The following is a 57,671-nucleotide window of genomic DNA, read 5'->3' on the forward strand; positions in this document are numbered from 1 at the left end:
TTAAAGAATTTCAAATTAAATCGGTTGATATTATGGGACCTTTAATGAATATATTATTAGATAAAATAGATGAACAACCCTATTTTGAACCAGGACTTGTTCATCAATTAGATGAGGCTTATTTTAAAAAAATTGATGCAATTGAATTTGCAGTAAAATATGATGACGGAAAAGATCCTAAAGGTTTGTCTAAAGCCGATATTGTACTATTAGGTATATCTCGAACTTCAAAAACGCCATTATCACAATATCTAGCTCACAAAAGTTATAAAGTGATGAATATTCCAATTGTCCCTGAAGTGACGCCTCCAGATGATTTATTTAATATTGATGCTTCAAAGTGTATCGCTTTAAAAATTAGTGAAGACAAGTTAAACCGCATTCGTAAAGAACGGTTAAAGCAACTCGGGCTAGGCGATAGTGCGAGATACGCAACAGAACAAAGAATTGAAGAAGAATTAAATTATTTTCATGAATTAGTTGAAAAAATTGGTTGTCCAGTCATAGATGTTTCTGATAAAGCTATCGAAGAAACTGCTAACGATATTATAAGCATCATTGAGCAAAATAGTTTCTTAAATTAGCCAAAACTAATATAATGTTATAACTACTGTCTAATAGGTGATAATTTTGCGAATTGAACAAGCAACGATTAATGAAATAAAAGATAAAACGGATATACTTGACTTGGTAAGTGAATATGTCAAATTAGAAAAAAGAGGGCGCAATTATATTGGTTTGTGTCCTTTTCATGATGAAAAAACACCTTCATTTACTGTTTCTGAAGATAAACAAATATGCCATTGTTTTGGCTGTAAAAAAGGTGGGAATGTTTTCCAATTTACGCAAGAAATCAAAGATGTTTCTTTTACTGAAGCGGTAAAGTTACTAGGTGAACGCGTCAATATTGAAATTGAAACGCCACAGCAATCTGCTGGTCAAAATGCAAATCACCAAATTGCTTCAGAAGATTTACAAATGATTGAAATGCATGAATTAATGCAAGAATATTATCACTATGCATTAAAAAAAACAGTTGAGGGTGAAGCGGCTTTAACCTATTTAAAAGAGCGTGGTTTCACTGATGAGCTCATAGATGGACGAAAAATAGGGTATGCCCCAAACAATGCTCACTTTTGTCATGATTTTTTACAGAAAAAAGGATACGATATTCAGTTAGCTTATGAAGCTGGTTTACTTTCAAGAAATGAAGAAAACTTTAGTTATTATGATCGGTTTAGAGATAGAATTATGTTTCCATTAACAAATGCACAAGGACGAACTGTTGGTTATTCTGGTCGGACTTATACAGATCAAGAACCTAAATACCTTAATAGCCCAGAAACACCTATATTTCAAAAAAGAAGATTACTATACAACGTTGATCATGCTAGAAAAGCCATTCGAAAAAATGATGAAATTATTTTACTAGAAGGGTTTATGGACGTTATAAAAGCGGATTACGCAGGTTTAAAACAAGTAGTGGCTAGTATGGGAACACAGATTTCTCAAGAGCATATAGCGTTTATGAAAAAACTAACCTCTAATGTGACGCTGATGTTTGATGGTGATTTTGCTGGTAGTGAAGCTACTTTGAAATCCGGTCAAATTTTGTTACAGCAAGGGTTAAATGTGTTTGTTGTACAATTACCAAAAAACATGGATCCAGATGAATACATTGGTAAACACGGTGCCGATGCTTTTAACTATTACGTCGAACATGAAAAAAAAGCATTTATACTATATAAAGTGCATATGCACCAAGAGGAAATAGAAAATAATGATTTAGCTTACGAGAAATATTTAAAAGAAATTACGCATGACATTTCTTTGATGCAGTCATCTATTTTACGCAAAAAGATATTGCAAGACGTATCAGAATTGTTTAAAGTAAGCATGGATAGTTTAAATATTGAAATAGGACAACGACAAGATTATTATCAACCACAGTCTTACCAAACGCCTAGTGTCCCGCAATTCACTAATTTAAATAAACAAGAAAAAGCAGAGCGCGCTTTATTAAAACATTTTATGAATGATAAAGACACTTTTTTAAATTATCATAAATTACTTTACTCAGAAGACTTTACAAATCATTATTTTAAGCGTATATTTAATGTTTTACATGAGTTTTATTCTGGGAACGATACGTTCAATATTAGTGACGTTTTACAATATATCGATAATAATGAAATTAAAGAAGCATTTATATCATTGGATAATTATATGATAAATGAAGAACCTTACGAACATGAAATCGATGATTATTTAAACATGCTAATAACAAATAGAAACGAAGAAACGATTGAATCGCTTAATCATAAGCTACGGGAGGCTTCTAGATTAGGTGATTTAGAGTTGCAAAAATATTACCTAGAAAAAATTGTAGACTATAATAAAAATAGAATGAATTAACTTAACAATGAATATATCTGTATATTATTGGGTTTAACAACTTGCATAAATCGTATAGATAGTGGGTAGATAATAATAAGTTCATCTATCAAAATATCACGATGCTAAGTTGATATTATATTCGGGAGGCCTTTTCATGTCTGGAAATAAAGTTACACTTAAAAAGCAAACCATTGACCCATCTCTAACTTTAGAAGATGTAAAAAAACGATTAATTGAAAAAGGTAAAAAAGAAGGGCATCTAAGCCACGAAGAAATTGCAGAGAAATTACAAAATTTCGAGATGGATTCTGATCAAATGGATGAACTATTTGACCAATTAACTGATAATGATATCAGTTTAGTAAATGAGAAAGATAGTTCAGATAAAGATTCGAAGTTGAACCCTAATGATTTAAGTGCACCTCCAGGTGTTAAAATTAATGACCCTGTACGTATGTATCTTAAAGAAATTGGACGCGTTGATTTATTAAACGCACAAGAAGAAATTGAATTGGCTAAAAGAATTGAACAAGGTGATGAAGTTGCTAAGTCTAGATTGGCAGAAGCAAACTTACGTCTAGTTGTAAGTATAGCTAAAAGATATGTTGGACGTGGCATGCTTTTCTTAGATTTAATCCAAGAAGGTAATATGGGATTAATTAAAGCGGTAGAAAAATTCGATTTCAATAAAGGATTTAAATTTTCAACTTACGCAACTTGGTGGATACGTCAAGCAATCACACGTGCTATAGCTGACCAAGCTCGTACGATTCGTATTCCAGTGCATATGGTAGAAACGATCAATAAATTAATTCGTGTCCAAAGACAATTATTACAAGATTTAGGACGTGATCCAGCACCAGAAGAAATTGGTGAAGAAATGGATTTACCACCTGAAAAAGTAAGAGAAATATTAAAAATAGCTCAAGAGCCTGTTTCATTAGAAACCCCAATTGGCGAAGAAGACGATAGTCATTTAGGTGATTTTATAGAAGATCAAGAAGCTCAAAGCCCTTCAGATCATGCTGCTTACGAATTATTAAAAGAACAATTGGAAGACGTTTTAGATACATTAACTGATAGAGAAGAAAATGTATTACGTTTACGTTTTGGCCTTGATGATGGTAGAACGCGTACTTTAGAAGAAGTAGGTAAAGTTTTTGGTGTTACAAGAGAACGAATTCGTCAGATAGAAGCCAAAGCATTAAGAAAATTAAGACACCCAAGTAGAAGTAAACGTCTAAAAGACTTTATGGATTAATTTTTCAGCTCTTTTGTACCTTGATGTGCAAAAGAGCTTTTTACATATATATAGAGGAGCGCTTTTATGGTTACATTAAATCAAAGATTAAAAAAAGTGAGTACTTATATAACAGGAGAAACATTAGCAGATATCGGCTCAGACCACGCTTATCTACCTATTTATGCTCTTGAAAATAATTTGGTTAAAAAAGCAATTGCAGGAGAAGTAATAAAGGGGCCATTTGAAGCTTCAGTAAAAAATGTCATAGAGCATAAATTAAGTCCCTACATCGATGTTAGACTTGGTGATGGCTTATCAGTGCTAAACCCTAACGAGCAGATTAATTGTGTTACAATTTGTGGCATGGGCGGCCCCTTAATAGCAAAAATCATTAAAAATGGACAAGCAAAATTGACCTCTCACCCGAGACTTATTTTACAAAGTAATATACAGTCAAGTGCGATCAGGCGCTTGCTCATACACATGAATTATGTAATTGTGGAAGAAGCCATTTTAGAAGAAAAAGGTCATATTTATGAAATTATTGTTGCTGATTATTCTGAAACTAAACAGAAACTTTCAGAGTCAGAGATAAAATTCGGCCCAATACTTTTGAAAAATAAGACCGACTTATTCTTCAAAAAATGGGAACATGAATGCGCGTCGCTTAATAAAATTAAAAGCCATCTCGATCATCATAAACATAATAATCGATTAATAGAAATTAACAATGAAATCAACTTAATTAATGAGGTGTTGTAAATGAATGTTAAAAAGTTACTTCAAGTTATAAATCAAAACGCACCCTTGAAAACAGCAGAATCATGGGATAACGTAGGATTACTAATTGGTGATGAATTTTCTGAAATAACTGGAATCTTAACAGCGTTAGATTGTACCGATGAAGTTGTAGATGAGGCAATCAACCATAATTATAATACGATTATCTGCCATCATCCCCTTATTTTTAAAGGAATAAAAAATATTATTGATCAAGATGGTTATGGAGCTATATTACGTAAATTAATAAAAAATGATATTAATTTAATCGCCTTACATACCAATTTAGATGTTTATTCCAAAGGCGTTAACGCAATGTTAGCAGATAAACTTCAACTAAATCATCAACGTGTTTTAAATCCAGAAACTTTAAATTACTATAAAGTACAAGTTTTTATCCCTGAATCAAATCTTAAATCATTTAAAGAAACTTTAAGTGATGCTGGTTTAGCTCAAGAAGGAAATTATGCATATTGTTTCTTCGAAAGCCTAGGCAACGGGCAATTTAAACCCACAGGTGATGCTAAGCCACATATTGGTTCAATAGATAAAATTGAAGAAGTTAATGAATTTAAATTAGAATTTATGATAGAAGCGCATCAAAGAGTACTTGCTGAGCAATTAATTATTGAAAACCATCCTTATGAAACACCTGTCTTTGATTTTATAAAATTAGAAAAGCAAGCAGATTATGGTTTGGGAATGATGGGTAAACTTAACACAGAAATGAACGTCCGTGATTTCGTGAATCATGTGAAAACAAAGTTAGCCATGCCTAGCGTTAGATTTATTGGAAATTTAGAAGATACAATTAAAACAGTTGCAATTATTGGCGGTTCTGGAATTGGATTTGAATACAATGCAGCACAACAAGGCGCAGATATATTTATTACTGGAGATATTAAACACCATGATGCGCTAGACGCAAAAATCGCCGGCATCAATTTATTAGATATTAATCATTATAGTGAATATGTAATGAAAGATGGTTTAAGCCAATTATTGCAAGATTGGCTTAAATTTAGCCACGTTTCATTTGGAATTAAGCCATCTAAATTAAACACTGACCCTTTTGATTATTTCTAGCTTAACATTTATATAAAAATTATTTTTTGTATAAATTGTAGGCGAGTTGATTTTCCTTATATTAATATTTTTGTGAAAATAGTTTGGCACAAGCGCTTTACCATTCTAGTTTTCTACTACCAATATGAAATACAAGACCGAAACATTATTTATGTTTCGGTCTCTATTAGATTTATTTGTTTTTACTAACGGTTCAGTCTGCTTAAAATATTTAGTTCAAAATTAAGAAAGAATGCTTTATAATAGAAAAGATGAAGATTTAAGGAGGCCAAAACATGGCAAATCACCCATTTGATAAGTTTAATTTAGAACCGACTTTAATAGAGGCGGTACAAAATTTGAACTTTAATCAACCAACAGAAGTTCAAAACCGCGTTATTCCCAAAATATTAAAGCAAGTCAATTTAATCGGACAATCCCAGACAGGCACAGGCAAATCACATGCCTTTTTATTACCATTGGTACACTTGATTAATATAGATATTAAAGAACCTCAGGCTATTATTGTAGCGCCAACTCGAGAATTAGCACAGCAACTCTTTGATGTTGCAAATCATTTAGCAGAATATAAAAAAGGTGTATCAGTTAAACTTTTTATAGGTGGTACTGATATTGAGAAAGATCGTCAACGTGCTAAAAATCAACCACAGCTTGTTATCGGAACACCAACACGGATAAATGATTTAGCCAAACATGGCGATTTGCATGTCCATTTGGCATCTTATTTAGTAGTTGATGAAGCTGACTTAATGATTGATTTAGGATTAATAGACGAAGTAGATCACATTGCTACAAGATTAGATGACGGGTCTCATTTAGCAGTATTTAGTGCTACTATTCCTAAGTCACTGCATCCATTTTTAAATAAATATTTAGAAAACCCTGACTATGTAGAAATTGAAAGCACACAAAAAAATAAAAAGAATATCGAATTCTATTTGATCCCTACGAAAGGTGAAGCAAAAATAGAAAAAACAATTAAATTAATCGATATCTTAAATCCGTATTTATGTATTATATTTTGCAATAGTCGCGATAGCGCTGATGAACTTGCTGATCAATTAAACACTGCTGGACTGAAATTAGGTATGATACATGGTGGCTTAACACCTAGAGAACGTAAACAACAAATGAAACGTATCCGAAACTTAGAATTTCAATATGTGATTGCAAGTGATTTAGCTTCCCGTGGTATAGATATTGAAGGTGTGAGTCATGTCATTAATTTTGATGTACCGAACGACATTGATTTCTTTACACATCGAGTTGGCCGTACAGGTCGTGGCCAATATAAAGGGGTTGCTATTACACTATATAGTCCTGAAGAAGAAGAAAACATAGCATTAATAGAGCAACGTGGTTATCATTTCGAAAACGTTGATATTAAAAATGATGAAATAAAATCGATTAAAGCACACAATACACGCCAATCGCGTAAAAACAAAGATGATCATTTAACTAATGAATTGAAATATAAAGTAAAAAGAAACAAGAAAAAGGTTAAACCTGGTTATAAGAAAAAATTCCAACGTGATTTAGAACATTTAAAACGTCAAGAACGTAAAAAATTTAGCAAAAAGCAAAATCGTCAAGCCAGAAAAAAATAAATAAAGGATTGGTGGTAACTATGTTATTAGGATCTCACGTATCTATGAATGGTAAAAAAATGTTAGCAGGATCAGCAGAAGAGGCACATAAATTTGGTGAATCTACTTTTATGATTTATACGGGTGCACCGCAAAATACAAGACGAAAGCCTATAGAAGAATTGAATATTGAACAAGGTCAAGAATTAATGCAAACATATGGGCTTTCAAACATCGTAGTTCATGCACCTTATATTATTAATATAGCTAACACAGTGAAGCCACATGTATTTAATTTAGGTGTTGAATTTCTTCAAAGTGAAATTGAACGAACACAAGCTATCGGCGCTAAAGATATTGTATTACATCCAGGGTCACATGTAGGAGAAGGCGCTGATGCCGGCATTAAAAAAATAATCGAAGGATTAAACGAAGTGTTAACAAATGATAACAATGTCAGAATTGCACTTGAAACGATGGCTGGTAAAGGTTCTGAAATTGGTAGAAACTTTGAAGAAATTGCTAAAATCATTGATGGTGTGAATCATAATGAACGTTTATCAGTTTGCTTTGACACATGTCATACCCATGATGCTGGTTACAATGTTAAAGAAGATTTTGATGGTGTACTAAATGAATTTGATAAAATTGTCGGTGTCGATAGAATTAAAGTTGTCCATGTAAACGATAGTAAAAATGATATTGGCGCTCACAAAGATAGACATGAAAATATCGGTTTTGGCTATATTGGTTTTGATGCATTAAATTATATTGTTCATCATGACACATTTAAAGATATACCAAAAATACTTGAAACACCGTATGTTGGTGAAGATAAAAAGAATAAAAAACCACCTTATAAATTTGAAATCGAAATGCTTAAACAACAAAAATTCGATGAAAATTTAAAAGATAAAATTTTAACGCAATAATATTTCAACCAATTATTAAATATTATTGCCATTAACAGAGCGAGACGTGAAATCACTTAAAATTAGATTTCTAGTTCGCTCTTTTTTTAATTCGTAAACATTACTATTTACATAATTGTCCACAAGTTGTATAGTATAGAACGAGGTGAAAAGATGACTACTGCAGTATTTGAATTAAAAAATATTGATTATTATTTTGATAACAAGAAAGTTTTGGAAAATATAAACATAAAAATTAATAAAGGTGAATTTTTAGCGATTGTTGGACCGAACGGCGCAGGTAAATCAACCTTATTAAAAATAATTTTAGGTTTATTACCATTGCAAAAAGGTCAAATTTTTGTAGACGGTAAGGTGTATAATGGAAAGCAATCTTTATATAAAATCAGTTATGTTTCTCAAAAAGCACAAGCATTTAAATCAGGGTTTCCTGCGAGCGTTAAAGAAGTCGTCACGAGTGGGCTTACAAAGCGTAAGAAATTATTTCAATGGTTTAACAAAAAGGATGAAAATCAGGTTGAGGCAGTATTAGATCGGTTAAATATTAGCCATTTAATGCATAAAAATATTGCAGAATTATCTGGTGGACAACAACAGCGCGTGTTGATTGCCAGAGCGTTAATTAGCAATCCTTCTGTGCTCATATTAGATGAGCCAACGAATGGTATAGACGCTAAACACGTTAATGAATTTTATGAAACTTTAGAAACATTGAAAAAAGAAGGTGTGACTATTATTTTAGTTACCCACGATATAGGCGTTGTGGCAGATACTGCTACTGAAGTAGCTTGTTTAAACAAACATTTACATTTCCACGGTACGACTGAAGATTTTAAATCATTAGATGAAGTAGAAATTTCAAAAATTTATGGACATCCCATCCAATTCGTAGACCATCAACATAATAGGGAGTGTTGTTCATCATGATTGAGGCGTTATTAAATTTTGATTTTATGCGTTACTCTTTTATTAGTGGTATTTTAATTGGATTTATTGCGCCATTAATCGGAGCTTTTATCGTGGTACGAAGATTATCTTTAATTGCAGACGCATTAAGTCACGTTACACTTGGGGGCATTTCTTTTGGCATGTTCGTTGTTACGATTGCACCAGCATTAGCGTTCATAAATCCAATGTGGTTTGGTATTCTCTTTGCAATCGTAGGTGCGCTGTTAATCGAAAACCTTAGAACTTCGTATAGTAATTATCAAGAAATCGCGATACCAATTATCATGAGTGCAGGTATAGCATTAAGTGCAATATTCATTTCATTAGCTGATGGTTTCAACCAAGAAATTGTAGGTTTATTATTTGGTTCAATAAGCGCCGTAACGGTTAGTGATTTATCAACAATTATTGTGATTGTCGTTATTGTATTAGCTTTCATTCTTTTATTTTATAAAGAATTATTTATTCTTTCTTTTGATGAGGAATATAGTAAAGTTATTGGCATACCAAAATGGATACAATTTTTATTTATTATCATTGTAGCATTAGTCATATCTGCATCTATGAGAGTTGTGGGTATATTATTAGTGAGCGCATTGATTACACTTCCTATAGCTATAGCTATGCGTATGACAAAAGGGTTTAAACAATTAATCACCCTGAGCGTTGTCATTGGTGAATTTTCCGTTATTGCTGGGTTAGTTTTAGCTTTTTATATGAATATTTCTCCTGGCGGTGTGATTGTAGTATTACTTGTACTTTTATTAGCAATCATGATGTTATATCAAAAAATTAAAGTAAGAACTGTGAAAGGGGCTATTAATAATGAAGACAGATGAAGCTATTAATATTCTAAAAACAGAAGGTCATAAATATACGAATAAAAGAAGAGATATGATTAATATTTTTGTAAATGAAGATAAATACATTAACGCAAAGCATATCCAACAAAAATTAGATGAAAGTTATCCGGGTATCTCATTTGATACTATATACCGTAACTTACACCTGTTTAAAGATTTAGGTATTGTAGAAGGAACTGAGCTTGATGGGGAAATGAAATTTAGAATCGCGTGTACGGACCACCATCATCATCATTTTATTTGTGAATCATGCGGTGACACAAAAGTAATTGATTTTTGCCCTATTGAACAAATTAAATCTTTTTTACCAAAAGTTGATATTCACAGACATAAATTAGAAGTTTATGGCATATGTGAAGCTTGCCAACGCGTGCAATAATTGTAAACAAAGTTGTAATGATTTGCTTGTAAAATAGCACAATATGTCGCTTATTACTAAAAACCTTCCTTCTAAGCATAGGTCATTAGTATGAATTACTTAGAATTTTTAAAATACTTAGCCAAAGATGTTTAAATTGCAGTGATTTGAGATATACTAATAAAGTAACTAAAGATAACAAATATTATTTTATGACTTTTGAATTAATATATAAGCATATTAATTGTTGTCATCATTTTTAGTTGTTATGCTTTATTTAAAGATTAATTAGGAGGATGATTATTTATGGCTTTTGAATTACCAAATTTACCTTATGGTTCTGATGCTTTAGAACCACATATTGATCAACAAACAATGGAAATTCACCATGACAAGCACCACAACACTTACGTAACTAAATTAAATGCAGCAATTGAAGGAACTGATTTAGAATCTAAATCAATCGAAGAAATTATTGCTAATTTAGATAGTGTACCAGAAGACATTCAAACAGCTGTTAGAAATAATGGTGGCGGACATTTAAACCATTCATTATTCTGGGAATTGTTAACTCCAAATTCTGAAGAAAAAGGAACTGTAGTTGATAAAATTAAAGAACAATGGGGTTCTTTAGATGCGTTTAAAGAAGAATTTGCTGATAAAGCTGCAGCTCGCTTTGGTTCAGGTTGGGCTTGGCTAGTTGTTAATAACGGTGACTTAGAAATCGTTACAACACCAAACCAAGATAATCCATTAACTGAAGGCAAAACGCCAATCCTAGGCTTAGACGTTTGGGAACATGCTTACTATCTTAAATACCAAAACAAACGCCCAGAATATATTAGTGCTTTCTGGAATGTTGTAAATTGGGAAAAAGTAGACGAATTATATAACGCTGCTAAATAATTAAGCTTCAATTTTTGACGGCCTTTTAAAGGCCGTCATTTTTTTAATTAAAATAATAGAAATCTCCGCCAATTTCATATATCATTTAAAGTGATCACTTTTGAATAGAGGTATGTTGTTTTGCTAAAAAGATTAAAAGAAAAATCAAATGATGAAAAAATAAGAAATACCATGAACAAAAGAATAAGTTTTGTATTTGGCGTCATTGTATTTATTTTTGCAATAATTGTATTACGTTTAGGTTACTTGCAAATAGCACAGGGCTCTCATTACAAGCAATTAATTAAAAACAGTGAAAACTTAACCGTCAATGAAGCGGTCCCACGCGGAAGAATTTTGGATAGAAATGGTAAAGTACTCGTAGATAACGCATCTAAAAAAGCAATTACATATTCCCGCGGACGGAAGACTTCTCAATCTGAAGTGTTAGATATTGCTGAAAAATTATCCAAATTAATCAAGATGGATACTGCTAAAATCACTGAGCGAGATAAACAAGATTTTTGGATTTTAAAACATCCAAATAAAGCGGAACAATTAATGAAAAACGAACAATCACTATTAGATGATGGCAGTATTTCTCAAGATGAGTATGATGATGCATTACATAAAAAAATTGGCGAAAAACAATTTGATTCGTTCTCGGACAAAGATTTACAAGTGTTAGCCATATATCGTGAGATGATGGCTGGTTCAGCATTAGATCCTCAAATGATTAAAAATGAAGATGTTACAGACGAGGAGTATGCAGCAGTATCACAAAAACTTTCTGATTTACCGGGCGTTAATACAACTATGGATTGGGATAGAAAATATCCATACAAAGATACATTAAGAGGTATTTTTGGTGATGTTTCTACTACACAAGAAGGTATTCCTAAAGAACTCACGGAACAGTATTTGTCAAAAGGTTATTCAAGAAATGATCGTGTTGGTAAATCTTATTTAGAGTATCAATATGATGATATCCTTAAAGGGAAAAAGAAAGAAATGAAATATACTACGGATAAATCTGGCGAAGTAATAGATTCACAAGTCATTCATCCAGGTTCACGAGGCGATGACCTCGTATTAAGTATTGATATTGATTTACAAAAGAAAACAGAAGAATATTTAGAAAAACAAATAAGTAAATTACGTAGCGAAGGCGCTAAAAATATGGATAATGCGTTAGTCGTCGTTCAAAATCCAAATAACGGTGATATTTTAGCGATGGCAGGTAAACAAATTGATAAAAATGGTGATCTCACGGATTATGATATTGGTAATTTCACTTCTCAATATGCAGTAGGGTCTTCTGTTAAGGGTGGAACGTTATTAGCGGGTTATCAAAACGACGCAATTAAAGTTGGCGAAGAAATGGTTGATGAACCTTTAACTTTCTCTGGTGGGCTTTCCAAGCGTTCGTACTTTAACCAAGATGGTAAAGTCACAATCGATGATAAAGAAGCATTAATGCATTCATCAAACGTTTATATGATTAAAACGGCATTGAAGATTGCAGGCTCTCCATACACACCTAATATGTCATTGCCAACAGATATTTCTGAAGCTGGCCAAAAATTACGTAAAGGTTTAAACCAAGTTGGATTAGGTGTTAAAACAGGTATCGATTTACCAAATGAAACAAGTGGTCAAATTGAACCATTGACTGATAACCCCGGTAATTTCTTAGACTTATCTATTGGTCAATATGATACTTATACACCACTTCAATTATCTCAATATGTTTCTACAATTGCTAATAACGGCTATAGAATTCAACCGCATATTGGTTTAGAAATCAGGAAAGCAACAAATAAAGATACACTAGGACCTGTTAAAGAAAAAGTTAAAGGCAACGTATTGAATAAAGTTAATAATACTTCTGATCAAATAAAACAAGTTCAAGAAGGCTTTAAAATGGCTTTTAATGAAAAAGAAGGTACGGGTTACCAAAGCTTTAATGATACTACTGTCCCATCTGCTGGTAAAACAGGTACAGCAGAAGTATTCCAAGATGGAGAACCAAGAGTCAATTCAACTTATGTCGGTTACGCTCCAATAGAAAATCCTAAATTAGCGTTTTCTATTGTCTACACAAATCACCCAGTCCCAGAACCTTGGTTGAACGGCGGGGACTTAGGAAGAGATATTATAAACTATTATTTTAAAGAAAAAGATAAAAATTAACAAAATACTTTCATATTTTAATGAAAAATCCTTTTGTTATGGTCTCTATTGAAAATTAATACTTTTCAATTTTATAACTAAATGGTATGATAAATAAGTCGTATTTTGAAAAGGTAAGGAGGAATTAGCATGCGCGTAAACGTAACACTAGCTTGCACAGAATGTGGAGAAAGAAACTACATCACAACAAAAAATAAACGTACTAATCCTGAACGTATTGAAATGAAAAAACACTGTGCTCGTGATAACAAACATACATTGCACCGTGAAACAAAATAATTTATATTTTAAACCAGATTCTAACTATAGAGTCTGGTTATTTTTTCGAAAAATAATAAGAGTGCTTGAAATAGCAGTTTAATGACATTATATTTTTAAAACGTTATAATAAAATGAGTATATCTAACGGGAAGGTGTCAAAATTGGATAAAAAATCATTAAGACAAGAAAAAATAAAATTAATGAAAGCATTTGCTGTAGAAGACCAGAAACCATCTGCCGATCAATACTTAACAGAAGCACTGATGCATACGAGCGAATATGAATCAGCAAAACGTATAGGTATAGTGCTTTCAATGCCCCATGAAGTGGATACATACCCAATTATTTCTAAGATGATTAGTGATAACAAAAAAGTATACGTCCCTGAAACAAACTATAAGGCTAAAGAAATGTCCTTTAAACACGTGGATGATTTATCTAATATTGGATCTGATGATAAAGGAATTAACCACGTCATATCCGATACAGAAATTTCAAATGACTTAGATTTACTCATTGTCCCTGGTTTAGCTTTTAACGATGCAGGTTATAGAATTGGATATGGCGGGGGCTATTTTGATAAATTTTTAACACACCATCAACAGTCAACGATAAGTTTAATTTACGACTTCCAGCTTGATGATTTCGAAATTGAAGCACATGATCAACCAGTACAAGCACTAATTATAGCAACAACAAAATAATGGAGGCTAAAATGATTACAGAAAAACATTATTGGAAGTCAATCTTTACTTGGGTTAAATATTTAAATTATCAAATAGTGCATCGCAATCAAGACGATACAGAAATTTGGTTGGCAAATAAGAAAAAACAATCCGTTGTTATATTTAAATTTGGAGCCAACTCCACACAAGAAGTTAGATTTGATAAAAGTAGAATCCAAGACCATGAAGAAGATATTATAGCATTTTTAGATTTCAAACCTAAAAGTTATAACTTATTTATTTATACTGATAAAACATTTACTGATGAAAATTTAGATGAACTGAAATCAATAAAGTTCAAAGTAAAAATTATCCGTCAAGCTGATCAAATTGAAAAAATAATGCCAAATTTTTTTATAAAAAGTGTTTTCAATCAAAGTTCTAATCAAACGAAATCATATTATAAGCAAAGAGCTTTAAACAATAATCCTATTGAAAAACATATGCTGAAATTTGCACCAATTACATACACATTAATTGCAATTAATATCATTATTTGGCTTTCTATGGTTTTATTTTTAAACCGATTTTCTGATTTGAAACTTTTAGACGTAGGCGGTCTAGTACATTTTAATGTAGTTCATGGTGAGTGGTATAGGGTAATTTCTTCTATATTCTTACACTATAATTTTGAGCATATACTAATGAATATGTTAACTTTATTCATATTTGGAAAAATAGTTGAATCTATAGTAGGACACTGGCGATTCTTAGTCATTTATTTTGTCGCTGGTTTATTTGGTAATTTTGCTTCATTATCTTTTAATACTGATACTGTATCCGTCGGGGCAAGTGGGGCTATTTTTGGCTTAATTGGTGCTATTTTTGCGTTTATGTATATTGGGAAACAATATAATCGAAAATTAATAGGACAATTGTTAATCGTACTTGTCATCTTAATCGGTGTGTCATTGCTTATGCAAAACGTAAATATAGTAGCACATATCGGTGGATTTATTGGTGGATTACTTATCACATTAATAGGCTATTATTTTAAACTAAACCAGAATAAATTTTGGATATTCCTTATTTTGCTTATTGTATTATTCATAGGATTTCAAATACGCATTTTCACCATACAGGAAGATAATATATATAATACAATCATTGAAAAAGAAATGAAAAGCGGTAACTATAAAGATGCTAAAGACATGGTTCAGCATACAATAAATAAAAATTACGCAGACGATGAGACATATTATTTAAAAGGATTTATCAGTGCGACAACTGACTCAAAAGCTGAAGGCATGGCAACATGGGAGCGAGGTTTAAGACATTTCCCTGATTCTGCAATATTAAACTATCAACTAGCTGTTGCAAATAGGTCCATCGATAATAAAGATAAAGCTCAAAAATATATTAAAACTGCATTAAAAAATGATCCAAGTAATAGAGATTATATCAATTTAAATAAAGAATTGAGCGATGATAGTGATTGAGGAAATAAAAACATTTTATGACGTTCAACAACTTTTGAAAAAATTTGGTTTTATTATTTATTTCAAAGATAAAGAAGATGTATATGAAATGATGGAACAAGAAATACATTCGTTGTATGAATATAACTTAATTACACAAGATAGGTATATCAAATGCAAATTAATTATTAATCAAAGAAGAAGTGAACAATAACTATATCATTTAAACTTAAAAGAGCGGGATAATGAAATCTTTAAAGGAAAATAGATTTCTATATCGCGCCTTTGTTCATTATTATTGCAATTGTGAAACGAATAATATTAAAATAGAAGTATATGTTTTTAACAAAGATACTAAATAAAATTTAAGGAAAAGAACAGTTATTTTCAACGTACTAAATGGATTTTAAAGTAGTAATATACACTTATTTTAACTAGAATTTTAATAGTTTGTTGCCATTACTATTATTAGAACTAACGTTTCCTTAAACTCAGAGAAGGATGAATAAATAAATGAAAAAAATTATCTTAGCAGCAGATATTGGTGGAACAACTTGTAAGCTCGGAATATTCGATCAGCAACTTGAACAAATAGAGAAATGGTCTATTGAAACTGATACTTCAGATACTACAGGTTATGCACTGTTAAAAAATGTTTATGATTCTTTCGTTGAACATATCGACAATTCTGAATTTACTTTTTCAGATGTATTGGGAGTTGGTATCGGAGTGCCAGGGCCAGTTAATTTTGAAACCGGTGAAGTTAATGGTGCCGTTAACCTATATTGGAAAGATACGGTAAATGTGAGACATATCTTTAAACAATTTGTAGATTGTCCTGTTTATGTTGATAATGATGCGAATGTTGCAGCATTAGGCGAAAAACATAAAGGTGCAGGCCAAGGTTCGGATGAAGTGGTTGCAATTACATTAGGTACTGGTCTCGGTGGTGGTATTATTTCTAATGGTGAAATTGTCCATGGTCACAACGGTTCAGGTGCTGAGATAGGCCATTTTAGAGTAGACCATGATCAACGCTTTAAATGTAACTGTGGGAAGTCTGGTTGTATCGAAACTGTTGCTTCTGCCACTGGTGTAGTCAATTTAGTTAATTTTTATTATCCAAAATTAACATTCAAATCATCAATATTACAACTCATTAAAGATAATGAAGTTACTGCCAAAGCTGTATTTGATGCAGCTAAAGCAGGAGATCAATTCTGTATTTTTATTACAGAACGTGTTGCAAATTATATTGCTTATTTATGTAGTATCATTAGTGTGACAAGCAACCCTAAATATATTGTTTTAGGTGGTGGTATGTCTACAGCAGGATTGATTTTAATTGAAAATATTAAAACAGAATATCATAATTTAACATTTACGCCAGCACAACAAGGTACAGAAATTGTGCAAGCTAAACTAGGTAATGACGCTGGTATTACAGGTGCTGCTGGTTTAATTTATACTTATATCATCGAAAAGGAAGGTGTTAAATAATGGCTATCGTAGATGTAGTTGTTATACCTGTCGGAACAGAAGGGCCAAGTGTAAGTAAATATATTGCTGAGATACAAACAAAATTAAAAGAATATAAAGCGCAAGGTAAAATTGATTATCAGTTAACTCCTATGAATACTTTGATTGAAGGCGATTTAAAAGATTTATTTGAAGTAGTTCAAGCCATTCATGAATTACCTTTTAATAAAGGTGTCGATAGAGTGTGTACGAATATTAGAATTGACGAGCGAAGAGATAAATCTCGTAAAATGAATGACAAATTGGCATCTGTTGAAAAACATTTGGATAATGGAGGGCAAGAATAGTGCAAATATCGAGTTTAGCATTGGGTCTAGTTAAGACGAATACTTATTTCATTGAGAATGAAAAAAGCGTTATTTTAGTTGACCCTGCAAGTGATTATGATTTGATTAAAAAAAAATTAAATCAAATTAATAAACCGTTAAAAGCAATTTTATTAACACATGCTCATTTTGATCATATTGGCGCTTTAGATGACGTCGTAGCAAAATATCAAGTCCCGGTTTATATGCATCGACTTGAATTTGATTTTTTAACTGACACATATAAAAATGGTTCAGAGAAATTCAAGCAATATGGTCTTGAGCCAATAACTAGCAACGTATCTCCAAACCAACTTGATGAAGGTTCGGTAGAGATAGAAGGTTTCCAATTTAATGTGCTCCATACACCTGGACATTCACCTGGTAGTTTGTCATTTGTCTTTGATGAATTTGCAGTTGTCGGAGATACTTTATTTAAGCAAGGTATAGGTAGAACTGATTTATATAAAGGAGACTATGAAACACTCGTAGCTTCTATACTAGATAAAATATTTGAATTAGATGAAGACTTACCACTATTCCCTGGTCACGGACCATATACAACAATTAAAGACGAACAAGTTAACCCATATTTACATGGCTAATTTTTAATTAACCAAAGTAATTTAAACACCTCTTACGTGTATAAGTGTAGGAGGTGTTTTTTTGAAGTTATTATTTAAAAATATTTTTGACAAGGCAATTCATGAAAATGTTACAGATGTACATTTTATACCAAACCAAAATAAAGTAAAAATTAAATTCAGAAAGAAAGCATTTTTAGTTACAGTAGAAACAATAGAAATCAACACTTATAAGAAATTACTTACCTATATGAAATATCAAGCAGGATTAGATGTTTCTAAACACAATGCTGCCCAAAGTGGTAGATATGCATATAAATTAAAACAACTATATTATTTAAGAATTTCTACTTTGCCATTGTCTTTAGGTTATGAGAGTTGTGTAGTTAGGATTATTCCTCAATATTTTCAAAAAACAGCAAAAATTCAAAGTCTCAATCAATTATTCAAATTAATGAATAAACAACAAGGTTTACTACTATTTAGTGGTCCAACTGGATCAGGAAAAAGCACATTAATGTATCAAATGATTTTACACGCAAAAGAACAATTAAATGTGAATATTATAACAGTTGAAGATCCTGTGGAACGATTAATTGAAGGTATTACACAAGTTTCTATCAATGAAAAGGCAGGTATTAATTATGCTAACTCCTTTAAAGCAATTTTAAGATGTGACCCAGATATTATTCTTATAGGAGAAATTAGAGATGCAACTATCGCTAAACAGGTCATACATGCTAGTTTAAGTGGACATTTAGTGCTTTCAACTATCCACTCTAATAACTGTAAAGGCGCATTATGCAGGTTATTAGAAATGGGTATAAGTGTTCAAGAACTACGTCAAACGATCTTAAGTATTATTAATCAACGACTTATCGTTACATCAAAAGAAGAGCGTTCATTAATATATGAACAACTAACACGAGAAGATATACAATTTTATTTCGAAAACCAGCTTACGCTTCCAAACACATTTCAAAATTTATCTTTTAAATTACACGAAATGGCTAAAGAAGGAGAAATTTGTGAAGAAACACTTAATAGATATATTTAGCATATCTCAATTTATGATTATTAACGAAAAAACGCGAATTGAATTACTCCAAAGGTTACAAAATTTGCTTGAACATGGTTTCACATTATCTGAATCATTTAATTTTTTACTTCAACATATAAGTATTAAATCCCCAAAATTAACCGCACAAATAAAAGCGCAATTAGAACAAGGTGCACAATGTTATCAAATACTTTTATTATTAAACTATCCTAAAATTATCATCATGATTATCTATTTTGCAGAAATGTTTAGCGAACTTACTTCAACATTGCCACATGCTCAAGATTATTTACTTAGAAATTATAAAGCTAAACAACAACTTCTTAAAACGCTCCAATATCCACTTTTACTTATGGCTATTTTTATCATTATGTTAATTGTTTTAAACCACACAATCATACCAGAATTCCAATTACTATATAAAAATTTTGATGTAGAACTCTCTACAATACAATTTATTTTATCTTCGATATTAACTCACTTACCTAAGACACTTCTCGTTACTTTATTAATGATATTACTTTGCATATTACTATTTTATAAATATATTAAAAAATTACCAATTAAAGCGAAATATAAAATCATCTTACGCATACCCGTTGTACGTAAATTTTTCAAATTTTATAAAACTTATAGATTATCTACAGAATTTGCATTGTTCTATAAAAACGGCGTGAACTTGTATTCTATTGTCGATATTTATTCAAAGCAAAAAAAGGACCCATATCTAGTTTATCTTGCATCAGAATTATCAAGTGGAACGCAACAAGGTTATAAACTAAGCGAAATATTAAATAATATTTCTTGGTTTGAAAAAGGACTCATTACTTTTATAGCAGAGGGCGAAAAGAAAGGTAAATTAGAGATTGAATTAAAATTATATAGCGATATTATTTTTACAAAAATTGAACAATATACGCAAATTTTAATAAAATTTATACAACCAATCTTATTTACAGTATTAGGTTTATTCATCATTGCCTTATATTTAGTCATTATGTTACCTATGTTTGACTTAATGCAAACGATTAAATAACTACACTAGGAGCGCATTCAATGCATAAAATAAAAAAACTATACAATAAAAAAGCATTCACATTGATTGAAATGCTACTTGTTCTATTAATTATTAGTTTATTACTTATCCTTATTATACCTAATATCGCTAAACAATCATCACATATCCAAAGCACTGGTTGTGAAGCACAAATAAAAATGGTAGAAAGTCAAGTTGAAGCTTACACATTAAAACATAATAAAAAACCACAATCTATAGAGGAACTTATTTCAGATGGTTATATCAAAGAAAATCAGAAATATTGTAAATCAGGTGCTACTATCCATATTAGTAACGGTGAAGTAGTTGCAAACTAGCAAGGCATTTACATTAACCGAAATATTGTTTGTTATGGGTATCATAAGTGTTTTATTAATTGTTCAAGTAAATCACTTGTCCAGTAAAAAAGAAACGCGTGAAACAGCCAATCCTTTTATGAATTCCTTAATATTGAAACTTAATTATTTAAAATCAAAAGCCATTAAAGATGGAAAGCCTATTACACTGATATTCAATCATTACTCAAATAAAATAACCGTTAAAGAACCGTCGATTGAAAATAACGATATAAAATTGCCAGATCATTCATTTATCTATCCTCAAACTAATATCAATTACTTAACTTTTGATAATAAGGGAAATACAAATAAATTTGGCACTGTCTATATATCTGTAAATAAAGTGATTTATAAAGTGGTTTTTCATATTGAAAAAGGGAGAATGAGATATGAAAAAAAGAAAAATTAAAGCTAGCATACTCATAGATTCAATGTTAAGTTTTACGATTATGATCGCAATGTGCAATTTGTTACTACCAATGATCTTACAACTAAACTATTCTTTTAAAAATAAATTAGACTATATTAATATGAAACGCGTGATGCTACTCACGTTAAAACATAATGATCAAAAGGATTTAAACAAAGGTGTGAAAATAGCCGACTATGAAATAAAATTAGACAATTATAAAATTTGTATAAAATCGAAGGACTATTTAAATGAAAAATGCTATTACAAATAAAGTTACTGGTTTTACTTATATCGAAGTATTATTTGCATTATTTATTACCATAGTTGTATTTACAATGCTGCCACTATTATACAAATCCATCGTTCCATTGAAGCATCAATCAAATTTTGCTTCTTCTATTGATTTAGAATTTTTTGCAAGGGATTTAACAGAAGAGTTGTTACTTAACAAATCGCAATTTTTTAATATAGAAAATCGGGGATATAGATTAAAAATTACAAACAAGGAAAAAATATTTATTACGAATTTAAAAATCGTAAAATAATTAAAACCATAAACCATAGCGGCAATATCACTTTATTAAATAATGTTATAGAAGCTCAATTTACAATGTTAAAAAATAAACGAATGAAATTATATGTAAAATTATATAATGAGGGAACTTACTTTGAAAAAGAAATTTACTTTTAATACAAAAGGCTATATATATCCTTTTGTGATGGTGGTTTATATGCTATATTTATCATTGATAGCGATTTATACAGCTCATTTTAACATTCAATTGAAAACACTTGATAATATTGAATCATATTATGAAAAGCAAATTCAAATACTTTTGCATAAAGGAAGATATTTTTGAAAAACAAGATGAATACCCCACTTATTTTAGTAGGATTTATGGGAACAGGAAAGACAACTTTAGGTAAACATATTGCTGAAAAGGACCAGTTAACTTATGTAGATTTAGATGAATTCATTGTACAACAAGAAGCTAAATCTATACCAGAAATTTTTGAGGAATTCGGTGAAGAAACGTTTCGCAGTTTGGAATATAAATATTTAACTATATGTATTAACCAATTTGATATCATTTCCACTGGTGGAGGTATCATAGAAGGGGAACACGCTTATAATTTATTGAAAAATCAAAATTACGTTGTATGGCTAGATTGCGAATTAAACATTTTATACAATAGAATTAAAAATGACAGCAATAGACCAAATGCAAATAATAAATCATTTTCCAAACTAAAAAGCTTGTATTCATCTAGGGTTTCAAGATATAATGAAATCGCATTCATCAAAGTGAATAGTAGTAAATCGCTTTCAAACTTATATAATGAGATAATGAAATCGATATAAAGCGAATGACCAGTATTAGAGAGAATGGTACATGATTTAATGTATCCATCGCCGAAGGTGCAAGTTTAACGAAACTCTCAGGCAAAAGGATAATACTGAGACGCATTCCTGGATTTATTGACAGGGTAGGCTTAGTCTACTCTGTCTTTTTTAATATAACAATAGGGGGTTTATTAATGGCTAATGAATTAAAACACACACCACTTTATCAAAATTTTGTGGATCTCGGGGCAAAAATTGTTGAATTTGGTGGCTGGGCAATGCCAGTCCAATTTTCAAGTATCAAAGAAGAACATAATGCTGTTAGAACTAAAATGGGATTATTTGATGTCAGCCACATGGGTGAAATTCTTATAAAAGGCCCTGAAGCTGATAAACTTGTACAATACTTGCTTTCAAATGATACTGACAATTTAGAAACAACAAAAGCTCAATATACAGCATTATGTAACGAGCATGGTGGTATTATTGACGATTTAATTACTTATAAACTCAGAGAAAAAGAATATCTATTAGTTGTAAACGCTGGTAACACTGATAAAGACTTTGAGTGGATGAAAAATAATGCTACTAACTTTGATGCAGAAGTTTTAAATGTATCGAGTGATTATGGACAATTAGCTGTTCAAGGTCCAAATGCACGTGACTTTGTTCAAGAACATGTCAATATAGACATCTCTGAAATGTCTCCTTTCGAATTTAAACAAGATGTTGAATTCTTTGGAAAAAAAGTGATACTGTCACAATCCGGTTATACTGGTGAAGATGGTTTTGAAATTTATTGTAAATCTGAAGATACACCATATCTTTGGGCATCCATTTTAAAATATGATGTGGCCCCTTGTGGTCTAGGCGCAAGAGATACATTAAGATTAGAAGCTGGTTTACCATTACATGGACAAGATTTAAGTGAATCAATAACGCCTTATGAAGGTGGGATAGCATTTGCAGCTAAACCCTTAATTGATGCAGATTTTATCGGAAAAAGCGTTTTAAAAGATCAAAAAGAAAACGGTTCGAAACGAAGAACAGTTGGAATTGAAATGATTGATAAAGGAATTCCAAGAACAGGTTACACAGTTTATGATGTCGATGGTAATGAAATTGGTGAAATTACATCAGGTACGCAATCTCCATTAAGTGGTAAATCCATTGGTTTAGCTATAATAGATAGAGATGCTTTTGAAATGGGAAAAGAAATTATAGTGCAAATTAGAAAAAGACAAGCTAAAGCAAAAATTGTTAAAAAAAATCAAATTAGTAAATAATTTAAAGGGGTGTTACTGTGAGTCATCGTTATATTCCGTTAACAGAGCAAGATAAACACGAAATGCTAGAAACTATTGGTGCTGGTTCAATCAATGAATTATTTGGAGATGTTCCAAAAGACATTCTATTAAATAGAGAATTAGCTATCCCAGATGCAGAATCAGAAACAACATTAACTAAAAGACTAAGTAAAGTTGCAAGTAAAAATATTACTAAAGAAACACACACATCATTTTTAGGCGCTGGTGTCTATGATCACTATGCCCCAGCAGTAGTAGATTCAATGATTTCACGTTCAGAATTTTATACGGCTTATACACCATATCAGCCTGAAATTTCCCAAGGTGAATTACAAGCCATTTTTGAATTCCAAACGTTAATATGCGAATTAACTGATATGGATATCGCTAACTCATCTATGTATGATGGGATTACAAGTTTTGCAGAAGCATGTATTTTAGCATTTAATCAAACTCGTAAAAATAAAATTGTTGTTTCTAAAGGGATGCACTACCAAGCATTACAAGTATTACACACTTATGTTAAAACACGTAAAGAATTTGAAGTCGTTGAAGTGGATTTGGATGGAACAATCACTGATTTAGAAAAGCTTGAAAATGCTATTGATGACGAGACTGCAGCAGTTGCGGTACAATATCCAAACTTTTATGGCTCAATTGAAGATTTAGAAAAAATCCAAGCTTTAATTGAAGATAAAAAAGCATTATTTATCGTTTATGCAAACCCAATTGCACTTGGATTATTAACACCACCAGGTAGTTTTGGAGCGGATATCGTAGTAGGAGATACTCAACCATTTGGTATCCCAACGCAATTCGGTGGACCACACTGTGGTTTCTTTGCTACTACTAAAAAATTAATGAGAAAAACCCCAGGACGTCTAGTTGGACAAACAGAAGATCAAGATGGAAATCGTGGTTTTGTTTTAACTTTACAAGCGCGGGAACAACATATCCGTAGAGATAAAGCAACATCTAATATTTGTTCAAACCAAGCTTTAAATGCTTTAGCTTCATCTATATGTATGTCTGCTTTAGGTAAACAAGGTATTTATGACATTGCAGTTCAAAATTTTGAAAATGCAAATTATGCTAAAGAGCAATTTAGGCAACAAGGCTTTGAAGTTAGCAATGGTACATCATTCAACGAATTTGTCGTTAAATTTGATAAATCTGTCAAAGATATCAATGATGCGTTAATCCAAGAAGATATTATCGGAGGTTTCGATTTAAGCGAAATTGGAGAAGGCTTTGACAGTCATATGCTGATTGCTGTAACAGAATTAAGAACTAAAGATGAAATTGATACATTTGTTAAGAAAGCAGGTGAATTAAATGGTAGTAAGTAAATCTAGTCCATTAATTTTTGAGCGTTCTAAAGAAGGTCGTTATGCGTATTCATTACCTAAAAAAGAAATTGATAATAAAGCTGTAGATAAATTATTAGATGATAAATTTATAAGAAAAGACAAAGCTGAATTCCCAGAAGTGGCCGAGTTAGATTTAGTTCGTCACTATACAGAATTATCAAATAAAAACTTTGGCGTAGATACAGGTTTTTATCCTCTTGGCTCTTGTACGATGAAATACAATCCAAAAATAAATGAAAAAATTGCAAGAATCCCTGGATTTGCTGAATCACATCCATTACAAGATGAATCTCAAGTGCAAGGTTCATTAGAAATCATCCATAGCTTGCAAGAAGAATTAAAAGAGATTACAGGTATGGATGAAGTTACACTACAACCAGCAGCTGGCGCCCACGGAGAATGGACAGCGCTTATGATTTTCAAAGCATATCACGAAAAAAATGGCGAAGGACATCGTAATGAAGTCATCGTTCCTGACTCAGCTCATGGCACAAACCCTGCTTCAGCAGCGTTTGCTGGATTTAAAGCTGTAACTGTTAAGTCTAACGAACGCGGAGAAGTTGATATTGAGGACTTAAAACGCCTTGTTAACGACAACACAGCTGCAATCATGCTCACTAACCCTAATACGTTAGGTATTTTTGAGCAAAATATTATGGATATTCGAAATATTGTGCATGAAGCTGGTGGCCTATTGTATTATGACGGTGCTAATTTAAATGCAATTATGGATAAAGTCAGACCAGGCGACATGGGATTTGACGCTGTTCATTTAAACTTACACAAAACATTTACAGGACCTCATGGCGGCGGTGGCCCAGGTTCAGGCCCAGTAGGCGTTAAAAAAGAACTTGCCCATTTTTTACCAAAACCAATGGTGGTTAAAGAAAACGACGTTTATAAATACGATAATGATATTGAAAACTCAATCGGACGTGTTAAACCATTCTACGGGAACTTTGGAATTTATTTAAGAGCATACACTTATATTAGAACTATGGGTAATAAAGGCCTTGAAGAAGTTTCAGAAGCTGCAGTATTGAATGCAAATTATATTAAAGCACGCTTAAAAGAACATTTCGAAATTCCATATGAACAATATTGTAAACACGAATTTGTCCTAAGCGGTTCTAAGCAAAAAGAATTTGGTGTTCGTACATTGGATATGGCGAAACGTTTACTAGACTTTGGTGTCCATCCGCCAACAATTTACTTCCCGCTTAACGTAGAGGAAGGTATGATGGTAGAACCAACAGAAACAGAATCTAAAGAAACGTTGGACTATTTCTGCGATACTATGATTGAAATTGCTAAAGAAGCAAAAGAAAATCCTGATAAAGTATTAGAAGCACCACATACAACAATTATTGATCGTTTAGATGAAACACAAGCTGCGCGTCATCCAGTATTGAAATTTGAAAATTTACGTTCAGAAAAATAAAAGTTCTGAAAGCGTCATATTTAAGGTATAAGTTAGACATCCCATTTTTTAACATGATGTCGTTTGTCCTCTAAAACAAAGGTAATTAAAAAACGTTAAGATATCAATATCCCAAGTATTTTATAAAACGGGTGGTTTTTACATAAATCTAAGTAAAAAATCACCCGTTTTTTTAAACATTTATTTAATTTGATATATTTACAAACATCAAATTTACGTTTGGCTTAATCTATACGTCTTTAAATTTAGACGATGCGCTTATGGCTTTGTTTATCAAATATTAAAAATATTACCAGTTAAATTTCTATGTTAAATACTCATTGAATGCGTTATTAGTTTGTGTACATCGTAACGTTAATAGATATTTACTACCATATAATTATGCCAATTTTTATTGTGTTGTTCCACAGAGTATATATGAATGAGAGATGACGAAATCCAAGTATATTGGTAAAATCTGAATAGAGTTTAAATATAAAAAACACCTTCATTATTAAATGAAGGTGTTTTTTACTTTGAACATAAACATTTATATCTCATGCTCATTTAAATAATTGATTAATAACTCATTTTTTTGATTTGATTTTACCAGTCCATTTTTTATATCCGCCTTTGAGCATATATATATCTTTATACCCATTCTTCTTTAAAATTCTAGCGGCACGATAGCTAGCAATTCCGTTAGCATCACAAAGATAAATAGGTTGGTCTGTTCTCAAACCTTGAAACCTTTGTTTGAACATTGTGATTGGAATGTTACGAGCACCGTTGATATGACCATAATCATAATCTACTTTTTCTCTCACATCAATAACTTGAGCTTTACGCAAACCATTATGGAATTCATTTTGGTTTAATTCAATGACCGCTTTTTTGTTCAAATATCTGTTAAATAACATATAAGCGACGATTATTATTAAAATTGCTAAAGCTATAAACCAAAAATTACTCATCTTGCATCCTCCCTAATTAACCGATATTATATATTATAAGACTGTTAGCACAATTTATCAAAATATTTTTATCACAAACTGTACACATTGCTAACAAATTTTAACAATTATTGAAAACGATAACACAATTTGGCTGTTACCACAATTTAATTTTAATGAATGGAGTTTTGAGTGTGACTGAAACATGGCATTTTATCAATACAGGTAGTAATGATCCATTTTATAATATGGCAATGGATGAAGCATTATTAAATTTTGTTTCAAGAGGTGAGATTGACCCGGTAATCAGATTTTACACATGGAATCCAGCAACACTTTCAGTAGGTTATTTTCAAAGACTAACAAAAGAAATAGATATACATAAAGTAAAAGAAAAAAGTTATGGCCTTGTTAGAAGACAAACAGGTGGTAGAGGTGTACTTCATGACAAAGAATTAACTTATAGTGTTATTGTACCAGAAACTCATCCAGAAATGCCAAAAACTGTTACAGAGGCATATAGAGTTATTTCAGAAGGTTTACTTGAAGGTTTTAAAGCGTTAGGTTTCAATGCTACTTTTGCCATACCGCGTTCTAAAGAAGAAAGAGCTAAATTAAAACAGCCAAGAAGTGCAGTTTGTTTTGATGCGCCAAGTTGGTATGAGTTAGTAGTAGAGGGACGTAAAATCGCAGGCAGTGCACAAATGAGACAAAAAGGCGTGATACTTCAACATGGCTCATTGTTACAAGACATTGATGTGGACGATTTATTTGATATGTTCATATATAAAAACGATCGCTTAAAAGAGAAAATGAAACAAGCTTTTGTTGATAAAGCTGTGGCAATAAATGACATATCAGATAGACATATTACATTAAAGGAAATGGAACATGCTTTTGAAGAAGGATTTAAAAAAGGATTAAATATAGATTTTAAACCTTTAACATTAACGCCAAAACAAAATGAAGAAGTAAAAAATTTAATAGAAAAATATAAATCTGAAGAATGGAATTATAGGAAATAAATTTATGAACCATTTAGGATTAAATACAAACGGGCCTGGGGTATAAATATCTCAGGCTCGTCATTACATATAACAAGTAGATAATTGGAATAAAACATAAAGTTATATTTTTTATTGGGTTGAATGAGTAAAATATAAGTCTGTGCTTTATCCCTTTGTAAACTTTTTCCTAATGATCCATATAAAAACGGACCGAAATCCTAAATGAAATTTCGGTCCGTTTTCTATACCACCTCATGCTATTCATTTATGAAGTTTCAAAACATCAACTACTTTTTCTTGTTTCGTTTTCTATATTTTCTTTGAGCACGTTTGTATTTTCTTTGATCTTCTGTTAAAAAGAAGAAATAATAAATCGCATAAATAATTCCTGCAAAAATAGCTAAACTAATAATCATTTTTACAAAACTAAATAAAAACGCATCTAAGTTAAGTAATAAGCCGATTAATGCAATAGCGATTACGATATAAAATATTGCTTGTTTCAAAATAAACACTCCTATTTGATTGTATCCTTAGTTATTGTTAATGCTCACCTTTGACAAAGTAGCTTGACCTTTTTGGATTTTCTTTTTGTCTTTTTCATTATAACCGTCTCTAATGTCATCCATAGCTGAATTGAGTTCTTTATTTAATTTATTTATATTTTTACTTTTCTTTTTATCTTCATCACTCATTTTATCTTTATCAATTTTACTTTTATATGTAGTGTAAGCAGAATCAAGTTTATTCGTAATATCTGTTAATTTTGATTGTATTTTTTCGCTTTTTTTGTTTTTTGATACGTCATCTTCAATATTAGTGTAATCATCAATTGCTTTAGTAACATTTTGATAATATTCAGAAGAAGCTTTTATATGATTTAGCTTATTCTTGTTATTTTTAGCGTTTTTAATATTATCCTTATCTTTTTCCAATGCAGAAATATTTGTTTTTTCTTTCTTGATTTCAATTTTTAAATCTTGGATATCACTCTTTAATTTATGATTTTCATCACGTAGTTTTGTTGTCTTATCTTCTAATGGGCCTAAATTTTGACTCCCACACCCAGCGAGTATACACGAAGCTACTAAAATAGCGACCAATTTTTTCTTCATAACTCTCTCCTAATTCAAAAACTATAAATTTATACAATAATTATGCTATCATTTTAATGTATATAAAGGAAATGTACAAATTTATTGAATAGGGGGATTAATATTGAATAGAATTGAAAAATTAAATGCTGCAATAGAGGCAAAACATTTAGAAGCGGTTATTGTGTTGTCAGACTACAACAGACGATTTTTATCTGGGTTTACAGGAACGAGTGGCGCACTTATCATCACAAAGGATGAAAAATTATTAATTACTGACTTTAGGTACATAGAACAAGCTACTACACAAGCACCTGATTTCAAAATTGTTAAACAACAAGGTCAACTTGTAGAATCTATTAAAACTACGCTAGAGAAATTAAATGTACAAAATGTTGGTTTTGAAGGTAATTTAGTCAGTTATGATACTTATTTACAATTGAGTAAATCTTATATAAGTTTAATCAGTATATCAGGTTTAATTGAAAAAATAAGAGAAGTTAAAGATAAAGATGAAATCGCATTTATTCAAAAAGCTGCTCAAATTGTTGACGAAGCTTATGAATATATCTTAACAGTTGCTAAAGCTGGTATGACAGAACTACAGTTAAAAGCTAAATTGGAAAGTAAAATGTTAGAACTAGGTTCAGAGGGGCCATCTTTTGACACTATTGTTGCTTCAGGGGTTCGCGGTGCACTTCCACATGGCGTAGCAAGCGATAAAGTAATTAACGAAGGTGAATTGATTACATTAGACTTTGGTGCTTATTACAAAGGTTATGCATCAGATATTACCCGTACCTTTGCTATAGGTGAACCAGAGCAACAATTAAAAGAAATTTATAATATTGTATTAGAAGCTAATTTAAAAGGAATAGAAGCTGCTAGAAAAGGGATAACTGGTAAAGCGTTAGACGCAGTTGTAAGAGACTATATCACTGAAAAGGGGTATGGTAATGCATTCGGGCATTCTTTAGGTCATGGTATCGGTTTAGATGTTCACGAAGGCCCTAATTTATCTAAAAAATCTGAAACAGCTTTAGAGATAAATAATTGTGTTACAATTGAACCCGGTATATATTTAGATGGTATTGGTGGCGTTCGCATAGAAGATGACATTTTAATCACTGAAAATGGTTGCGAACGCTTTACTAAATCGTCTAAAGACCTTATTATTTTATAGAAGACCTTATATTAAGGAGGAGACTGAATGATTTCGGTTAATGATTTTAAAACAGGTTTAACAATTTCTGTAGATAATGGCATCTGGAAAGTGTTAGATTTCCAACACGTAAAACCAGGTAAAGGTGCTGCCTTTGTACGTTCTAAACTACGTAATTTACGAACAGGTGCAATTCAAGAAAAAACATTCAGAGGCGGAGAAAAAGTTGAAACTGCAATGATTGAAAATCGTCGCATGCAATATTTATACGCTGATGGAGACACTCATGTTTTCATGGATAATCAAACATTTGATCAAATTGAACTACCTGCTGATTATTTAGAACATGAATTGAATTTCTTAAAAGCAAATATGGAAGTTCAAATTCAAAGCTATGAGAATGAAACTTTAGGTGTTGAATTACCTAAAACTGTAGAACTTACTGTAACAGAAACAGAACCAAGTATTAAAGGTGACACTGCTACAGGTGCTACTAAATCTGCTACTGTTGAAACGGGTTATACGTTAAATGTACCTTTATTCGTTAACGAAGGTGACACTTTAGTAATTAACACAAGTGATGGTAGTTATGTATCAAGAGCTTAATCTTTTTAACGTCATAAGTTTCTAAAAAATTTATGGTACTCAAAAGCCTTTCCACTCTATTTATTGGAAAGGCTTTTATTATTTAAGGATAACCATATTACATACGATATAAAATTAGAGGGGTTTTAAAAAGTAAAATAACTCAAAAATTTCGATGGCATTGAGATAAAAAATATTTTATACGGTTATAGCGCAACGAGTTATAATAGAAAGTGTGTATATGCTTGAATTGAACATTTTACTAAAGTAAAATAAACTAGGTAAATGAAAACAATCTGAAGGAGTCAGTATTTATGAATTTTAAAGAAATTAAAGAATTAATTGAAATTCTTGATCAATCTAGCTTAACTGAAATTAACATTGAAGATAAAGGGAACATCGTTAATTTAAAAAAAGAAAAAGAAACTGAAATCATTACGCCGCAAGTTTCACAACAACCAATGCAACAAGTAGCGCCGCAACAAGCCGTTACACCAATTCAATCAACAAGCGAAAGTTCTGAAGAAGGAAGCGCCGCACAAGAAAATGACAACTTAGAAACAATTAACGCGCCAATGGTTGGTACTTTCTACAAATCACCTTCACCAGAAGAAAGTCCATATGTTCAAGTAGGCGATGCAGTGTCTAACGAATCGACTGTTTGTATATTGGAAGCGATGAAACTATTTAACGAAATACAAGCTGAAGTCACAGGGGAAATTGCAGAAATACTAGTAGAAGACGGTCAAATGGTAGAGTATGGCCAACCGTTGTTCAAGGTGAAATAATGAATAAAATTTTAATTGCAAATAGAGGGGAAATTGCTGTAAGAATCATTCGTGCTTGTCATGATTTAGGTTTACAAACTGTGGCTATATATTCTGAGGGAGATAAAGATGCATTACATACTCAAATTGCTGATGAAGCATATTGCGTCGGCCCTACTCAATCTAAAGATTCTTATTTAAATATCCCTAATATTTTATCTATTGCAACTTCTACAGGTTGTGATGGCGTTCACCCAGGGTATGGCTTTTTAGCAGAGAACGGGGATTTTGCTGAACTTTGTGAAGCCTGTCAACTTAAGTTTATTGGACCAAGTTATGAGTCTATTCAAAAAATGGGAATCAAAGACGTTGCAAAAGAAGAAATGAAACGTGCTGAAGTTCCTGTTGTGCCTGGTAGTGAAGGTTTAGTCCAAGATATTAAAGAAGCCAAAAAAATTGCCAAAGATATTGGTTATCCAGTGATTATAAAGGCAACTGCTGGTGGCGGTGGTAAAGGTATACGTGTAGCACGTGATGAAAAAGAATTAGAAACAGGTTTCAAAATGACGCAACAAGAAGCTGAAACAGCATTTGGTAATGGTGGACTATACTTAGAAAAATTCATCGAAAACTTTAGACATATTGAAATACAAGTAATTGGAGATAGTTATGGTAATGTGATCCACTTAGGCGAACGTGATTGTACAATACAAAGACGTATGCAAAAACTTGTGGAAGAGTCCCCGTCTCCTATTTTAACTGATGCTAAAAGACAAGAAATGGGTAATGCAGCAGTAAGAGCTGCAAAAGCAGTAAACTATGAAAATGCTGGAACGATTGAATTTATCTATGACTTAAATTCTAATGAATTTTACTTTATGGAAATGAATACACGTATTCAAGTTGAGCATCCTGTAACTGAAATGGTAACTGGCATTGATTTGGTGAAATTACAATTAAAAGTGGCCATGGGTGAGAAGTTATCATTTACTCAAAAAGACATCCATATTCAAGGACATGCTATAGAGTTTAGAATTAATGCTGAAAACCCATATAAAAACTTTATGCCTTCTCCAGGAAAAATCACACAATATCTTGCCCCAGGTGGTTTTGGAGTAAGAATTGAGTCAGCATGTTATACTAATTACACAATACCACCATATTATGATTCTATGGTAGCCAAATTAATTGTGCACCAACCAACAAGAGATGAAGCAATTATGACTGGCTTACGAGCATTAGGAGAATACTTAGTATTAGGCATTGATACTACAATTCCATTCCATATTCGTCTTCTAAATAATGATATTTTCAGAAGTGGCGAATTTAATACTAATTTCTTAGAAACTTATAATATTATGGATGATCAAACTAAATAGGAGGTATGTGAAATGGTTAAAGTAGCAGAATCATCACATTCCAATTTAGGAAAAATAGAAATTGCGCCTGAGGTTTTGACTATTATTGCGAGTATAGCAACCTCTGAAATAAAAGGGCTAGAAGGACATTTTAAAGAAATTAAAAACTTAAGCGTGGAAAAGATTACTAAAAAACAATTATCGCGTGGTATTAAAGTAGATACAAAAGATGATGGGATTCATATAGACGTATATTGTTCACTATCTTATGGTGTTAATATCTCAGAAACTGCAAGAAAGATACAAACAACCATTTATAACTCTTTAACTACTATGACAACGATTGTTCCTAGCCAAATTAATGTCCACATTACACACATTGAATCTACAAATTAAATATATAATGCAAATTGACTTTAATGCAGTCATTGAAAAAGAACTAAGCTTTTAAATAACTTATGCTTTTCTTTTCTAAAATGAGTAATAAAGTAAACAATGCGAGAAGGAGTTTATAATGAGTCGAAAAGAATCAAGAACACAAGCCTTTCAAACTCTATTCCAACTAGAAATGAAAAATAGTGATTTAACCATAGATGAAGCGATTAGCTTTATCAAAGATGATAATCCCGATTTAGAATTTGATTTTATTAGCTGGTTAGTAACAGGTGTCAAAGATCATGAATCTGTATTAGATAATAAAATTGCGCCTCACCTTAAAGATTGGACGATTGACAGATTATTAAAATCTGATCGAATTATACTAAGAATGTCTACATTTGAATTGTTAAATAGTTCGACACCACAAAAAGTAATCATAAATGAGGCTGTTGAGTTGGCAAAACAATTTAGTGATGATGAACATTATAAATTTATTAATGGTGTATTAAGTAATATTGAATAAAAGAGTGATATAATATGTCAGATTATTTAAGTGTTTCGGCTTTAACAAAATATATCAAATATAAATTTGACCAAGACCCACATTTACAAACTGTACTACTTAAAGGTGAGCTTTCTAACTTTAAAAAGCACAGTAGTGGTCACCTTTATTTTAATGTTAAAGATAAAAATAGCGTTATTAGCGCGATGATGTTCAAAGGTAATGCCTCAAAAATAGATTTCGAACCAAAAGAAGGGGACGAAGTATTATTAGAGGCACGCGTTTCTGTGTATGAAAGACGTGGTAATTACCAGATTTATGTCAATAAAATGCATATTGATGGAATTGGTAATTTATATCAAAAATTAGAACAATTAAAAAAGAAATTAACTAAAGATGGCTATTTTGATTCAAACCATAAAAAGTTAATACCTAAGTTCCCCCAAAAAATCGCAGTATTAACTGCCGGTACAGGGGCTGCGATACGTGATATTCATACTACAATCAATAGTCGCTACCCTTTAGCAGAACAAATTCAAATTAACACCTTAGTACAAGGGGAACAGGCTAAAAACGATATAATTGAAAAAATAAAGCAAGCTGATGAATTAAATGTAGATACAATTATAATCGGACGTGGTGGCGGTTCTATTGAAGATTTATGGAATTTTAACGAAGAAGATGTGGTAAAAGCAATTTATGCTTGTGAGACGCCTATTATCTCAGCAGTAGGTCATGAAACAGATTTTACATTAAGTGATTTTGTGGCAGATGTGCGTGCAGCAACGCCTACTCAAGCCGCTGTTATGGCTACGCCAGATCAATATGAACTTAGACAATATCTCCAACAACTCAAGCTTTCGCTTACAAGGTTTATTAACCAACATATACAACAGCAAAGAAAGCATTTAGAACATGTTGCTTCTTACTACAAATTTAAAACACCAACTCTGTTATATGATCAACAAATTCAAAAGCGTGATGATTTAGAGAAACAGCTTAATTTAAATATAAATTTCAAAATCAATCAGCATAACCAACAATTACAGTTAATGAAACAGAACTTTAACTTAAAATACTTTAAGCAAAGTATCCACAGAGAACAAACAACGATTTCTCAAAAACAAATGGAACTTAATAAATTAATGAATCATTATATTACAAAACAAAAAAACAATTTAACTGCCAAACTAGAAAGCTTAAATAATCTGAGTCCAACAAATACAATGTTACGTGGTTACACTATTGTAAACAAGGAAGACAAAGTGATAACGAGCACTAATGATTTGGTTGAAAATGATAACATTGTGTTAACAATGAAAGACGGCATTGTTGATGCACAAGTTAAGAAAGTAAGGTGTAATGATGACCAATAACACGCAAAGTTTTGAAGAAATGATGAAAGAATTAGAAAATATAGTTCAAAAATTAGACAGTGAAAATGTTTCATTAGAAGAGTCTTTGAATTTATATCAACGCGGTATGACCTTATCTGCTAGTTGTGATGAAACATTAAAAAATGCTGAAAAAAAAGTGAATGAACTAATGTCAGAAGAAAGTACTGATAACGTTCAAGAAACGGATAAGGTAGAAGATAATGACGAATAATAAAATGAATCAATTAATCAAAGAAATCAATCAACTATTAGGACAAACGATTCCTCATTCCTCACTGGGTACAGATTTAGAAGACAGCATGCGATACTCATTAGAAGCCGGAGGTAAACGCATTAGACCGGTTTTACTATTATTAACATTGGATATGCTATCAACGGATTATAAACTTGGTTATACATCTGCACTCAGTTTAGAAATGATTCATACTTATTCATTGATTCATGATGATTTGCCACCAATGGATAATGATGATTATCGTAGAGGTAAACTTACAAATCATAAAGTTTATGGAGAATGGAAAGCCATTCTAGCTGGGGATGCATTACTTACTAAAGCTTTTGATGTTATTGTCAACGATGCAAATCTCAAAGATAGTGTGAAAATGAACCTTATTAAACGTTTATCTTTTGCCAGCGGCCATTTAGGTATGGTTGGTGGACAAACACTAGATATGCAAAGCGAAGGCTCTGCTATTGACCTAAATACTTTAGAGCACATTCACCATGCCAAAACAGGGGCGTTATTAAAATTTGCTGTAATGGCAGCAGTAGATATATCTGAACCTGAACAAAATGTTGCCGATTTATTAGAAACATATAGTGAACACCTTGGTTTAATGTTCCAAATCAAAGATGATTTATTAGATGTATATGGCGATGAAACAAAATTAGGAAAAGCCACAGGCAGTGATATCGAAAATGATAAAAGTACCTATGTATCATTATTAGGTCAAAGTGGTGCTGAAGAAAAGTTACAATCACATACTAAATCTGCGTATGAATGTTTAGAACATTTACCAAAACAATATGATACACGTAACCTTGAATACGTTATAGAATTGTTCAATAATAGAGAATCTTAAATATTTCATAAGCGCGTCATTTTTACTTTAGTTTAAAACATAACAACCAAAAGAAAAACAAATCATAGATAGGGCCAGGGATTAGAACCTAATTAACTCATTAGAATTTGTGATTGGAACAGTACTCGCATTTTCAAAAATTTTTCTGTTCCATTATACATGCTTTTGTTGGCTAGAAAAAAGTTAAGAACTAAAACTTTGTTTTAAGAAATTTAACTTTAGAAAAGTTTAAGATTAAAAGGCTACATTAGGTCAAACGCATGTGTAAGCACATTTTTATTTTTACAGCACTATCTATTACTTATAATACATTTTGTGGCCGAGACATTAATAACGTCTCGGCCACTCATTTTTGTTGAACACAAACTATTATACTCGTTGGTAATGCTAGCAATATAATGGCCAACTTTACTTTGCGATACCTTCAAAGGGTAAGTCAACCAATGCTAACAACAATCCTCTATGTATAAAAGGTTGTTTATACTTTGAAATTTATAAACATATAAATAAATATTCATAATTTGACAGATACCACTATACTTAGTACTTTCAAAAATGATGAATTTGCCACAATTATAAACTATTAATAATTGCTTATCACTCGGTATATCAATATGGCGTTGCGATTTTATAAAATTAACTTTAGTAGTAGTATCATCTTCCATGTGTTAAAATCATTGTATAAATATTCGTTTATAGAGGTGCTATACATGGCTAAAAAATCAGTAAGACATATAAAAATAAGAGAAATTATCTCAAATGAAAAAATAGAAACACAAGATGAATTAGTAAAACGTTTAAATGAATACGAATTAAACGTAACACAAGCGACGGTTTCAAGAGATATCAAGGAATTACAATTAATCAAAGTCCCCACACCGTCAGGACAATATGTTTATAGCTTGCCAAATGATAGAAAATATCATCCCTTAGAAAAACTTGGCCGTTATTTGATGGATTCTTTTGTGAATATTGATGGGACTAGTAATTTACTTGTACTTAAAACATTACCAGGTAATGCACAATCTATCGGAGCTATTTTAGATCAAATAGATTGGGACGAAGTCTTAGGTACAATCTGTGGTGACGATACTTGTTTAATCATATGTCGTGATGAATCTGCCAGTGAAAAGATTAAAACGCGTATCTTTAATTTATTATAAGTTTAAGGAAGTGATTAATACATGCTACAAACCTTATCTATTAAACAATTCGCAATTATTGATGAATTAGAAATACAATTTGGGCAAGGTCTGACTGTTTTAAGTGGTGAAACAGGCGCCGGTAAATCCATTATTATAGATGCAATTGGACAATTAATCGGCATGCGTGCTTCATCCAATTTTGTTAGACATGGAGAGAAAAAAGCAATCATTGAAGGAATCTTTGATATCGATGATAGCAAAGAAGCCATCTCGATTCTTCATGATTTATCTATTGATGTAGATGAAGACTTTTTATTAGTCAAAAGAGAAATTTTCAGCTCTGGTAAAAGTATTTGTAGAGTCAATAACCAAACAGTTACTTTACAAGACTTACGTAAAATTATGCAAGAATTGTTAGATATACATGGCCAACATGAAACGCAAACATTATTAAAACAAAAATATCATCTACAATTATTAGACAATTATGCAGAAAATACATATAAAGATTTACTCGATAAGTATGTGGTAACTTATGATAAGTATAAAGCTAAGAAAAAAGAATTAGAGGATTTAGAATCAGCTGATCAAGCTTTATTACAACGTTTGGACTTATTAAAATTTCAATACGAAGAATTGCAAGAAGCAAATTTACTTGAAGATGAAGTAACACAACTTGAAATTGATATCAAACGTATCCAAAACTCAGAAAGTTTGAGTTTAGCATTAAATAATGCACATGTTACATTAACTGATGAACATGCAATTACAGATCGTTTGTATGAATTAAGTAATCAATTGCAATCTATTAGCGAGATACTACCTGATAAATATGATCGTTTGAAAGAGGACGTAGACCAGTTTTATTATACGCTTGAAGACGCTAAACACCAATTATATGACGATTTAACCAACACAGAATTTGATGAACAATATTTAAATGAGTTAGAATCTAGGATGAATTTATTAAATAGTTTAAAACGTAAATATGGTAAAGACATTAATGAGCTCATCATTTATCAAGACAAAATGGCAGATGAAATTAATAAAATAGAAAATTACGAAGAAAGTACTGCGCAATTACGCCAAGAAATCGATGATTTATACCATAATGTTATCGAATTAGGCGAAAAACTATCAAAAGAAAGACGAAAGGTTGCACAATCATTGCGTAATCATATAGTAGACGAAATCCAGAATCTTCAAATGAAAGATGCTAATTTAGAAATCTCATTCAAAACATTAGATGTGCCAAATCGAGAAGGTATAGAGCTTGTTGAATTTTTAATCAGTCCAAATAAAGGTGAACCATTAAAAAGTTTAAATAAAATTGCCTCTGGTGGAGAACTTTCTAGAATTATGCTTGCATTAAAAACAATTTTTGTTAAAACAAGAGGACAAACAGCAATATTATTCGATGAGGTTGATTCTGGCGTCTCTGGCCAAGCCGCACAAAAAATGGCTGAAAAAATGAAAGGGTTAGCTAAACATATTCAAGTCATATGTATTTCTCATCTACCCCAAGTTGCTTCTATGAGCGATCATCATTTGTTTATTAGTAAAAATACAAGTGCAGATAGGACGACAACACAAGTCCAAGAATTGACAGGAGAAGAACGAATCGATGAAGTAGCAAGAATGATTTCTGGAGCAAGCGTGACTAAACTCACTAGACAAAATGCTAAAGAAATGATTGAGCAAAACCATAAATCATAAATAAGATATCGCTTTTATTTTGTTATTTTAGGGAAAAGACTGAGTAAGACAAATAATCAGTGAAGGGTGTCGATTTTATGCAGTACCAACATTTAATTGAACCGTCAAACACATTAACTGGAAATGTAGCTGTTTTATATGCAAATGACGAGAAAATGATTGCTGTTTTAGTAAAGGCGTTAATGATGACTGATATTGATATCTACATCTACGATACACAAGATACTACTGAAATCATACGTTCTTTTAACTTAGAGTCACAAATTTTAAATAGAATTCATACTTTTACGTTTTCAAGTGATTATCAATTATTGAAACAATGTTCAGAAGATTTATCTCGTGGAAAAATTTCAGTTTTAATGAAAGGCAATATGAAAGCTTCTTCACTCTTATCATTTATATTGAGTAATAAAAACTTTATAGATAATTATGGCTTTTTAAATCACCTCGTATGTTTCAATGTACCAAATTATCATAAAACATTAATGGTTAGTGACGTAGCTTACAATATTTCACCTACCATAGAAGAGAAAAAACAAATTATTAATAATTTAGTTCATTTTAGCAAAAAAATAGGGTACACCCACTTTAACATTGGTTTATTATCTTCAGTGGAATCCCCTCATAAAAAGATTCAATCCTCAGTGGATGCTGAAAAAATTAAACACATTTTTAATAGGGAAGCAAACGACTATTTAAATATTGATGGCCCCATTCTTTTTGATAATGCAATTAGCAAAAAGAATGCAATTCAAAAGAACATTAAATCTAATATTGCTGGAGATGTTGATGCGTTGATTGTCTCAAATACTGATGTTGGTAGTGTATTGTCTAAATCATTGGTTTATTTTAGTAATGCCAGTGTAGCAAGTTTATTACTTGGTGCAAAATTCCCAATCGTATTCACATCAAGAACTGAGAACAAACAAAATAAATTGGATTCTTTATTACTTGCTTTGAGAGCACAAAATTAAATTCAACTACTAAATTTATTTGAATTATTACACTAATATTAAGGTTATTAATTTTATAATGGCAAAATTTGATGTAAAATAGTAAAGGATATTAGTTAATAGATCAATTTCGAGTTTAAATTTTATATTATTCTAATTAATAGGTGCTGAGTTTTTCTATTAATTGAATTCTTATTGTAATCATTGTCGATAATCTTATAACATGGTAATCGATTAAAAGTATTGGTTTCTTCTAGTAATCATAAATTCAAGTGTGTATCGTTTTTTAATGATTTTAAAGTAAAGATACTGCAAACAAATCACTTTTAAAATTTAAAGGTGATTTCATTCGCATGTTTAAATAAATAACTTTGAAACAATATAGTTTACACAGTATGTGATTACCGTTTGAAATTTTGTTTGGCTAGTATATTTTAAACACTATATTTCTAGTTATCATCATATCATTTCAGGTAAACTAAATTTTAATCAATACAGCATACATAAACTTGTATAAATAGGATGCTTTAAGAAAAGGCTAATATGATAGTTAGGAGTCAAAACATGGCAGATGAAAAATATGATTTAGTAATTTTAGGTGGAGGAACAGCTGGATACGTATCAGCGATCAGGGCGTCTCAGCTAGGTAAAAAAGTGGCGTTAGTAGAAAAATCTATGTTAGGAGGCACATGCTTACATAAAGGATGTATACCAACAAAAGCGCTTTTGAAATCTGCTGATGTGTTGAGGACAGTAGCAAATTCAAGCGAATTTGGCGTCGATATAGATAATTTCAAATTGAATTTTTCGCAAATCCAAGCACGTAAAAATGAAGTGGTTCAACAAATGTTTAGCGGCGTTAAACAACTGATGGATCATAATAAAATAGATGTTTTTAATGGCGTTGGACGCATTTTAGGTCCTTCTATCTTTTCACCACAAAGCGGCACAGTTTCAGTAGAATACGAAGATGGAGAATCCGAGTTAATACCAAATAACAATGTACTTATTTGTACTGGATCTAAACCTATGTCATTACCATTTTTACCATTTGATGGAGACTTAGTGTTATCTAGTGACGATATATTAAAATTAGACGAATTGCCACAATCGCTTGCTATCATTGGTGGTGGGGTTATTGGTTTAGAGTTTGCATCTCTCATGGTAGATTTTGGTGTTCAGGTTTCAGTAATTGAAGCCGGTGAAACTATTTTACCGACTGAAAGCAAACTATTGGCTAAGTCTCTACAAAATGAATTAGAAAATAGAGGCGTGACATTTTACATAAATACACAATTAGCAGAAGCACAGTGTTCAGTAAACGAAAATAATATTGAATTAATACTCGGAGAAGATGTTCAAGTATATGACAAAGTATTAGTCGCAATTGGTCGTAAACCGAACACTACAGATATCGGGTTAAACAATACGAAAATTGAGTTGACCGACAAACAGCACATTGTTGTTAATGAATATCAACAAACAAAAGACAAACATATTTATGCTGCTGGTGATTGTATAGGTAAATTACAATTAGCTCATGTTGGTTCAAAAGAAGGGTTGACAGCTATTGAGCATATGTTTGATGTTTCGCCAATACCTATAGATTATAATAAAATGCCTAAATGTGTTTACACCCAGCCTGAAGTTGCAAGTATTGGTAAAAATAAAAATGAAGCGACTCATGAAGGTATAAAAGCAAAAACAGTTAAAGTGCCATTTAAAGCAATAGGGAAAGCAGTAATTGAAAATACCAAAAATCTAAATGGCTTTTGCGAAATCGTGATTGATCAAGAAAATGATACGGTATTAGGCCTCAATATGATCGGACCACATGTGACCGAACTTATTAATGAAATATCATTGTTCCAATTTATGAATGGTTCAACTTTAGAATTAGGTTTAACAACCCATGCACATCCTTCACTTTCAGAAGTGTTAATGGAACTAGGATTAAAAGTTGAAAACAAATCAATTCACGTTTAATTAAGGAGGATTCAAAATGTTTGATTATAAATCAGCAGGTCTTAGTAAATCTGAACTACAATCTATGTATAAGTGGATGGATTTAGGCCGAAAAATTGATGAACGCATGTGGTTATTAAACCGTGCAGGGAAAATCCCATTTGTTATAAGTTGTCAAGGACAAGAAGCAACACAAATTGGAATGGCTTTTGCAATGCAAGAGGGAGATATTTCATCACCCTATTATAGAGATCTCGCACTAGTAACATATTTAGGTATGACTCCGCTAGATTCAATGTTAGCCGCTTTTGGTAAACGTGATGATATTAGTTCTGGCGGAAAGCAAATGCCATCACATTTTAGTAAAAAAGAAAAAGGCATCTTATCTCAAGGTTCACCAGTAGCAACACAAATTTTACATGCGGTCGGTGCAGCTTTAGCACTCAAAATGGATAACAAACAAAACATCGCAATGACAACTGTAGGTGAAGGTAGTTCAAACCAAGGCGATTTCCATGAAGGATTAAACTTTGCCGGCGTACATAAATTACCTTTTATTTGTGTCATAGAAAATAATAAATATGCTATTTCTGTACCTGATTCATTACAATATGGTGCAGAAAAATTATCAGATCGTGCGTTAGGATATGGTATTCATGGTGAGCAAGTAGATGGTAACGATCCGATTGCTGTTTACAAAATAATGAAAGAAGCGCGTGAGCGTGCATTAAACGGTGGCGGCTCAACTTTAATTGAAGCGATGTGTACAAGGATGACAGCACATTCGTCTGATGATGACGATACATATCGTCCACAAGAAGAACGAGACGCGTTAAAATCATTAGATTGTAACCTTAAATTTAAAGCATTTCTATTAGAAGAAGACATTATCGATGAACAATGGTTAGAGGAAGTAGAGAAAGAACATAAAGAGATTATAAATCAAGCGACAAAAGAAGCTGAAAAAGCACCTTATCCATCACCAGAAGAAACTTATACACATGTTTACGAAGAAGGGAGCTTAAATAATGGCTAAAATATCTTATTTAGAAGCTATCCAACAAGGCTTAGATCAAGCAATGGAAAAAGATGACAACGTATTTGTATTAGGAGAAGATGTTGGTAAAAAAGGAGGCGTCTTCGGTGTAACGTTGGGATTACAGGAAAAATATGGCATCGCACGTGTATTAGACACGCCCTTAGCCGAATCTAATATTGTAGGGACTGGCATCGGTGCAGCAATGATGGGAAAACGACCAGTTGCTGAAATACAATTTGCAGAATACATTTTACCTGCTACAAACCAAATTATGAGTGAAGCGGCAAAAATGAGATACCGTTCAAATAATGATTGGCATTGTCCTATAACAATCCGTGCTCCTTTTGGCGGGGGTATACATGGAGCGTTATACCATTCACAAAGTGTGGAGTCTATTTTTTCATCTACGCCAGGTTTATCTATTGTTATCCCTTCTTCGCCATACGATGCAAAAGGGTTACTGCTCTCATCTATTGAGTCTAACGATCCCGTTTTATATTTTGAACATAAAAAAGCTTACCGCTTATTAAAAGAAGAAGTGCCAGATTCATACTATACTGTGCCGATTGGTAAAGCGGATGTAAAACGTGAAGGTGAGGATATTACAGTATTTACATATGGTCTATGTGTAAATTACTGTATACAGGCTGCTGATATGTTAGAAGAAGAAGGTATTAATGTAGAGGTAGTTGATTTACGTACGGTATATCCTTTAGATAAAAAAACAATCATTGAAAGAGCAAAAATGACAGGGAAAATATTATTAGTCACTGAAGACAACCTAGAAGGTAGCGTTATTTCTGAAGTTGCTGCTATTATTTCCGAAAACTGTTTATTTGACCTCGACGCGCCTATCATGAGATTAGCTGGACCTGATGTGCCATCAATGCCGTTTGCGCCGACGCTTGAAGATGAGTTTATGATGAATCCAGAAAAAATAAAAACGAAAATGCGTGAACTCGCAGAATTTTAAGGAGGCACAATCATGGAAATTAAAATGCCTAAACTCGGCGAAAGTGTACATGAAGGAACAATAGAACAATGGCTGGTTTCTGTAGGCGATAAAATCGAGGAATATGATCCTCTTTGTGAAGTGATTACTGATAAAGTAACAGCTGAAGTACCTTCTTCTTATGCAGGGACAGTTCGCGAAATCATTGTTGAAGAAGGTACTACTGTTGAAGTTGGAGAAGTTATTTGCTACTTAGAGACAGAAGAAACAGTATCGAACGATAGCGATCAGACCCACCCAAAAACTGAAACTGAAGTGAAATCAACACAAAATGATAAAAATACAAAGGGTCAAGCGCATAATAATACAAGTTTATCAGAAAGCGAACCTAAAAATAACGGTAGGTTTTCACCTGTAGTATTTAAACTGGCTTCTGAACACCAAATAGATCTTTCCCAAGTTACGGGTACTGGCTTTGAAGGTAGAGTAACTAAAAAAGATATTGAAAATGTCATTAAAGAAGGAACTCATAAAATAGGTTCTGAAATCATTGCACCTAAAGATTCTCCTAAAGTAAGTAAGCAAGTTCAATATAATGAACCTTCTCCAGGTTCAGCTATACCAGTTAATGGTGTACGTAAGCAAATAGCAGAAAATATGGTGCACAGTGTCAATGAAATTCCACATGCATGGATGATGGTCGAAGCTGACGCTACGAATCTTGTTAAAACGAGAGATTACCATAAAAACAGTTTCAAAGAAAACGAAGGTTACAACTTAACTTATTTTGCATTCTTTGTTAAAGCTGTAGCTGAAGGGCTAAAAGCATATCCGCTTCTAAATAGTAGCTGGCAAGACTCTGAAATAGTGATGCATAAAGATGTTAATATATCAATTGCCGTAGCTGATGAAGAGAAACTATATGTACCAGTTATTCAAAATGCGGATGAAAAATCACTTAAAGGTATAGCGAGAGAAATAAATGATTTAGCTCAAAAAGCACGTAACAAAAAGTTAAGAACAGAAGATATGCAAGGTGGCACATTCACAGTGAATAACACCGGAACATTTGGTTCAGTGTCATCGATGGGCATCATTAACCACCCTGAAGCAGCTATTTTACAAATTGAGTCTATTGTTAAAAAACCCGTAGTCATTGAGGATATGATAGCAATTAGACATATGGTTAATTTATGTATTTCGATTGATCACCGTATTTTAGATGGCTTACAAGCAGGAAGATTTATGAACTTTGTAAAAACAAGAATTGAGCAATACTCTATTGAAAATACAAGTATATACTAAGATTGTTATTGCATTATTTATCAAATGCTCAATGTTTTTAAAATTAGAGCGATGTATTTCATATTTATATTATGTTTGTGTGGAATACCATTTCGTCCTCTCAGCTAAACATCAAAACGCTTGATATAAATGTATTTTGGTACCAGTTACCGGCTAACAATTTTATACCATGATGCAGCTCTGACATTGCTTTGTCATAAGTATTTGTTAAAGATGTCATTAAAAAGAAGTAAGCCTTTGAAATCAAAAGTGTTCATTTTGGTTTCTAGTTTACTTCTTTTATTTTATATTTTAAGTATTTATTTCAATGTCTTTAACGTTTCCATGGAGTTTGTCATGCCTTACACATTGAACGCACATGTTGAACTATTGTTTAGATATTAGTAGAATGAAGTTAATAAATTGATAATGAAAGGTGATTTGAAAATGGATTTAAATTTTGATTTATATATGAATGACGTAGTAAGCCAAGCTAGAAATGAAATAGAAGAGGCTGGATATGAGCAATTAACAACTGCAGAAGAAGTAGATAAAGTATTAAATCAAGATGGGACTTCACTCGTTATGGTGAATTCAGTTTGTGGTTGCGCAGGTGGCATCGCAAGACCAGCAGCAACACATGCCTTACATTATGATGTATTACCAGATAGACTTGTTACAGTTTTTGCTGGGCAAGATAAAGAGGCAACGCAACAAGCAAGAGATTATTTTAAAGGTTATGCGCCATCTAGTCCATCATTTGCGTTAATAAAAAATGGTGAAATTACTGAGATGATAGAACGTCACCAAATCGAAGGTCATGATGTCATGGATGTCATCACTCAATTACAAAACTTATTTGAAGCATATTGTGATGAAAGATAGAGGATAAATCGATGTCGCGGTTAAATCCATATCGAATCGGATTTAGAACAATTAAAACAGCTATCGGCATGGCACTGGGGATTATTATCGCTAAATTCATAGGTTTAGATAATTTTGCTTCTAGTGCCATTTTAGTTGTGCTTTGTATTAAGCACACGAAAGTACACTCTCTACAAGCAATTGTATCTCGGTTTGTCTCATGTTTATTAATCTTAATTATAGGATCTTTCGTTTTTAGTTACTTAGGTCAAAGTGCCATTGTACTCGGACTCATCGTACTTCTGTTTATACCACTCACTGTAGTTTTCAAAGTACAAGAAGGAGTGGTAACAAGTTGCGTTATCCTACTTCACGTGTTTAACGCAAATACCATCGATATACACTTATTTATAAATGAAGTTTTACTGTTAATTGTAGGTCTTGGTATTGCTTTTATAATGAACTTAATCATGCCTAGCTTAGATTTTAAATTAAAGCAATATAAAGACGAAATAGAAAGTCAATTTATAGTTATATTTGAAAGATTCAGCGCTACGTGTAAAGACCCAAAGCAAACTTTAAATATTTCTTTTAATCAATTACAACTCACAATTCAAAAAGCAAAATCAATAGCCTTTAGAGATGTTAAAAACCATTTTGTTCGTAACGAAAATTCTTATTACCACTATTTTGATATGAGAGAAGAACAACTAGAATTATTAGAAAGAATGGCTAAAATGATTAATCATATTGAAACGCAAGATGCAATTTTGTCAAAAATATGTGGCTTATTTTCTGAAGTTGCTACAAATGTAAATAGTAATGATTATACAGTGTTAAGATTGCATTCTTTATATGAAATAAGAATAGAACTAAATCAATTAGATTTACCAAAATCACATGCTTCTTTTAGAACGAGAGCGAATATGATGCAATTGTTAAATGAATTGGAAAAATATTTAGAAGTCAAATCACAATTTGGTTCTTTAAAACTGCACAAAAATAAAAAACTACCAAACCTTTCATAAAATAATAAAAAGCGAAACATATACAAATTGATCACCTTAACTTGTATAGTGAGAAAGCATAAAAATCTATCTTTTTAAAGATTTTGTATAGCTCTGGCAAGTATAATTAGAAAAGGTGCAAACGTTGAAATTTTTTTACAAGCAATCTGAAGAGACCTATCTGGGTCTCTTTTTTATATAAAGGAATCAATAGGGGTATATGACATGTGAACTCAAGTTTATACTTAATTGCTAACCAACTTTATAATCGTATTACAACGCTCATAACTTATATCCATAGACGCATTTTGATTCTAGGTATTCTCCTCATCAATATTATAGATAAACGTATGATATTGACGTTGCAAGTTTTTTAGCTAGTTTTTAAAATTAGATTAAAAAAAATATCATTTAACGATGGCATCAATAACACCTAAACCGTTAAATGATATTTTAACAAAATCTGTTTTTTAATCAGTTCAAATTTTTTATTTTAACTTGTTAAAGGAACAATACTTGTTAATATTAATGCAAGTACTACGGCCACTAACATTATTACAATAATAACTCTTAATACTTTGTTGTTATTCAAAGTTTATTCCTCCAAATCTTATATAAGCATTTCACTTTTTCAAATTAAATCATTCTCTTGATTACAATAATACATCACTTTCACTGCATTATTATATCATAATACGCGTTATACGTATAAACATATTAGTTTTTCTTAACTTTGTATTTATGTAAACTAATATAAGTAATCACGATGTAGAAAAGGGGATTTAATAATGATAAATAAACAACGTCTTTTAGATACGTTTTTAGAATTAGTGAAAATCGACTCAGAAAGCGGTAATGAGCAACCAATTCAAAGCTATCTCAAAGCTATCTTAGAAATGTATAATATAGAAATGGTTGAAGATAACGCAAGTAGTGAGACTGATTTAGGGGCAAATAATTTAATATGTACATTAAAAGCTACGCCCAATTTAGCCTCTCTCGACAAAATATATTTTACAAGCCATATGGACACCGTAGTGCCTGGTCAAAGCGTCAATCCAACAGTGAAAGACGATGGATACATATATTCGGATGGATCCACCATATTAGGTGCAGACGATAAAGCAGGATTAGCTGCAATTTTAGAATTTATTCGCGTTCTTTCTGAAAAGAATATACCTCATGGTCAAATACAATTTATTTTAACTGTAGGCGAAGAAATTGGTTTAAAAGGTGCTAAATTTCTCGATCAATCATTACTAGATTCAGATTACGGTTACGCAATAGATGCAAGCGTACCTGTAGGCACAACTGTTATCGGTGCACCGACTCAAATGAAAATAAATACAACAATATATGGTAAAACCGCGCATGCAAGCACGCCTACTAAAGGGATAAGTGCTATCAACATTGCTGCTAAAGCTGTTAGCGAAATGAATTTAGGCCAAATTGATACTTATACTACGGCGAATATTGGTCGCTTTGAAGGAGGTTCAGCAACCAATATAGTAGCTGATAAAGTAACTCTGAACGCAGAAGCACGTTCCCATTCAGAAGAAAGTATCATCAAGCAAGTCAATCACATGAAATCTGTATTCGAAACGATAGCTAAGAAATACGATGGCCATGCAGAAGTAGATATAACGAAAAGTTATCCTGGGTTTAAATTGTCTGATGACTCAAAAGTAACTACTGTGGCAAAAGCTAGTGCCTCTTCTCTAGGATTAGAAGCCAATACTGTTATCGCAGGCGGAGGGTCAGATGGTAATATAATAAACGAACTTGGTATACCAACTGTTATTTTAGGTGTGGGCTATGAAAATATTCATACAACAGAAGAAAGAATCTCGGTTCAATCTTTAAACTTACTGGCCGAACAACTTTTAAGTATTAATCATGTATTAAATTTGCAGACTATAAACTGATTAAGTGAATACTTAGTTACCTTTGTGATACAATATACTAGAAAACTTTAATAAGAGAGGTTAGTTAAATGACACAACAAATTGGTGTAGTAGGTTTAGCCGTAATGGGTAAAAACCTTGCTTGGAATATTGAATCACGTGGATATAGCGTTTCAGTTTTTAACCGTTCTTCTGAAAAAACAGACGAAATGGTCAAAGAATCTGAAGGAAAAAATATACATCCAACATATTCAATGGAAGAATTCGTAAATTCTTTAGAAAAACCCCGTAAGATTTTATTAATGGTAAAAGCAGGCGCTGCTACTGATGCAACGATTGATACATTGTTACCGTTATTAGATGATGATGATATCTTAATCGATGGTGGTAATACAAATTATCAAGATACAATTAGACGTAATAAAGCACTTGCTGAAAGTGGCGTTAATTTCATTGGTATGGGTGTATCTGGCGGTGAAGTTGGTGCATTAACAGGACCTTCACTTATGCCTGGTGGACAAAAAGACGCATTTGATAAAGTCAGTCATATCTTAGAAGCAATTTCAGCAAAAGCAAAAGACGGCGCACCATGTGTAGCTTATATTGGACCTAATGGCGCTGGTCATTATGTTAAAATGGTTCATAATGGCATAGAATACGCTGATATGCAATTAATTGCTGAAAGTTATGCAATGATGAAAGATTTACTAGGTATGTCTCACGAAGATATAGCGCAAACATTTAAAGATTGGAATGCTGGTGAATTATCAAGTTACTTAATTGAGATTACTGGTGACATTTTCAATAAATTAGATGATGAAACTGATGGACCTTTAGTTGAACAAATCTTAGATACTGCTGGTCAAAAAGGTACAGGTAAATGGACATCTATCAACGCATTAGAATTAGGTATTCCATTGACTATTATTACTGAATCTGTATTTGCTCGTTTTATCTCTTCAATTAAAGAAGAACGTATAAATGCTTCAAAACAATTAAATGGCCCAAATGCTAAATTTGAAGGAAACAAAGAAGCATTTCTAGAAAAAATTCGCAAAGCGCTTTACATGAGTAAAATATGTTCTTATGCACAAGGTTTTGCTCAAATGAGAAAAGCAAGTGAAGACAACGAATGGGAACTTCAACTTGGTGAATTAGCTATGATTTGGCGCGAAGGTTGCATTATCCGTGCACAATTTTTACAAAAAATAAAAGAAGCATATGATAATGATAAAGATTTACAAAATTTATTATTAGATCCTTATTTCAAAGATATTGTAACGAATTATCAAGATGCTTTACGTGATGTAGTAGCAACAGGTGTACAAAATGGCGTCCCTACGCCAGGTTTCTCTGCAAGCATTAACTATTATGATAGTTACCGTTCAGAAAACTTACCTGCTAACTTAATCCAAGCACAACGTGATTATTTTGGTGCGCATACTTATGAACGTAAAGATCGTTCTGGCATATTCCATACACAATGGATTGAAGACTAGATTACGTATATAATTGACGATTTAAGCAAAGCATAGCGCTTGGGATATAAATACCCATGTTCAAAATAAGAGGGCCAACCCGTAATATCGGGTTGGCTCTCTTTATATTTAAAACCTTATGTTTTTAAATATAATACGGCTCAATTCTCACTAACAATGTAAATGTCAATCTTAACTCCTATGAATGATAGAATACGATTTGTAAACAAAATGAAAATAGAATATATTTTTTAACATATTACTTGTTATCAATAACAATAAATATACAACTTTACCTCCAACACAATACAGGTTAGTAACATTGATTTTTATGCAAACGATTGCATATATCTTTTGACTTTTATTTACTTATTCATTACGCTAATCATGCAACTAAATAATAATTTAGCCCTCAGTAGCAGAGATGAAGAAGTTAAATATATGATTTTTCATCATTCAGTGGACGAATTTATTTTATTATATCCTATAGAACTTGATAAAAGCACTAATTTATTAAAATTACATAAAGCACCTTATGCAGTAATGGGTAAATCTTTAGATGATAATGATGACTTCTGAATCATTAACTAACTACCTTATACAACAAAATCATACACGTTTATTGTTTTTAGCTGAAAAAGATAAATATCAAGTTGTTAAAGATATAATCTGCGGTTTGCAAAACATATTTCAATTTAATGAAGTTACAGCGATATTAAATTGATTGATATAGATATAGGGCGAATAAAAACTATTTGAATACCTTAATATCAATACATAAATTGCCAACTGGTATAATTATATCTGGTACTATGTTAAATCATCTTCTACTTAGTATTTAAACATTAAAATTACAGATGATATACATACTAATACTATTAGCAAATATTATATAACAAGATTTGCGACATCTCCTTAAATAACGGTAGAGATATTTTCAAAATCTTTGAGAGAACGTGCTAGATTAAAATTAGTAGCATTGATTAAAAATCCAAAAATAAAGAAACAAAATATTGAAATAGTTACGAAAATTAATAAACTTAAATCCATACATATAAAGGAGCATCTATATGATTAAACAATGGTGGAAAGAAGCTGTTGCTTACCAAGTTTATCCACGAAGTTTTAAAGATACAAATAATGATGGTATTGGTGATTTAACAGGTGTTATAGAAAAATTAGATTATCTTTATGATTTAGGCATTGATGTGATTTGGCTTAGTCCAATGTATAAATCCCCTAATGATGACAATGGTTATGATATTAGTGATTATAAAGATATTATGGATGAATTTGGAACGATGTCAGATTTCAACCAACTGTTAGAAGCAGTGCACCAAAGAGACATGAAATTAATTTTAGATTTAGTAGTTAATCATACGTCAGATGAACATCCATGGTTTATAGAATCAAAATCTAGTATAGATAATCCTAAAAGAGACTGGTATATATGGAAAGATCCAAAACCAGATGGCTCTGAACCAAATAATTGGGAAAGTATATTTAATGGTTCTACATGGGAGTTTGATGAACATACTGGTCAATATTATTTTCATTTATTTAGTAAAAAACAACCAGACTTAAATTGGGCAAATGACGAAGTAAGAAATGCAATTTTTAATATGATGAACTGGTGGTTTGAAAAAGGCATCGATGGTTTTAGAATAGACGCTATTACTCATATTAAGAAAACATTTGAAGCAGGTGATTTAAATGTGCCTGAAGGTAAAACTTATGCACCAGCATTTGAAGTTGATATGAACCAGCCGGGCATTCAAACTTGGCTACAAGAGATGAAAGCTAAGTCGTTGAGTAAATACGATATTATGACTGTAGGAGAAGCAAATGGTGTGAGCCCTGATGATGCTGAGCTATGGGTTGGTGAACAAATCGGAAAATTTAATATGATCTTTCAATTTGAACATTTAGGTTTATGGAATTCTGGCGATATCAAATTTGACGTAAATGCTTATAAAAAAGTGCTGAATCATTGGCAGAAAAAACTTGAAAATGTTGGATGGAACGCATTATTTATAGAAAACCATGACCAACCTCGTCGTGTATCAACTTGGGGAGACGATACATATTATTGGTTTGAGTCAGCTACAAGTCATGCTATTGTTTACTTTTTACAACAAGGGACACCGTTTATCTATCAAGGGCAAGAAATCGGTATGACAAATTACCCATTTAAAGATATTGAGACCTTTAATGACGTAGCCGTAGTAAACGAATATAAAATCGTCAAAAAACAAGGTGGAGATGTTACAAAACTATTAGATAAACACAAGGTGGAAAATAGGGATAATTCACGTACACCGATGCAATGGGACGATTCTGATTTTGCAGGGTTCTCCCAAGTAGAACCTTGGTTCCCAGTCAATCCAAACTATAAAACAATTAATGTTGCACAACAACAAGATGACCCAGATTCAATTTTAAACTTTTATAAGTCATTAATTAACTTGAAAAAATCTCATGACATTTTTTCTTACGGTATATTTAATTTAGTAGATCCAGACAACAGTCAAATATTTGCTTATACAAGAGAATTGGGTAACCAAATGGTTTTGGTAGTTGGTAATTTAACAGATAAAAAAGCAACACTTAATTATCCAATCAATTTCAAACAAGAAAATATATTATTACACAATTATAAGCATAGCTTCCCAGATGTTGAAAACATTCAACCATACGAATCGTTTGTGATTAGAATATAAGTGAATTTAGTGAATTTGCTCAATAAACAAATTAAAAAACGGACAGATCATAAAAAATAAAACGCATCTTCATTTTATTAGAAGAAAAAATTTCTAATTTTGGATCTGAATACTTATCTTAGTATTATAGTTCAAGCTGCAGTATCTCACTCTTAATATCCTACTTAAGCAATCAGTATGTTAAAAACCACAATGATTTCAATGTAAACAAAAAAAAGACAAGAGCTAGGGCTCTTGTCTCAAACTGTCGACAAAGTCTCCAATTTTGTTGGCAGTTTTTTTGTACGCTTTTCGTGGACACTGATTTAGCCTGTAGTATTCAGCTAGCGCTCTTCTCTCAGGAGTCGGCCAAACCACTGCCGGTATGATACAAAAATATTATAATATATAAATTAAAGAGTGGTAGTGTTTATTATTTTATTTAAATGCTTAATAATCTAATTTATTATATTGTTCTTGATCGACAGGCATCCATAATTGGACTTTCGTGAAAGGGTTGTCGAAAGAAATATCAAATGGGTATATTTCAACATACAGACTATTATGCTCATAAGGTAAAGTCATTTGGAGACTCGTTTCAATATAATACCAAGCTTCATTAATGACATAGTCTATTTCACCCTGTAAGTTGAATTTAGCATATTGTCTTTCAGGTAAAAATCGATCTTCTAAATGTGCAGGATAACGTTCACTAGGAACACCTACAAATATTTCCATGCCTTGATCAAGTGGGCAGTTAACCACAAATAGTTCATATGGACTGACATCATTATATCGTTGTAATTCTTTAATTTTACCTTCAACCAATAAATCTTCTAAGAAATCAGGTACTTTATAAGGGTTATCTATTTCCTCTGAATCTAAAAATTTAGCATAACCTACTAATGAAATACCTGGCGTATCTTCCAAACGATACGTATAGGGTGCACGTTCAGTAGTAGTAAGTTTAATATAAAGCCTTGGTTGCATTTTTAATTCGTCTCGTTTTGTATTGACTTGAATAGGAGAAACGCCATGAAAGTCACTAAAATCATTGGCAAAATCATTAGTATCTTTGTAGTTGTACTTTTTTGCGACATCCACCAAGCGCGTTGAACCGCTTAAAATATCTTTGGCTGCTAAAGTTAATCTTCTTGATCTAGCATATTCTGTTGGTGACTGGCCCACAATCATTTTAAATGATTGGTCAATATGGAACGGTGAAAGACCAACGTAATCACTCAATGCTTGCAAATATAGAGGCTCTAGCAAATGATCTTCAATATACACAATTGCCTGTTGAATTTGCTTGATAACGTCCAAAACTTTCACTCCTAATTTAGTTAAATACAAGTATATATTTAACTTTGTTTCTATACATAATGTTATGAATAATTGATGATTAATACTATTTTACATCATTTTTGTTCTACTGACATCTCAAAAATATTAAATAGGATAAAATGTAAACAAGTTAAAAATTACTTATGTATGATTCAATCAATAGTCTAAATCATAACACAAACGAGGTATAAGAAAAAAGCAACAACACAAGCTATATTTCAAACTTGTATTATTGCAATATTTAAAAACTATAAATTAGTGTATATCGTCCCACCAATGGAAACCATCTCTACTTAAAAGTAATTCACTAGCTAATGGGCCGTTTGTCCCAGCAGTGTAGTTAGGGAATTCTGGTTCACTTTGATTCCATTCTTCTTGAATCGCATCAACAAATTTCCAAGTTGATTTTAATTCTTCCCAATGCGTAAAGTTCGTCGCATCACCATTTAAACAATCAAATAATAAATTTTCATAAGCATCTACCGTGTTCATTTTATCTTGTGCGCTCATCGCATATGATAATTGAACTGGCTCAGTTTCGATACCTTGAACATTTTTTTTGGCGTTTAAATGAAGTGAAACGCCTTCGTTAGGTTGAATATTAATTACTAATAAATTGGAATCTAATTTTTTATCTGTTTTGTAATATAGATTCATTGGTACTTCTTTAAATTCTACAACGACTTGAATGGTCTTACTCTTCATGCGTTTACCAGTTCTAATATAGAATGGCACACCAGCCCATCTAAAGTTATCGATTGTTAATTTACCGGAAACAAAGGTTGGTGTAGTAGAATCTTCAGCTACGCGATCTTCGTCTCTATAACGCTTAACCTTTTGACCTTCAATGATACCTTCATCGTATTGTCCACGAACAAAGTTTTGACGGACTTCATCAGGTTGTAATTTACGTAGTGATTTCAAAGCTTTTACCTTTTCTGCTCTGATATCTTCACTTTTCAGACTGATGGGTGCTTCCATTGCTAGTAGGGCGACCATTTGTAACATATGGTTTTGTACCATATCTTTCAATGCACCACTAGACTCATAGTAACCGCCTCTATCTTCAACACCTAAAACCTCAGATGAAGTAACTTGGATATTTGAAATATATTTGTTATTCCATAACGGTTCAAACATCGCATTAGCAAAACGTAATACTTCAATATTTTGTACCATGTCTTTGCCTAGATAGTGATCAATACGATAAATTTCTTCTTCTTTAAACGAATGACGCAATTGTTCATTTAATTCTTCAGCAGATTCTAAATCTGAACCAAACGGTTTTTCAATGACTAAACGTTTGAAACCACTTGTATCTGTTAAGCCAGAAGATTTTAAATAATCTGATATAACACCAAAGAAATTAGGCGCCATAGCTAAATAAAATAATCTATTGCCTTGTAATTGGAACTCATGATCTAATTTATTACTAAACTCTAATAACGATTGATAACTTGCTTCATCACTTACGTCATGCTTGTGATAAAATACGTGCTCCATAAACTTATCTAGATGCTTAGTGTCTTTGACATGTTCTTGAATTGACGACTTCACTTGACTACGGAAATCATCATTTGATAAGTCTCTTCTACCAATTCCAACAATCGCAATATGTTCATTCAAATTTTCTTGCTGATATAAATGGAATAGCGATGGAAATAATTTTCTGTGACTAAGATCACCAGTTGCTCCAAAAATAGTTATTAAGCATGGGATATCTTTATTTCTAGTATTCAAGATCAAAACCTCAATTCTTTATTAAATCTGTATTTATTATAGACCAATCTACTGCTATGTTCCCACAATTTTGCTTGTGTTATCATATTTTATTATATTTTTCGTTCTTTTATATGATAAAATATGAAGCAGAAGAGGAGGCATATGCATGGAAATTACGTTTTTTGGGACAAGTGCTGGTCTACCAACTAAAGACAGAAATACGCAGGCAATTGCTTTAAATTTAGAGCCTTATTGTAATAGTATTTGGCTTTTTGATGTCGGTGAAGGGACACAACATCAAATACTGCATCACTCAATTAAATTAGGGAAAGTAGATCACATTTTTATTACGCATATGCACGGAGACCATATTTTTGGATTGCCTGGTTTATTAACAAGTCGCTCTTTCCAGGGCGGAGAAGGTAAACCACTTACAATTATTGGGCCTAAAGGTATAAAGTCGTATGTAGAAACTACACTTAATTTATCAGAATCTAAGTTAAATTATCCTGTTACATATATCGAGATAGAAGAACAACTATCTTACCAACACAACGGTTTTAATGTTGAAGCGTATATGCTAAACCATGGCATACCATCATTTGGATACAGAGTAGAAGCGCCCTATAAATCTGGTAAAATTAATGTTGAAGCACTTAAAAAAATTGGTTTAGAACCTGGACCTAAATATCAAGATGTTAAAAATAATGAAACATTCGAATACAAAGGAACAATATATAATTCCAACGACTTTAAAGATGATGCTACAAAAGGGCCAGTTGTAGCGATATTTGGTGATACAATGCCATGTAAAAACGAATTGCTTATCGCACGCGATGCGACAGTAATGGTACACGAAAGCACATATATAGAGGGTGACAAAACATTGGCTAATAGTTATC

General features: G+C 31.8%; 61 protein-coding genes and 1 riboswitch (2 of these 62 cut by a window edge). Of the genes, 55 read left to right on the forward strand and 6 right to left on the reverse strand.

Features of this window, described 5'->3' with window-relative positions; all coding sequences use genetic code 11:
* The 30 genes from KA894_RS01970 to gcvPB all read left to right on the forward strand — a co-directional run.
* Positions 1–584, forward strand: partial view of a pyruvate, water dikinase regulatory protein gene (locus KA894_RS01970; protein WP_103372996.1) — the 3' portion only. The gene continues 238 nt to the left of window position 1, outside the view; only the last 584 of its 822 coding nucleotides appear in the window; the start codon falls outside the window, past its left edge; it ends in the stop codon at positions 582–584.
* A 46-nt stretch (positions 585–630) separates the two neighbouring features.
* Complete coding sequence (gene dnaG, locus KA894_RS01975; RefSeq protein WP_119487997.1) at positions 631–2,415, forward strand: DNA primase; 1,785 nt, start codon at positions 631–633, stop codon at positions 2,413–2,415.
* A gap of 136 nt (positions 2,416–2,551) precedes the next feature.
* Positions 2,552–3,658, forward strand: a complete 1,107-nt coding sequence (gene rpoD / locus KA894_RS01980; protein ID WP_096809465.1) for an RNA polymerase sigma factor RpoD — start codon at positions 2,552–2,554, stop codon at positions 3,656–3,658.
* Positions 3,659–3,724: 66 nt separating this feature from the next.
* Positions 3,725–4,402, forward strand: a complete 678-nt coding sequence (locus KA894_RS01985; protein ID WP_096809468.1) for a tRNA (adenine(22)-N(1))-methyltransferase — start codon at positions 3,725–3,727, stop codon at positions 4,400–4,402.
* Positions 4,403–5,506 carry a Nif3-like dinuclear metal center hexameric protein gene (locus tag KA894_RS01990; protein WP_096809471.1) on the forward strand — a complete coding sequence of 368 codons (1,104 nt, stop codon included), beginning with the start codon at positions 4,403–4,405 and terminating at the stop codon, positions 5,504–5,506.
* Between the two features lie 275 nt (positions 5,507–5,781).
* Positions 5,782–7,113 (forward strand): DEAD/DEAH box helicase, encoded by a 1,332-nt coding sequence (locus tag KA894_RS01995; protein ID WP_096809474.1) that lies wholly within the window; start codon positions 5,782–5,784, stop codon positions 7,111–7,113.
* Between the two features lie 20 nt (positions 7,114–7,133).
* Positions 7,134–8,024 carry a deoxyribonuclease IV gene (locus KA894_RS02000; RefSeq protein ID WP_096809476.1) on the forward strand — a complete coding sequence of 297 codons (891 nt, stop codon included), beginning with the start codon at positions 7,134–7,136 and terminating at the stop codon, positions 8,022–8,024.
* A 153-nt stretch (positions 8,025–8,177) separates the two neighbouring features.
* The gene (locus KA894_RS02005) at positions 8,178–8,951 is read left to right on the forward strand and encodes a metal ABC transporter ATP-binding protein (protein WP_119487994.1); all 774 of its coding nucleotides are present in this window, start codon (positions 8,178–8,180) and stop codon (positions 8,949–8,951) included.
* Positions 8,948–9,811, forward strand: coding sequence for a metal ABC transporter permease (locus KA894_RS02010; RefSeq protein ID WP_096809481.1), 864 nt, complete (start codon positions 8,948–8,950; stop codon positions 9,809–9,811). Before KA894_RS02005 ends, KA894_RS02010 begins: the two co-directional genes overlap by 4 nt.
* Positions 9,798–10,214 (forward strand): Fur family transcriptional regulator, encoded by a 417-nt coding sequence (locus tag KA894_RS02015; RefSeq protein WP_096809484.1) that lies wholly within the window; start codon positions 9,798–9,800, stop codon positions 10,212–10,214. The genes KA894_RS02010 and KA894_RS02015 overlap by 14 nt, the downstream gene beginning before the upstream one ends.
* Positions 10,215–10,499: 285 nt before the next feature.
* Positions 10,500–11,099 carry a superoxide dismutase gene (locus KA894_RS02020; protein ID WP_103373014.1) on the forward strand — a complete coding sequence of 200 codons (600 nt, stop codon included), beginning with the start codon at positions 10,500–10,502 and terminating at the stop codon, positions 11,097–11,099.
* Positions 11,100–11,219: 120 nt separating this feature from the next.
* The gene (locus tag KA894_RS02025; protein WP_096809489.1) at positions 11,220–13,271 is read left to right on the forward strand and encodes a peptidoglycan D,D-transpeptidase FtsI family protein; all 2,052 of its coding nucleotides are present in this window, start codon (positions 11,220–11,222) and stop codon (positions 13,269–13,271) included.
* A gap of 129 nt (positions 13,272–13,400) precedes the next feature.
* The gene (gene rpmG, locus KA894_RS02030) at positions 13,401–13,550 is read left to right on the forward strand and encodes a 50S ribosomal protein L33 (protein WP_019469354.1); all 150 of its coding nucleotides are present in this window, start codon (positions 13,401–13,403) and stop codon (positions 13,548–13,550) included.
* Between the two features lie 143 nt (positions 13,551–13,693).
* The gene (locus KA894_RS02035) at positions 13,694–14,236 is read left to right on the forward strand and encodes a 5-formyltetrahydrofolate cyclo-ligase (RefSeq protein ID WP_119487993.1); all 543 of its coding nucleotides are present in this window, start codon (positions 13,694–13,696) and stop codon (positions 14,234–14,236) included.
* 11 nt (positions 14,237–14,247) lie between these two features.
* The gene (locus KA894_RS02040) at positions 14,248–15,696 is read left to right on the forward strand and encodes a rhomboid family intramembrane serine protease (protein WP_096809494.1); all 1,449 of its coding nucleotides are present in this window, start codon (positions 14,248–14,250) and stop codon (positions 15,694–15,696) included.
* Positions 15,683–15,889, forward strand: coding sequence for a YqgQ family protein (locus tag KA894_RS02045; protein ID WP_103373744.1), 207 nt, complete (start codon positions 15,683–15,685; stop codon positions 15,887–15,889). The genes KA894_RS02040 and KA894_RS02045 overlap by 14 nt, the downstream gene beginning before the upstream one ends.
* 299 nt (positions 15,890–16,188) lie before the next feature.
* The gene (locus tag KA894_RS02050; protein ID WP_096809499.1) at positions 16,189–17,175 is read left to right on the forward strand and encodes a glucokinase; all 987 of its coding nucleotides are present in this window, start codon (positions 16,189–16,191) and stop codon (positions 17,173–17,175) included.
* Positions 17,175–17,501, forward strand: coding sequence for an MTH1187 family thiamine-binding protein (locus tag KA894_RS02055; RefSeq protein WP_096809501.1), 327 nt, complete (start codon positions 17,175–17,177; stop codon positions 17,499–17,501). The genes KA894_RS02050 and KA894_RS02055 overlap by 1 nt, the downstream gene beginning before the upstream one ends.
* Positions 17,501–18,124: an MBL fold metallo-hydrolase gene (locus KA894_RS02060; RefSeq protein ID WP_096809503.1), complete on the forward strand. Its 624-nt coding sequence runs from the start codon at positions 17,501–17,503 to the stop codon at positions 18,122–18,124. Before KA894_RS02055 ends, KA894_RS02060 begins: the two co-directional genes overlap by 1 nt.
* Positions 18,125–18,185: 61 nt before the next feature.
* The gene (gene comGA, locus KA894_RS02065; RefSeq protein ID WP_108909309.1) at positions 18,186–19,160 is read left to right on the forward strand and encodes a competence type IV pilus ATPase ComGA; all 975 of its coding nucleotides are present in this window, start codon (positions 18,186–18,188) and stop codon (positions 19,158–19,160) included.
* The gene (comGB, locus tag KA894_RS02070) at positions 19,132–20,199 is read left to right on the forward strand and encodes a competence type IV pilus assembly protein ComGB (RefSeq protein WP_232164817.1); all 1,068 of its coding nucleotides are present in this window, start codon (positions 19,132–19,134) and stop codon (positions 20,197–20,199) included. Before comGA ends, comGB begins: the two co-directional genes overlap by 29 nt.
* 20 nt (positions 20,200–20,219) lie before the next feature.
* Entirely contained in the window at positions 20,220–20,537 is a 318-nt protein-coding gene (comGC, locus tag KA894_RS02075; RefSeq protein ID WP_115342135.1) for a competence type IV pilus major pilin ComGC, read from the forward strand.
* Complete coding sequence (gene comGD, locus KA894_RS02080) at positions 20,527–20,967, forward strand: competence type IV pilus minor pilin ComGD (protein WP_115342136.1); 441 nt, start codon at positions 20,527–20,529, stop codon at positions 20,965–20,967. The genes comGC and comGD overlap by 11 nt, the downstream gene beginning before the upstream one ends.
* The gene (locus KA894_RS02085) at positions 20,948–21,241 is read left to right on the forward strand and encodes a hypothetical protein (RefSeq protein ID WP_115342137.1); all 294 of its coding nucleotides are present in this window, start codon (positions 20,948–20,950) and stop codon (positions 21,239–21,241) included. Before comGD ends, KA894_RS02085 begins: the two co-directional genes overlap by 20 nt.
* Positions 21,219–21,515 (forward strand): hypothetical protein, encoded by a 297-nt coding sequence (locus KA894_RS02090; RefSeq protein ID WP_210133679.1) that lies wholly within the window; start codon positions 21,219–21,221, stop codon positions 21,513–21,515. Before KA894_RS02085 ends, KA894_RS02090 begins: the two co-directional genes overlap by 23 nt.
* The gene (locus KA894_RS14905; protein WP_481906334.1) at positions 21,515–21,661 is read left to right on the forward strand and encodes a hypothetical protein; all 147 of its coding nucleotides are present in this window, start codon (positions 21,515–21,517) and stop codon (positions 21,659–21,661) included. The genes KA894_RS02090 and KA894_RS14905 overlap by 1 nt, the downstream gene beginning before the upstream one ends.
* A 177-nt stretch (positions 21,662–21,838) precedes the next feature.
* Positions 21,839–22,333: a shikimate kinase gene (locus KA894_RS02100; protein WP_369967663.1), complete on the forward strand. Its 495-nt coding sequence runs from the start codon at positions 21,839–21,841 to the stop codon at positions 22,331–22,333.
* A 5-nt stretch (positions 22,334–22,338) separates the two neighbouring features.
* A riboswitch (glycine riboswitch) is annotated at positions 22,339–22,436 on the forward strand.
* Positions 22,437–22,509: 73 nt separating this feature from the next.
* A complete protein-coding gene (gene gcvT, locus KA894_RS02105) occupies positions 22,510–23,601 on the forward strand; it encodes a glycine cleavage system aminomethyltransferase GcvT (protein ID WP_115342140.1) in 1,092 nt (363 codons plus the stop codon).
* A 17-nt stretch (positions 23,602–23,618) separates the two neighbouring features.
* The gene (gcvPA, locus tag KA894_RS02110; RefSeq protein WP_103372680.1) at positions 23,619–24,971 is read left to right on the forward strand and encodes an aminomethyl-transferring glycine dehydrogenase subunit GcvPA; all 1,353 of its coding nucleotides are present in this window, start codon (positions 23,619–23,621) and stop codon (positions 24,969–24,971) included.
* Positions 24,958–26,433 (forward strand): aminomethyl-transferring glycine dehydrogenase subunit GcvPB, encoded by a 1,476-nt coding sequence (gene gcvPB, locus KA894_RS02115; RefSeq protein WP_096809525.1) that lies wholly within the window; start codon positions 24,958–24,960, stop codon positions 26,431–26,433. Before gcvPA ends, gcvPB begins: the two co-directional genes overlap by 14 nt.
* A gap of 566 nt (positions 26,434–26,999) precedes the next feature.
* Here the strand turns inward: gcvPB and KA894_RS02120 are convergent.
* A complete protein-coding gene (locus tag KA894_RS02120; RefSeq protein ID WP_096809527.1) occupies positions 27,000–27,386 on the reverse strand; it encodes a rhodanese-like domain-containing protein in 387 nt (128 codons plus the stop codon).
* Positions 27,387–27,559: 173 nt separating this feature from the next.
* Here KA894_RS02120 and KA894_RS02125 point away from each other — a divergent pair, with 173 nt between their 5' ends.
* Positions 27,560–28,390, forward strand: coding sequence for a lipoate--protein ligase family protein (locus KA894_RS02125; RefSeq protein WP_103373704.1), 831 nt, complete (start codon positions 27,560–27,562; stop codon positions 28,388–28,390).
* A gap of 269 nt (positions 28,391–28,659) precedes the next feature.
* Here KA894_RS02125 and KA894_RS02130 read toward each other — a convergent pair whose 3' ends face one another.
* Both KA894_RS02130 and KA894_RS02135 read right to left on the reverse strand, forming a co-directional pair.
* Positions 28,660–28,878: an SA1362 family protein gene (locus KA894_RS02130; protein ID WP_096809532.1), complete on the reverse strand. Its 219-nt coding sequence runs from the start codon at positions 28,876–28,878 to the stop codon at positions 28,660–28,662.
* Between the two features lie 27 nt (positions 28,879–28,905).
* On the reverse strand, positions 28,906–29,487 hold the full coding sequence (locus KA894_RS02135) for a hypothetical protein (RefSeq protein ID WP_096809536.1): 582 nt from the start codon (positions 29,485–29,487) through the stop codon (positions 28,906–28,908).
* 103 nt (positions 29,488–29,590) lie between these two features.
* On the opposite strand from KA894_RS02135, the gene KA894_RS02140 reads away from it, so the two are divergent.
* From KA894_RS02140 to KA894_RS02225, 18 genes are all read left to right on the forward strand, one after another.
* Complete coding sequence (locus tag KA894_RS02140; protein WP_096809538.1) at positions 29,591–30,649, forward strand: M24 family metallopeptidase; 1,059 nt, start codon at positions 29,591–29,593, stop codon at positions 30,647–30,649.
* A 27-nt stretch (positions 30,650–30,676) separates the two neighbouring features.
* On the forward strand, positions 30,677–31,234 hold the full coding sequence (gene efp / locus KA894_RS02145; RefSeq protein ID WP_210133680.1) for an elongation factor P: 558 nt from the start codon (positions 30,677–30,679) through the stop codon (positions 31,232–31,234).
* 293 nt (positions 31,235–31,527) lie between these two features.
* On the forward strand, positions 31,528–32,001 hold the full coding sequence (gene accB / locus KA894_RS02150; protein ID WP_096809545.1) for an acetyl-CoA carboxylase biotin carboxyl carrier protein: 474 nt from the start codon (positions 31,528–31,530) through the stop codon (positions 31,999–32,001).
* A complete protein-coding gene (gene accC / locus KA894_RS02155) occupies positions 32,001–33,359 on the forward strand; it encodes an acetyl-CoA carboxylase biotin carboxylase subunit (RefSeq protein WP_103373191.1) in 1,359 nt (452 codons plus the stop codon). Before accB ends, accC begins: the two co-directional genes overlap by 1 nt.
* A 12-nt stretch (positions 33,360–33,371) precedes the next feature.
* The gene (locus KA894_RS02160) at positions 33,372–33,734 is read left to right on the forward strand and encodes an Asp23/Gls24 family envelope stress response protein (RefSeq protein WP_096809550.1); all 363 of its coding nucleotides are present in this window, start codon (positions 33,372–33,374) and stop codon (positions 33,732–33,734) included.
* Between the two features lie 118 nt (positions 33,735–33,852).
* Positions 33,853–34,239, forward strand: a complete 387-nt coding sequence (gene nusB, locus KA894_RS02165) for a transcription antitermination factor NusB (protein ID WP_096809553.1) — start codon at positions 33,853–33,855, stop codon at positions 34,237–34,239.
* A gap of 14 nt (positions 34,240–34,253) precedes the next feature.
* Positions 34,254–35,594, forward strand: a complete 1,341-nt coding sequence (xseA, locus tag KA894_RS02170; protein WP_096809556.1) for an exodeoxyribonuclease VII large subunit — start codon at positions 34,254–34,256, stop codon at positions 35,592–35,594.
* Positions 35,584–35,826 (forward strand): exodeoxyribonuclease VII small subunit, encoded by a 243-nt coding sequence (locus KA894_RS02175; protein ID WP_229719009.1) that lies wholly within the window; start codon positions 35,584–35,586, stop codon positions 35,824–35,826. Before xseA ends, KA894_RS02175 begins: the two co-directional genes overlap by 11 nt.
* Complete coding sequence (locus KA894_RS02180; protein ID WP_096809562.1) at positions 35,816–36,697, forward strand: polyprenyl synthetase family protein; 882 nt, start codon at positions 35,816–35,818, stop codon at positions 36,695–36,697. Before KA894_RS02175 ends, KA894_RS02180 begins: the two co-directional genes overlap by 11 nt.
* A gap of 710 nt (positions 36,698–37,407) precedes the next feature.
* Positions 37,408–37,860 (forward strand): transcriptional regulator AhrC/ArgR, encoded by a 453-nt coding sequence (gene ahrC, locus KA894_RS02185; RefSeq protein ID WP_096809565.1) that lies wholly within the window; start codon positions 37,408–37,410, stop codon positions 37,858–37,860.
* A gap of 21 nt (positions 37,861–37,881) precedes the next feature.
* Positions 37,882–39,558 (forward strand): DNA repair protein RecN, encoded by a 1,677-nt coding sequence (gene recN / locus KA894_RS02190; RefSeq protein ID WP_096809569.1) that lies wholly within the window; start codon positions 37,882–37,884, stop codon positions 39,556–39,558.
* 77 nt (positions 39,559–39,635) lie between these two features.
* Entirely contained in the window at positions 39,636–40,532 is an 897-nt protein-coding gene (locus tag KA894_RS02195) for a phosphate acyltransferase (RefSeq protein WP_103373628.1), read from the forward strand.
* Positions 40,533–41,075: 543 nt separating this feature from the next.
* Positions 41,076–42,497, forward strand: coding sequence for a dihydrolipoyl dehydrogenase (gene lpdA / locus KA894_RS02200; protein WP_210133681.1), 1,422 nt, complete (start codon positions 41,076–41,078; stop codon positions 42,495–42,497).
* A 16-nt stretch (positions 42,498–42,513) separates the two neighbouring features.
* Entirely contained in the window at positions 42,514–43,512 is a 999-nt protein-coding gene (locus tag KA894_RS02205) for a thiamine pyrophosphate-dependent dehydrogenase E1 component subunit alpha (RefSeq protein ID WP_096809574.1), read from the forward strand.
* Positions 43,505–44,488 carry an alpha-ketoacid dehydrogenase subunit beta gene (locus KA894_RS02210; RefSeq protein WP_103373552.1) on the forward strand — a complete coding sequence of 328 codons (984 nt, stop codon included), beginning with the start codon at positions 43,505–43,507 and terminating at the stop codon, positions 44,486–44,488. Before KA894_RS02205 ends, KA894_RS02210 begins: the two co-directional genes overlap by 8 nt.
* A gap of 12 nt (positions 44,489–44,500) precedes the next feature.
* Entirely contained in the window at positions 44,501–45,772 is a 1,272-nt protein-coding gene (locus KA894_RS02215) for a dihydrolipoamide acetyltransferase family protein (RefSeq protein ID WP_096809579.1), read from the forward strand.
* A 426-nt stretch (positions 45,773–46,198) separates the two neighbouring features.
* Complete coding sequence (gene brxB / locus KA894_RS02220) at positions 46,199–46,636, forward strand: bacilliredoxin BrxB (protein WP_096809582.1); 438 nt, start codon at positions 46,199–46,201, stop codon at positions 46,634–46,636.
* Positions 46,637–46,647: 11 nt separating this feature from the next.
* On the forward strand, positions 46,648–47,643 hold the full coding sequence (locus KA894_RS02225; protein WP_096809584.1) for an aromatic acid exporter family protein: 996 nt from the start codon (positions 46,648–46,650) through the stop codon (positions 47,641–47,643).
* A gap of 472 nt (positions 47,644–48,115) precedes the next feature.
* On the opposite strand, the gene prli42 is transcribed toward KA894_RS02225, so the two are convergent.
* Complete coding sequence (prli42, locus tag KA894_RS02230) at positions 48,116–48,214, reverse strand: stressosome-associated protein Prli42 (protein ID WP_157772540.1); 99 nt, start codon at positions 48,212–48,214, stop codon at positions 48,116–48,118.
* Positions 48,215–48,410: 196 nt separating this feature from the next.
* On the opposite strand from prli42, the gene KA894_RS02235 reads away from it, so the two are divergent.
* From KA894_RS02235 to KA894_RS02255, 5 genes are all read left to right on the forward strand, one after another.
* Entirely contained in the window at positions 48,411–49,547 is a 1,137-nt protein-coding gene (locus KA894_RS02235) for a M20/M25/M40 family metallo-hydrolase (RefSeq protein WP_103373659.1), read from the forward strand.
* 68 nt (positions 49,548–49,615) lie between these two features.
* The gene (gene gndA, locus KA894_RS02240) at positions 49,616–51,025 is read left to right on the forward strand and encodes an NADP-dependent phosphogluconate dehydrogenase (protein WP_096809590.1); all 1,410 of its coding nucleotides are present in this window, start codon (positions 49,616–49,618) and stop codon (positions 51,023–51,025) included.
* Between the two features lie 420 nt (positions 51,026–51,445).
* On the forward strand, positions 51,446–51,583 hold the full coding sequence (locus KA894_RS02245; protein ID WP_157772541.1) for a hypothetical protein: 138 nt from the start codon (positions 51,446–51,448) through the stop codon (positions 51,581–51,583).
* A complete protein-coding gene (locus KA894_RS02250; protein ID WP_157772542.1) occupies positions 51,564–51,728 on the forward strand; it encodes a hypothetical protein in 165 nt (54 codons plus the stop codon). The genes KA894_RS02245 and KA894_RS02250 overlap by 20 nt, the downstream gene beginning before the upstream one ends.
* A 346-nt stretch (positions 51,729–52,074) precedes the next feature.
* Positions 52,075–53,724: a glycoside hydrolase family 13 protein gene (locus KA894_RS02255; RefSeq protein WP_210133682.1), complete on the forward strand. Its 1,650-nt coding sequence runs from the start codon at positions 52,075–52,077 to the stop codon at positions 53,722–53,724.
* A gap of 429 nt (positions 53,725–54,153) precedes the next feature.
* On the opposite strand, the gene KA894_RS02260 is transcribed toward KA894_RS02255, so the two are convergent.
* Positions 54,154–55,026, reverse strand: a complete 873-nt coding sequence (locus tag KA894_RS02260) for an AraC family transcriptional regulator (RefSeq protein ID WP_096809595.1) — start codon at positions 55,024–55,026, stop codon at positions 54,154–54,156.
* A gap of 276 nt (positions 55,027–55,302) precedes the next feature.
* Complete coding sequence (gene zwf / locus KA894_RS02265) at positions 55,303–56,787, reverse strand: glucose-6-phosphate dehydrogenase (protein ID WP_096809597.1); 1,485 nt, start codon at positions 56,785–56,787, stop codon at positions 55,303–55,305.
* A gap of 148 nt (positions 56,788–56,935) precedes the next feature.
* Between zwf and rnz the strand changes: the two genes are divergently transcribed.
* Positions 56,936–57,671, forward strand: partial view of a ribonuclease Z gene (rnz, locus tag KA894_RS02270; protein WP_096809600.1) — the 5' portion only. It continues 185 nt past the right edge of the window; the window shows 736 of its 921 coding nt (coding positions 1–736); it begins with the start codon at positions 56,936–56,938; its stop codon lies off the right edge, out of view.

It is taken from the genome of Staphylococcus sp. GDY8P131P, assembly GCF_017891975.1.
Lineage (GTDB): Bacteria > Bacillota > Bacilli > Staphylococcales > Staphylococcaceae > Staphylococcus > Staphylococcus nepalensis.

Bases quoted from the DNA above. Each gene is read 5' to 3' on its own strand.
- xseA (WP_096809556.1), top strand. From the start codon at position 34,254: ATGTCAGATTATTTAAGTGTTTCGGCTTTAACAAAATATATCAAATAT.
- KA894_RS02225 (WP_096809584.1), top strand. From the start codon at position 46,648: ATGTCGCGGTTAAATCCATATCGAATCGGATTTAGAACAATTAAAACA.
- KA894_RS02020 (WP_103373014.1), top strand. From the start codon at position 10,500: ATGGCTTTTGAATTACCAAATTTACCTTATGGTTCTGATGCTTTAGAA.
- KA894_RS02135 (WP_096809536.1), bottom strand. From the start codon at position 29,487: ATGAAGAAAAAATTGGTCGCTATTTTAGTAGCTTCGTGTATACTCGCT.
- KA894_RS02085 (WP_115342137.1), top strand. From the start codon at position 20,948: ATGAAAAAAAGAAAAATTAAAGCTAGCATACTCATAGATTCAATGTTA.
- KA894_RS02090 (WP_210133679.1), top strand. From the start codon at position 21,219: ATGAAAAATGCTATTACAAATAAAGTTACTGGTTTTACTTATATCGAA.
- gcvT (WP_115342140.1), top strand. From the start codon at position 22,510: ATGGCTAATGAATTAAAACACACACCACTTTATCAAAATTTTGTGGAT.
- gcvPB (WP_096809525.1), top strand. From the start codon at position 24,958: ATGGTAGTAAGTAAATCTAGTCCATTAATTTTTGAGCGTTCTAAAGAA.
- KA894_RS01990 (WP_096809471.1), top strand. From the start codon at position 4,403: ATGAATGTTAAAAAGTTACTTCAAGTTATAAATCAAAACGCACCCTTG.
- KA894_RS02045 (WP_103373744.1), top strand. From the start codon at position 15,683: ATGATAGTGATTGAGGAAATAAAAACATTTTATGACGTTCAACAACTT.
- gndA (WP_096809590.1), top strand. From the start codon at position 49,616: ATGACACAACAAATTGGTGTAGTAGGTTTAGCCGTAATGGGTAAAAAC.
- KA894_RS02055 (WP_096809501.1), top strand. From the start codon at position 17,175: ATGGCTATCGTAGATGTAGTTGTTATACCTGTCGGAACAGAAGGGCCA.
- KA894_RS02005 (WP_119487994.1), top strand. From the start codon at position 8,178: ATGACTACTGCAGTATTTGAATTAAAAAATATTGATTATTATTTTGAT.
- KA894_RS02000 (WP_096809476.1), top strand. From the start codon at position 7,134: ATGTTATTAGGATCTCACGTATCTATGAATGGTAAAAAAATGTTAGCA.
- KA894_RS02015 (WP_096809484.1), top strand. From the start codon at position 9,798: ATGAAGACAGATGAAGCTATTAATATTCTAAAAACAGAAGGTCATAAA.
- KA894_RS02050 (WP_096809499.1), top strand. From the start codon at position 16,189: ATGAAAAAAATTATCTTAGCAGCAGATATTGGTGGAACAACTTGTAAG.
- KA894_RS02160 (WP_096809550.1), top strand. From the start codon at position 33,372: ATGGTTAAAGTAGCAGAATCATCACATTCCAATTTAGGAAAAATAGAA.
- KA894_RS02010 (WP_096809481.1), top strand. From the start codon at position 8,948: ATGATTGAGGCGTTATTAAATTTTGATTTTATGCGTTACTCTTTTATT.
- KA894_RS02255 (WP_210133682.1), top strand. From the start codon at position 52,075: ATGATTAAACAATGGTGGAAAGAAGCTGTTGCTTACCAAGTTTATCCA.
- KA894_RS02235 (WP_103373659.1), top strand. From the start codon at position 48,411: ATGATAAATAAACAACGTCTTTTAGATACGTTTTTAGAATTAGTGAAA.
- KA894_RS02215 (WP_096809579.1), top strand. From the start codon at position 44,501: ATGGAAATTAAAATGCCTAAACTCGGCGAAAGTGTACATGAAGGAACA.
- KA894_RS02195 (WP_103373628.1), top strand. From the start codon at position 39,636: ATGCAGTACCAACATTTAATTGAACCGTCAAACACATTAACTGGAAAT.
- KA894_RS02120 (WP_096809527.1), bottom strand. From the start codon at position 27,386: ATGAGTAATTTTTGGTTTATAGCTTTAGCAATTTTAATAATAATCGTC.
- recN (WP_096809569.1), top strand. From the start codon at position 37,882: ATGCTACAAACCTTATCTATTAAACAATTCGCAATTATTGATGAATTA.
- accB (WP_096809545.1), top strand. From the start codon at position 31,528: ATGAATTTTAAAGAAATTAAAGAATTAATTGAAATTCTTGATCAATCT.
- rpmG (WP_019469354.1), top strand. From the start codon at position 13,401: ATGCGCGTAAACGTAACACTAGCTTGCACAGAATGTGGAGAAAGAAAC.
- accC (WP_103373191.1), top strand. From the start codon at position 32,001: ATGAATAAAATTTTAATTGCAAATAGAGGGGAAATTGCTGTAAGAATC.
- rpoD (WP_096809465.1), top strand. From the start codon at position 2,552: ATGTCTGGAAATAAAGTTACACTTAAAAAGCAAACCATTGACCCATCT.
- KA894_RS02180 (WP_096809562.1), top strand. From the start codon at position 35,816: ATGACGAATAATAAAATGAATCAATTAATCAAAGAAATCAATCAACTA.
- KA894_RS02100 (WP_369967663.1), top strand. From the start codon at position 21,839: ATGAATACCCCACTTATTTTAGTAGGATTTATGGGAACAGGAAAGACA.
- lpdA (WP_210133681.1), top strand. From the start codon at position 41,076: ATGGCAGATGAAAAATATGATTTAGTAATTTTAGGTGGAGGAACAGCT.
- ahrC (WP_096809565.1), top strand. From the start codon at position 37,408: ATGGCTAAAAAATCAGTAAGACATATAAAAATAAGAGAAATTATCTCA.
- KA894_RS02205 (WP_096809574.1), top strand. From the start codon at position 42,514: ATGTTTGATTATAAATCAGCAGGTCTTAGTAAATCTGAACTACAATCT.
- nusB (WP_096809553.1), top strand. From the start codon at position 33,853: ATGAGTCGAAAAGAATCAAGAACACAAGCCTTTCAAACTCTATTCCAA.
- brxB (WP_096809582.1), top strand. From the start codon at position 46,199: ATGGATTTAAATTTTGATTTATATATGAATGACGTAGTAAGCCAAGCT.
- KA894_RS02175 (WP_229719009.1), top strand. From the start codon at position 35,584: ATGACCAATAACACGCAAAGTTTTGAAGAAATGATGAAAGAATTAGAA.
- KA894_RS02040 (WP_096809494.1), top strand. From the start codon at position 14,248: ATGATTACAGAAAAACATTATTGGAAGTCAATCTTTACTTGGGTTAAA.
- KA894_RS01985 (WP_096809468.1), top strand. From the start codon at position 3,725: ATGGTTACATTAAATCAAAGATTAAAAAAAGTGAGTACTTATATAACA.
- KA894_RS01995 (WP_096809474.1), top strand. From the start codon at position 5,782: ATGGCAAATCACCCATTTGATAAGTTTAATTTAGAACCGACTTTAATA.
- KA894_RS02245 (WP_157772541.1), top strand. From the start codon at position 51,446: ATGATTTTTCATCATTCAGTGGACGAATTTATTTTATTATATCCTATA.
- efp (WP_210133680.1), top strand. From the start codon at position 30,677: ATGATTTCGGTTAATGATTTTAAAACAGGTTTAACAATTTCTGTAGAT.
- KA894_RS02250 (WP_157772542.1), top strand. From the start codon at position 51,564: ATGATAATGATGACTTCTGAATCATTAACTAACTACCTTATACAACAA.
- KA894_RS02210 (WP_103373552.1), top strand. From the start codon at position 43,505: ATGGCTAAAATATCTTATTTAGAAGCTATCCAACAAGGCTTAGATCAA.
- comGC (WP_115342135.1), top strand. From the start codon at position 20,220: ATGCATAAAATAAAAAAACTATACAATAAAAAAGCATTCACATTGATT.